The organism is Natrinema salinisoli (assembly GCF_020405205.1).
In the GTDB taxonomy this organism is placed as follows: Archaea; Halobacteriota; Halobacteria; order Halobacteriales; family Natrialbaceae; genus Natrinema; species Natrinema salinisoli.
In genome coordinates this window covers 1,072,979-1,129,019 of the sequence record NZ_CP084469.1, presented here as the reverse complement: position 1 = coordinate 1,129,019, position 56,041 = coordinate 1,072,979, and the positions used below count along the sequence as shown (strand labels likewise).

56 protein-coding genes and 2 pseudogenes (2 of these 58 cut by a window edge) are annotated in these 56,041 nt (G+C 65.2%); 26 read left to right on the top strand and 32 right to left on the bottom strand.

The window, feature by feature from the left end:
• The 4 genes from LDB05_RS05610 to LDB05_RS05595 form a co-directional block, all read right to left on the bottom strand.
• On the bottom strand, window positions 1–226 hold the start of the coding sequence (locus LDB05_RS05610; protein ID WP_226006943.1) for a hypothetical protein. The gene continues 1,034 nt to the left of window position 1, outside the view; 226 of the gene's 1,260 nt are visible here — the first part of the coding sequence; it begins with the start codon at window positions 224–226; the stop codon falls past the left edge of the window.
• Window positions 227–439: 213 nt separating this feature from the next.
• Window positions 440–868: a universal stress protein gene (locus LDB05_RS05605; RefSeq protein ID WP_226006942.1), complete on the bottom strand. Its 429-nt coding sequence runs from the start codon at window positions 866–868 to the stop codon at window positions 440–442.
• Between the two features lie 107 nt (window positions 869–975).
• A complete protein-coding gene (locus tag LDB05_RS05600) occupies window positions 976–1,755 on the bottom strand; it encodes a sulfite exporter TauE/SafE family protein (protein WP_226006941.1) in 780 nt (259 codons plus the stop codon).
• A gap of 68 nt (window positions 1,756–1,823) precedes the next feature.
• A complete protein-coding gene (locus tag LDB05_RS05595) occupies window positions 1,824–3,062 on the bottom strand; it encodes an NRAMP family divalent metal transporter (protein ID WP_226006940.1) in 1,239 nt (412 codons plus the stop codon).
• 493 nt (window positions 3,063–3,555) lie between these two features.
• Between LDB05_RS05595 and psmA the strand changes: the two genes are divergently transcribed.
• The 4 genes from psmA to gyrA all read left to right on the top strand — a co-directional run bounded on the left by psmA (window position 3,556) and on the right by gyrA (window position 9,556).
• Window positions 3,556–4,302, top strand: a complete 747-nt coding sequence (gene psmA / locus LDB05_RS05590) for an archaeal proteasome endopeptidase complex subunit alpha (protein ID WP_226006939.1) — start codon at window positions 3,556–3,558, stop codon at window positions 4,300–4,302.
• Window positions 4,295–5,014: an archaeal proteasome endopeptidase complex subunit beta gene (psmB, locus tag LDB05_RS05585; RefSeq protein WP_226006938.1), complete on the top strand. Its 720-nt coding sequence runs from the start codon at window positions 4,295–4,297 to the stop codon at window positions 5,012–5,014. Before psmA ends, psmB begins: the two co-directional genes overlap by 8 nt.
• A 102-nt stretch (window positions 5,015–5,116) precedes the next feature.
• Complete coding sequence (gene gyrB, locus LDB05_RS05580; RefSeq protein WP_226006937.1) at window positions 5,117–7,048, top strand: DNA topoisomerase (ATP-hydrolyzing) subunit B; 1,932 nt, start codon at window positions 5,117–5,119, stop codon at window positions 7,046–7,048.
• Between the two features lie 18 nt (window positions 7,049–7,066).
• Window positions 7,067–9,556, top strand: coding sequence for a DNA gyrase subunit A (gyrA, locus tag LDB05_RS05575; protein WP_226006936.1), 2,490 nt, complete (start codon window positions 7,067–7,069; stop codon window positions 9,554–9,556).
• Between the two features lie 108 nt (window positions 9,557–9,664).
• On the opposite strand, the gene LDB05_RS05570 is transcribed toward gyrA, so the two are convergent.
• A complete protein-coding gene (locus LDB05_RS05570; RefSeq protein ID WP_226006935.1) occupies window positions 9,665–10,198 on the bottom strand; it encodes an Rrf2 family transcriptional regulator in 534 nt (177 codons plus the stop codon).
• Between the two features lie 292 nt (window positions 10,199–10,490).
• Window positions 10,491–11,171, bottom strand: a complete 681-nt coding sequence (locus LDB05_RS05565; protein ID WP_226006934.1) for a metal-dependent transcriptional regulator — start codon at window positions 11,169–11,171, stop codon at window positions 10,491–10,493.
• Between the two features lie 95 nt (window positions 11,172–11,266).
• Here LDB05_RS05565 and rocF point away from each other — a divergent pair, with 95 nt between their 5' ends.
• Complete coding sequence (gene rocF / locus LDB05_RS05560) at window positions 11,267–12,187, top strand: arginase (protein ID WP_226006933.1); 921 nt, start codon at window positions 11,267–11,269, stop codon at window positions 12,185–12,187.
• 111 nt (window positions 12,188–12,298) lie between these two features.
• Window positions 12,299–13,468: an NAD(P)/FAD-dependent oxidoreductase gene (locus LDB05_RS05555; protein WP_226006932.1), complete on the top strand. Its 1,170-nt coding sequence runs from the start codon at window positions 12,299–12,301 to the stop codon at window positions 13,466–13,468.
• A gap of 146 nt (window positions 13,469–13,614) precedes the next feature.
• Here LDB05_RS05555 and LDB05_RS05550 read toward each other — a convergent pair whose 3' ends face one another.
• The gene (locus tag LDB05_RS05550; protein ID WP_226006931.1) at window positions 13,615–14,649 is read right to left on the bottom strand and encodes a DUF4013 domain-containing protein; all 1,035 of its coding nucleotides are present in this window, start codon (window positions 14,647–14,649) and stop codon (window positions 13,615–13,617) included.
• A gap of 118 nt (window positions 14,650–14,767) precedes the next feature.
• On the bottom strand, window positions 14,768–15,313 hold the full coding sequence (locus LDB05_RS05545; RefSeq protein WP_226006930.1) for an acyltransferase: 546 nt from the start codon (window positions 15,311–15,313) through the stop codon (window positions 14,768–14,770).
• Between the two features lie 293 nt (window positions 15,314–15,606).
• On the opposite strand from LDB05_RS05545, the gene LDB05_RS05540 reads away from it, so the two are divergent.
• Window positions 15,607–15,966: a DUF7344 domain-containing protein gene (locus LDB05_RS05540; RefSeq protein ID WP_226006929.1), complete on the top strand. Its 360-nt coding sequence runs from the start codon at window positions 15,607–15,609 to the stop codon at window positions 15,964–15,966.
• A gap of 61 nt (window positions 15,967–16,027) precedes the next feature.
• On the opposite strand, the gene LDB05_RS05535 is transcribed toward LDB05_RS05540, so the two are convergent.
• Complete coding sequence (locus tag LDB05_RS05535) at window positions 16,028–16,837, bottom strand: Nmad3 family putative nucleotide modification protein (protein WP_226006928.1); 810 nt, start codon at window positions 16,835–16,837, stop codon at window positions 16,028–16,030.
• Between the two features lie 74 nt (window positions 16,838–16,911).
• Entirely contained in the window at window positions 16,912–17,172 is a 261-nt protein-coding gene (locus tag LDB05_RS05530; protein ID WP_226006927.1) for a hypothetical protein, read from the bottom strand.
• A 167-nt stretch (window positions 17,173–17,339) separates the two neighbouring features.
• Here LDB05_RS05530 and LDB05_RS05525 point away from each other — a divergent pair, with 167 nt between their 5' ends.
• From LDB05_RS05525 to LDB05_RS05515, 3 genes are all read left to right on the top strand, one after another.
• Window positions 17,340–18,074, top strand: coding sequence for an MBL fold metallo-hydrolase (locus tag LDB05_RS05525; protein ID WP_226006926.1), 735 nt, complete (start codon window positions 17,340–17,342; stop codon window positions 18,072–18,074).
• A gap of 253 nt (window positions 18,075–18,327) precedes the next feature.
• Window positions 18,328–21,447, top strand: a complete 3,120-nt coding sequence (locus LDB05_RS05520; RefSeq protein ID WP_226006925.1) for an MMPL family transporter — start codon at window positions 18,328–18,330, stop codon at window positions 21,445–21,447.
• The gene (locus tag LDB05_RS05515; protein ID WP_226006924.1) at window positions 21,444–22,205 is read left to right on the top strand and encodes a TrmB family transcriptional regulator; all 762 of its coding nucleotides are present in this window, start codon (window positions 21,444–21,446) and stop codon (window positions 22,203–22,205) included. Before LDB05_RS05520 ends, LDB05_RS05515 begins: the two co-directional genes overlap by 4 nt.
• A gap of 30 nt (window positions 22,206–22,235) precedes the next feature.
• Here the strand turns inward: LDB05_RS05515 and LDB05_RS05510 are convergent, their stop codons facing one another.
• Complete coding sequence (locus LDB05_RS05510) at window positions 22,236–23,303, bottom strand: mRNA surveillance protein pelota (RefSeq protein WP_226006923.1); 1,068 nt, start codon at window positions 23,301–23,303, stop codon at window positions 22,236–22,238.
• A gap of 134 nt (window positions 23,304–23,437) precedes the next feature.
• On the opposite strand from LDB05_RS05510, the gene LDB05_RS05505 reads away from it, so the two are divergent.
• Window positions 23,438–24,055 carry a hypothetical protein gene (locus LDB05_RS05505; RefSeq protein WP_226006922.1) on the top strand — a complete coding sequence of 206 codons (618 nt, stop codon included), beginning with the start codon at window positions 23,438–23,440 and terminating at the stop codon, window positions 24,053–24,055.
• A gap of 74 nt (window positions 24,056–24,129) precedes the next feature.
• Here the strand turns inward: LDB05_RS05505 and LDB05_RS05500 are convergent, their stop codons facing one another.
• The 4 genes from LDB05_RS05500 to rqcH form a co-directional block, all read right to left on the bottom strand.
• The gene (locus LDB05_RS05500) at window positions 24,130–24,471 is read right to left on the bottom strand and encodes a CBS domain-containing protein (RefSeq protein ID WP_226007873.1); all 342 of its coding nucleotides are present in this window, start codon (window positions 24,469–24,471) and stop codon (window positions 24,130–24,132) included.
• A gap of 125 nt (window positions 24,472–24,596) precedes the next feature.
• Window positions 24,597–24,890: a hypothetical protein gene (locus LDB05_RS05495; protein WP_226006921.1), complete on the bottom strand. Its 294-nt coding sequence runs from the start codon at window positions 24,888–24,890 to the stop codon at window positions 24,597–24,599.
• 111 nt (window positions 24,891–25,001) lie between these two features.
• Entirely contained in the window at window positions 25,002–25,253 is a 252-nt protein-coding gene (locus LDB05_RS05490; protein ID WP_226006920.1) for a hypothetical protein, read from the bottom strand.
• A 118-nt stretch (window positions 25,254–25,371) separates the two neighbouring features.
• The gene (gene rqcH / locus LDB05_RS05485; protein WP_226006919.1) at window positions 25,372–27,519 is read right to left on the bottom strand and encodes a ribosome rescue protein RqcH; all 2,148 of its coding nucleotides are present in this window, start codon (window positions 27,517–27,519) and stop codon (window positions 25,372–25,374) included.
• A 245-nt stretch (window positions 27,520–27,764) separates the two neighbouring features.
• On the opposite strand from rqcH, the gene LDB05_RS05480 reads away from it, so the two are divergent.
• Window positions 27,765–28,409: a hypothetical protein gene (locus tag LDB05_RS05480; protein ID WP_226006918.1), complete on the top strand. Its 645-nt coding sequence runs from the start codon at window positions 27,765–27,767 to the stop codon at window positions 28,407–28,409.
• 635 nt (window positions 28,410–29,044) lie between these two features.
• Here LDB05_RS05480 and LDB05_RS05475 read toward each other — a convergent pair.
• On the bottom strand, window positions 29,045–30,706 hold the full coding sequence (locus tag LDB05_RS05475; protein WP_226006917.1) for a tRNA uridine(34) 5-carboxymethylaminomethyl modification radical SAM/GNAT enzyme Elp3: 1,662 nt from the start codon (window positions 30,704–30,706) through the stop codon (window positions 29,045–29,047).
• 170 nt (window positions 30,707–30,876) lie between these two features.
• Between LDB05_RS05475 and mbhE the strand changes: the two genes are divergently transcribed.
• The 7 genes from mbhE (at window position 30,877) to mnhG (ending at window position 37,114) form a co-directional block, all read left to right on the top strand.
• Window positions 30,877–33,315 carry a hydrogen gas-evolving membrane-bound hydrogenase subunit E gene (gene mbhE / locus LDB05_RS05470; RefSeq protein ID WP_226006916.1) on the top strand — a complete coding sequence of 813 codons (2,439 nt, stop codon included), beginning with the start codon at window positions 30,877–30,879 and terminating at the stop codon, window positions 33,313–33,315.
• Complete coding sequence (locus LDB05_RS05465; protein ID WP_226006915.1) at window positions 33,312–33,776, top strand: MnhB domain-containing protein; 465 nt, start codon at window positions 33,312–33,314, stop codon at window positions 33,774–33,776. The genes mbhE and LDB05_RS05465 overlap by 4 nt, the downstream gene beginning before the upstream one ends.
• On the top strand, window positions 33,773–34,126 hold the full coding sequence (locus LDB05_RS05460; RefSeq protein WP_226006914.1) for a sodium:proton antiporter: 354 nt from the start codon (window positions 33,773–33,775) through the stop codon (window positions 34,124–34,126). The genes LDB05_RS05465 and LDB05_RS05460 overlap by 4 nt, the downstream gene beginning before the upstream one ends.
• 79 nt (window positions 34,127–34,205) lie before the next feature.
• The gene (locus tag LDB05_RS05455) at window positions 34,206–35,855 is read left to right on the top strand and encodes a complex I subunit 5 family protein (protein ID WP_226006913.1); all 1,650 of its coding nucleotides are present in this window, start codon (window positions 34,206–34,208) and stop codon (window positions 35,853–35,855) included.
• Window positions 35,855–36,460 carry a Na+/H+ antiporter subunit E gene (locus LDB05_RS05450; protein WP_226006912.1) on the top strand — a complete coding sequence of 202 codons (606 nt, stop codon included), beginning with the start codon at window positions 35,855–35,857 and terminating at the stop codon, window positions 36,458–36,460. Before LDB05_RS05455 ends, LDB05_RS05450 begins: the two co-directional genes overlap by 1 nt.
• A complete protein-coding gene (locus tag LDB05_RS05445) occupies window positions 36,453–36,743 on the top strand; it encodes an MrpF/PhaF family protein (protein WP_226006911.1) in 291 nt (96 codons plus the stop codon). The genes LDB05_RS05450 and LDB05_RS05445 overlap by 8 nt, the downstream gene beginning before the upstream one ends.
• A complete protein-coding gene (gene mnhG / locus LDB05_RS05440; protein WP_226006910.1) occupies window positions 36,740–37,114 on the top strand; it encodes a monovalent cation/H(+) antiporter subunit G in 375 nt (124 codons plus the stop codon). Before LDB05_RS05445 ends, mnhG begins: the two co-directional genes overlap by 4 nt.
• A 43-nt stretch (window positions 37,115–37,157) precedes the next feature.
• Here the strand turns inward: mnhG and LDB05_RS05435 are convergent, their stop codons facing one another.
• From LDB05_RS05435 to LDB05_RS05415, 5 genes and pseudogenes are all read right to left on the bottom strand, one after another.
• Complete coding sequence (locus tag LDB05_RS05435; protein WP_226006909.1) at window positions 37,158–37,862, bottom strand: SDR family oxidoreductase; 705 nt, start codon at window positions 37,860–37,862, stop codon at window positions 37,158–37,160.
• A gap of 178 nt (window positions 37,863–38,040) precedes the next feature.
• Window positions 38,041–38,505 (bottom strand): SHOCT domain-containing protein, encoded by a 465-nt coding sequence (locus LDB05_RS05430; RefSeq protein ID WP_226006908.1) that lies wholly within the window; start codon window positions 38,503–38,505, stop codon window positions 38,041–38,043.
• Window positions 38,506–38,726: 221 nt separating this feature from the next.
• Window positions 38,727–38,912, bottom strand: a pseudogene (locus LDB05_RS05425) (MFS transporter); the annotation flags it as partial.
• A 114-nt stretch (window positions 38,913–39,026) separates the two neighbouring features.
• Window positions 39,027–41,291 (bottom strand): DHH family phosphoesterase, encoded by a 2,265-nt coding sequence (locus LDB05_RS05420; RefSeq protein ID WP_226006907.1) that lies wholly within the window; start codon window positions 41,289–41,291, stop codon window positions 39,027–39,029.
• A gap of 90 nt (window positions 41,292–41,381) precedes the next feature.
• Window positions 41,382–41,645, bottom strand: coding sequence for a hypothetical protein (locus LDB05_RS05415; protein WP_226006906.1), 264 nt, complete (start codon window positions 41,643–41,645; stop codon window positions 41,382–41,384).
• Between the two features lie 409 nt (window positions 41,646–42,054).
• Here LDB05_RS05415 and LDB05_RS05410 point away from each other — a divergent pair, with 409 nt between their 5' ends.
• Entirely contained in the window at window positions 42,055–42,783 is a 729-nt protein-coding gene (locus LDB05_RS05410; protein WP_226006905.1) for a metal-dependent hydrolase, read from the top strand.
• A gap of 35 nt (window positions 42,784–42,818) precedes the next feature.
• On the opposite strand, the gene LDB05_RS05405 is transcribed toward LDB05_RS05410, so the two are convergent.
• Both LDB05_RS05405 and LDB05_RS05400 read right to left on the bottom strand, forming a co-directional pair.
• On the bottom strand, window positions 42,819–43,418 hold the full coding sequence (locus LDB05_RS05405) for a metal-dependent hydrolase (RefSeq protein WP_226006904.1): 600 nt from the start codon (window positions 43,416–43,418) through the stop codon (window positions 42,819–42,821).
• 12 nt (window positions 43,419–43,430) lie between these two features.
• Window positions 43,431–43,625, bottom strand: coding sequence for a hypothetical protein (locus LDB05_RS05400; RefSeq protein ID WP_226006903.1), 195 nt, complete (start codon window positions 43,623–43,625; stop codon window positions 43,431–43,433).
• Window positions 43,626–43,840: 215 nt separating this feature from the next.
• Here LDB05_RS05400 and LDB05_RS05395 point away from each other — a divergent pair, with 215 nt between their 5' ends.
• The 5 genes from LDB05_RS05395 to LDB05_RS05375 all read left to right on the top strand — a co-directional run bounded on the left by LDB05_RS05395 (window position 43,841) and on the right by LDB05_RS05375 (window position 47,135).
• Entirely contained in the window at window positions 43,841–44,386 is a 546-nt protein-coding gene (locus tag LDB05_RS05395; protein ID WP_226006902.1) for an SPFH domain-containing protein, read from the top strand.
• A 128-nt stretch (window positions 44,387–44,514) separates the two neighbouring features.
• Entirely contained in the window at window positions 44,515–44,910 is a 396-nt protein-coding gene (locus LDB05_RS05390) for an OsmC family protein (protein WP_226006901.1), read from the top strand.
• 203 nt (window positions 44,911–45,113) lie between these two features.
• Window positions 45,114–46,163, top strand: a complete 1,050-nt coding sequence (locus LDB05_RS05385; protein WP_226006900.1) for a ComEC/Rec2 family competence protein — start codon at window positions 45,114–45,116, stop codon at window positions 46,161–46,163.
• A 3-nt stretch (window positions 46,164–46,166) separates the two neighbouring features.
• Window positions 46,167–46,466, top strand: a complete 300-nt coding sequence (locus tag LDB05_RS05380) for a DUF3006 family protein (RefSeq protein ID WP_226006899.1) — start codon at window positions 46,167–46,169, stop codon at window positions 46,464–46,466.
• A gap of 168 nt (window positions 46,467–46,634) precedes the next feature.
• The gene (locus LDB05_RS05375; RefSeq protein ID WP_226006898.1) at window positions 46,635–47,135 is read left to right on the top strand and encodes a gamma carbonic anhydrase family protein; all 501 of its coding nucleotides are present in this window, start codon (window positions 46,635–46,637) and stop codon (window positions 47,133–47,135) included.
• A 4-nt stretch (window positions 47,136–47,139) separates the two neighbouring features.
• Here the strand turns inward: LDB05_RS05375 and LDB05_RS05370 are convergent, their stop codons facing one another.
• Together LDB05_RS05370 and LDB05_RS05365 are read right to left on the bottom strand one after the other, a co-directional pair.
• Window positions 47,140–48,186 carry an amidohydrolase family protein gene (locus LDB05_RS05370; protein WP_226006897.1) on the bottom strand — a complete coding sequence of 349 codons (1,047 nt, stop codon included), beginning with the start codon at window positions 48,184–48,186 and terminating at the stop codon, window positions 47,140–47,142.
• Between the two features lie 157 nt (window positions 48,187–48,343).
• Window positions 48,344–49,576, bottom strand: a complete 1,233-nt coding sequence (locus LDB05_RS05365) for an HD domain-containing protein (protein WP_226006896.1) — start codon at window positions 49,574–49,576, stop codon at window positions 48,344–48,346.
• A gap of 109 nt (window positions 49,577–49,685) precedes the next feature.
• On the opposite strand from LDB05_RS05365, the gene LDB05_RS05360 reads away from it, so the two are divergent.
• On the top strand, window positions 49,686–49,934 hold the full coding sequence (locus tag LDB05_RS05360) for a hypothetical protein (protein WP_226006895.1): 249 nt from the start codon (window positions 49,686–49,688) through the stop codon (window positions 49,932–49,934).
• Window positions 49,935–49,980: 46 nt separating this feature from the next.
• Here LDB05_RS05360 and LDB05_RS05355 read toward each other — a convergent pair whose 3' ends face one another.
• The 7 genes and pseudogenes from LDB05_RS05355 to LDB05_RS05325 form a co-directional block, all read right to left on the bottom strand.
• The gene (locus tag LDB05_RS05355) at window positions 49,981–50,985 is read right to left on the bottom strand and encodes a zinc-binding dehydrogenase (RefSeq protein WP_226006894.1); all 1,005 of its coding nucleotides are present in this window, start codon (window positions 50,983–50,985) and stop codon (window positions 49,981–49,983) included.
• Entirely contained in the window at window positions 50,970–51,227 is a 258-nt protein-coding gene (locus LDB05_RS05350; protein WP_226006893.1) for an SHOCT domain-containing protein, read from the bottom strand. The genes LDB05_RS05355 and LDB05_RS05350 overlap by 16 nt, the downstream gene beginning before the upstream one ends.
• A 248-nt stretch (window positions 51,228–51,475) precedes the next feature.
• Window positions 51,476–52,603 carry a Gfo/Idh/MocA family protein gene (locus LDB05_RS05345; protein ID WP_226006892.1) on the bottom strand — a complete coding sequence of 376 codons (1,128 nt, stop codon included), beginning with the start codon at window positions 52,601–52,603 and terminating at the stop codon, window positions 51,476–51,478.
• 98 nt (window positions 52,604–52,701) lie between these two features.
• Entirely contained in the window at window positions 52,702–53,670 is a 969-nt protein-coding gene (locus LDB05_RS05340) for a sugar phosphate isomerase/epimerase family protein (protein WP_226006891.1), read from the bottom strand.
• A gap of 191 nt (window positions 53,671–53,861) precedes the next feature.
• Window positions 53,862–54,941, bottom strand: a pseudogene (locus LDB05_RS05335) (Gfo/Idh/MocA family protein); the annotation flags it as partial.
• A gap of 48 nt (window positions 54,942–54,989) precedes the next feature.
• Window positions 54,990–55,193: a DUF8005 family protein gene (locus LDB05_RS05330; RefSeq protein WP_226006889.1), complete on the bottom strand. Its 204-nt coding sequence runs from the start codon at window positions 55,191–55,193 to the stop codon at window positions 54,990–54,992.
• Window positions 55,186–56,041 carry the 3' portion of an ABC transporter ATP-binding protein gene (locus LDB05_RS05325; RefSeq protein ID WP_226006888.1) on the bottom strand. Its footprint extends 365 nt past the window's final position, so the window shows 856 of its 1,221 coding nt (coding positions 366–1,221); its start codon lies off the right edge, out of view; the stop codon is at window positions 55,186–55,188. Before LDB05_RS05325 ends, LDB05_RS05330 begins: the two co-directional genes overlap by 8 nt.

Here is a 56,041-nt window from a genome sequence, read left to right as displayed (position 1 = left end):
CGCCGGGGAGGTGATCGCCCGTGTCCTTCTGTTTGTCCCGGTTCGGCTGGGGGCACCAGCCCAGTTCAGGGTCGAAACTGCTGAACTTCCCCAGTAATTCGCGATCGATCTCGGGGAACTCCTCGGTCGCAACCGACGGAATCCGTTCGAGGGCCCGGTACGACACGACCTCGAGAACCACCACGCCAACGACGAGAGCGAGCGCGGTCGCGACGAGCGGAAGCATCGGACCACCATACCAGAACGGGGGATAAGTCGGTTGTGCCGGAGTGTGCCACTTTCAGAACGATAGACGGAAGCGATCGCGGTCGGTCCGTCGAACTGAACCGGCGGCTCAGGTCGGCGTTCGTCGCACGTCGACACGACGGCGTCGATGGCGGATCGCGTCGGCGCTGTCGGTGCCCGGCCCGAACGCGAGCAGCCCCGATACGGCGGCCCCTCACCGAACCACGGTAACCGGAACCGGCGAGTGACGGACGACGACTTCCGCGACGCTGCCGAGAAAGATTCGTGCGACGCCGGACCGACCGTGACTGCCGATGACGACGTGGTCGATGGGGTTCCGTTCGACGTACTCGAGAATTTCCTGCGCCGGAGTCCCTGTTCGGGTCCGCGTTTCGATGTCCCTGCCGTGTTCGTCGGCGATGGTTTCGACCGCGGTCAGGTGGGCGGTGGCTTCATCGGGCAACGTCCGGGCGTCGTCGCTCGAGTCGGCATCGTCGGCAGCATTGGGGATGAACGGCAGCGAAGACGTATCGACGACGGTCAAAACGGCGAAATCGCCGTCCGGAAACAGGTCGAAGGCGTACTCGAGCGCGTCGGCGGCGGGCTCCGAATCGTCGAACGGAACGAGGACCCGTTGCGTCATGGGTTCGTTCGTCCATCCCTGTCCCCTTCAGTCTGGTTCAGGCGAGTTCACCGTTGCCGGTGACCGGTCGGAAACGACCAACCGGGAACCAGTGATCGATTCGGCGATCACAGGGCGAGATAGGGGCCGACGCCGAGCAGGACGACACCCAGACCGACCTTCAGACGCTCGGGGTCGACGACGTGGGCGACCCGCCAGCCGATGACGACGCCGAGCAGGAGCGGTATCCCGACGACGACCGCGACCGGAACCGAGACGTTCCCCTGCAGGAAGTAGCCCGAGGCCGCGAACGTCGCGATAAAAATCGACTGGACCTGTGCAGCGGCGACGGCCAGCAGCATCGGAACCCCGACGAGCACCAGTGCGGGGACGGCCAGTACCGGGCCGCCGATCCCGAGCAGGCCGCTGCAGACTCCGAGAACTAACCCGAGCCCACCCAGGACGATCCGGCCGGACCGGGTCTGCGGCTCGAGGTCGTAGATCGGTCGAAACCCTCGGCGCTCGCGGTAGAGAATAATACCGCCGACGGCCATCGCGACGCCGCCGAGCAGGAGCCCGAACAGGGAGCGCGACACGAAGGAGTTCACGTACGCGCCGACGAGCGCGCCGAAGACGCTCGTCGCGCTGAGGATGATCGCGATGGCACGGCCCTCCCCCGTGTCCATCTCGCCGGAGTACACGTAGGCGGCGCTCCCGACGAGTCCAGTGACCACGAACGTGGCGTGAGCGGTGCCGGCGACCTGACTCGAGGCCAGCGGCGTCAGCGAATAGAGGGCGATCGTCACGAAGATGCCGCCGGGACCGATGGTGGTGATACCGATTCCGGAAAAGAACGCGATCGAGACGAGCAACAGCGTCAGTGAGAGTCGGAAGGGAAGTTCGAACATGGAGGGACGGTGGTATTCACGTGTCCGTCCCAGCACGCCTGACTCTTCTGGTCGGACCCGGTCCGATCTCAGAGGAGCTGGATAATCGAGCGAGTCAGCGATTCGGCCGTCACGAGCGACGTGAGGAATATCAGGACGACGACCGCGAGGAAGATCGCGCGCTCGAGTCGGGTCGGCTCGACGGACCGTTTGATCGCTGCGAACAGTGCAAGCGCCGTGATCGGCAGGCCGATGACCCCGTTGACTGCAGGCATCAGTAGCGCGAGTCGCACTGGCGTGAAGTCGGTAAAGGCGAGGATCGGGATCGCGAGGAGGACCGACAGTCCGATCAGGAGGTGGACGGTCCGCCGGAAGGGCATGTCGCCGAAGTGGGTCGTCAGTCCGTAGGACTGCGGGACCATGAAGCCGGCAGCGAACAGCGTTCCGGTCGCGCTCGTGAACGACGCAGCCCCGACGGCGAGAACGAACACCGAAAGCACCCACGGGCCGATCATATCGGTGAGCGGTTCTGCGGGTGCGGTCAGCGTGAGCGTCCCGTCGGGGATGGCCATGGCAGCCGCGATGATGACCGTCGCACTGAGGGCGACGACGGCGGCCAGTCCGACCGTGTGGTCTTTCCGATATCGGGAGACGTCCGTCCAGTCTTTCTCGTGTTGCATGCTCGTCTGAATGAAGAAATTCGGATAGTAGACCGTCGTCCCCAGCAGTGCGATAATCATCGTCAGGTAATTCAGGTCGGCGGAGATCGTCGGAACGAACCCGAGGGCGACGCCACCGAGCGGGGGCTGGAGGTTCGCGACGATGACCAGATAGGACGCGAAAATCGCCAGCACGAGCGTCGCGATGACCCCCTCGATACGACTGTAGACGCGGAGCTCAACGAGCGAGATACCGAGCGCGGCCATGACGATGATACCCACGTACAGGTTCGAAACCGGGGTGAGAAAAACGAGCGCCGCTCCTGCGAGTGCGTAGTTGGCGACGCTCCAGAACTGCATGATGAACGCGATGCCGAGCGCGAACGGTTTCGCGGCCCGCGGCCCGATTACGTCCCTGATGTAGTCCATCAGGGGTTCGTTCCTCGCTGCCAGTCGAGCGGACATCTCGTGCATCGTCAGTCCGACGCCGAGAGTCAGCGGTAACACCCACAGGAGGCCGAAGCCGAAACTGACTCCGGCCTGTGTCAGGATGTAGACGGACCCGGCTCCGAAAATATTCGCCGCAAAGAGGAGTCCGAGCCCGTATTGGTGAATTGTTTCTTTAGCCTTTTCGACAGGAACGTCGACCGCGGTACTGTGTTCTTCCATGTGTAATGGTGTCCCGAAAAGATCGGGCGTCTCGATTCCTCGACCCCGTGACCGACTGCGAGGGTCGGGGAACGCCAACGGAGTGTATTATCCGTTTACTGTAGTACGGAATTCTGTACCAGATGCAAGGGTGGGGATTCGTTTGAGCGGAAAGCTTGAGATAGCAGACCACCCTTCAGATAGCTGGCTGAGTAACTCCGAATTACTCGAACGTAATACGACAACGGCGGGCGAGCCTCGAGTGGCGAAGCACCCGCGATCGGAAAATCGGAACCGAATCGGAGCGACGGCTCGGTGAGCGGTGTCGTTACCTCGCTTCGCAAATCGGCGGCGTCGGCCGTATCGATCCTCGTCGTCCCGAACCGTCTCGTTCGGGAGGCTGCCGGCAGTACGTTCTTGTTACTTCGGGCTGAACGGACCAGTGGAGAGGAAGTTGCCTTCAGAAGAAGGCCTATATATTTCTATCCCTTACCAGAGGTGAAGACCGAAATCTATGCAAGGACAATCCAATCAGCAGGCGTACGACCGTGGGATCACCATTTTCTCCCCGGACGGACGTCTCTATCAGGTCGAGTACGCCCGCGAGGCCGTCAAGCGCGGAACCGCGAGCGTCGGACTCCGCACGCCCGACGGTGTCGTCCTCGCCGCCAACCGGCAGGTAAGCTCGCCGCTCATGGAACGCGAGAGCGTCGAAAAGATTCACAAGGCCGACGATCACGTCGGCGTCGCGAGCGCCGGGCACGTCGCCGACGCCCGCCAGCTCGTCGACCTCGCCCGTCGCCGCGCACAGGGCGAACAGCTCCGGTACGGCCAGCGGATTGGCGTCGAGACGCTGACGCGAGCCGTCACCGACCACATCCAGGAGTACACCCAGACCGGCGGTGCCCGCCCGTTCGGCGTCGCCCTTCTCGTCGGCGGTATCGACGACGGCGAGCCGAAACTGTTCGAAACCGACCCGTCGGGGACGGACTACGAGTGGAAGGCAGCCGCCATCGGCGGCGACCGCGACACGATCCAGGGCTACCTCGAGGAGCACTACCGCGAGGACCTCGACGTCGACGCCGGCATCGAACTCGCGCTGAGCGCGCTCAGCGAAGCCGAGGACGAGGTCGTCGACCCCGAAGACGTCGACGTCGCGACGATCACGACCGAGGACGAGTCGTTCCACTCGGTCGAGACGGACCACCTCGAGTCGATCGTCGCCGAGATCGACCAGCCGGAGGAGGAGACCGATGAATAACTGGAATCAGCCGTCGATGCCCCAGGGAAACGGTGATCCGTCGCCGTACGATCCCGAACTGGGTTCGCTCCCCGACGGTAGTCAGGGCGGCGACGACTACGGCGAGAACGTGAACTCCACGGGGACGACGACCATCGGCATCACGACCGACGAGGGCGTCGTCATCGCGACGGACATGCGCGCCAGTCTGGGCGGCCGGTTCGTCTCGAACAAGGACGTCCAGAAGGTCGAACAGATCCACCCGACTGGCGCGCTCACGCTCGTCGGCTCGGTCGGCGGCGCGCAGTCGTTCATCTCGACGCTTCGCGCCGAAGTCAACCTCTACGAATCGCGTCGCGGCGAGTCGATGCCGATCGAGGCGCTGGCGACGCTCGCGGGCAACTTCGCCCGCGGCGGCCCGTTCCGGGCGATCAACCCGATCCTCGGCGGCGTCGACGCCGAGGGCAGCCACGTCTACAGCATCGACCCCGCCGGCGGCGTCATGGCCGACGACTACACCGTCACCGGCAGCGGGATGCAACTCGCCTACGGGCTCCTCGAGAACGAGTACGAAGACGACCTCTCGCTCGAGGAAGCCAAGTCGGTCGCTGCTCGCGCCATCAAGAGCGCGGTCGAGCGCGACACCGGCTCCGGGAACGGCGTCTTCCTCGCGGAGGTCACCGACGAGGGCGTCGACATTCGGGGCCACAACGACTTCGACGACGTCATCTAGGCTCGCATCGTTTTCCGGGTTAGGTTCGATTTTCGGTTCGCGCTCGCGCGCGTACACGTGACTTTTATTAGGGCCGGACTGCTATCCGAAAGCAGGTTTTACATGTCCCAGGAAAGCGAGTACGGAGCCGGGCAGATTCAGGTCCTCGAGGGCCTGGAAGCGGTCCGAAAGCGACCGGCGATGTACATCGGCTCTACCGATTCTCGAGGTCTTCACCATCTCGTCTACGAAGTGGTGGACAACTCGATCGACGAGGCGCTGGTCGGCCACTGCGACGACATCACCGTCACCATCCACGAGGACGGCTCGGTGAGCGTCGCGGACGACGGCCGCGGTATCCCCGTCGACACACACGAGGAGTACGACCGCCCCGCACTCGAGGTCATTCTGACCGTCCTCCACGCCGGCGGCAAGTTCGACAACAAGTCCTACCAGGTCTCCGGGGGCCTCCACGGCGTCGGGGTTTCCGTCGTGAACGCCCTCTCCGAACGCCTCGAGGCCGAGGTCAAACGCGACGGCGGCGTCTTCCGCCACGCGTTCGAGGCCGGCGAACCCGTCGGCGACATGGAGCGCGTTCGCGACATGGACCCGGACGAGGAGACGGGGAGCCAGATCACATTCTGGCCCGATACGAGCGTCTTCGAGACGGGCGACGTCTCGTTTTCGACCCTGTCGAACCGGCTCCGGGAACTGGCCTTCCTCAACTCGGGCGTCCGCATCACGCTTCGCGACGAGCGCGAAGAGACGGACGACGGCGAACCCGTTTCCGAAACCTACGAGTACGACGGTGGCATCCGCGAGTTCGTCGACTATCTCAACGAGACGCGCTTGGCGATGCACGACGACGTCATCTACTTCGAGGACGAGGAACAGAACATTCAGATCGAAGTCGCGATGCAGGCCACCGAGGAACTGCAGGGCTCGATCCACGCGTTCGCGAACAACATCAACACCCGCGAGGGCGGCACCCACCTCACCGGGTTCAAGACCGCACTGACCCGAACGGTCAACGACTACGCCAACGACAACGACCTCCTCTCCGATCTCGACAACAACCTCAAAGGAGAGGACATCCGCGAGGGGTTGACCGCGGTCATCTCGATCAAACACCCCGATCCCCAGTTCGAGGGCCAGACGAAGACGAAACTCGGCAACAGCGAAGTGCGCGGCATCGTCGAGAGCGCCATGCACGAAGGGCTCGGCACCTACTTCGAGGAACACCCCGACACCGCCGAGGCGATCGTCGCCAAAGCGGTCGAAGCCGCGAAGGCACGCATGGCCGCCCAGAAAGCCGAGGAGCTGACCCGGCGGAAGTCCGCCCTCGAGTCCACGTCGCTGCCGGGGAAACTGGCCGACTGTCAGACCAAAGACCCCGACGAGGCCGAACTGTTCATCGCGGAGGGTGACTCCGCAGGTGGCAGCGCGAAACAGGCCCGGAACCCCGAATTCCAGGCCGTCCTCCCGATCAAGGGGAAAATCCTCAACGTCGAGAAACACCGGCTCGACCGTATCCTCGAGAACGACGAGATCCGGAACATGATCACCGCGATCGGCGCGGGGATCGGCGACGAGTTCGACGTCGAGGACGTCCGCTACAAGAAGATCATCATGGCGACGGACGCCGACGTCGACGGCGCGCACATCCGGACGCTGCTGTTGACGTTCTTCTACCGGCACATGCGGCCGCTGCTCGAGGGCGGCTACGTCTACGCGACCCAGCCGCCGCTGTACCGCATCCGGTATCGCGGGAACACGTACGACGCGATGACCGACGCCGAGCGCGACGAGATCGTCGAGGAGAAGTGCAACGGGAATCCCTCGCAGGTCCAGCGGTTCAAGGGACTTGGCGAGATGAACCCCGAGCAGCTCTGGGAGACGACGATGAACCCCGACAACCGCATCCTCAAGCAGATCACGATCGAGGACGCGGCCGCGGCGGACAAGATGTTCTCCGTCCTGATGGGCGACGCCGTCGAACCCCGGAAGCAGTTCATCAAAGACCACGCGCCCGAAGCAGAGTGGATCGACATATAATATAGAATATATAGCTACATGAGTTCAGACGTACCCGATCCGACGGACGTAGAGGCACGGTCAGTCGAAAACGTCCGTATCGAAGACGAGATGGAGCAGAGTTACATCGACTACGCGATGAGCGTCATCGCCGGTCGCGCCCTCCCCGACGCCCGCGACGGGCTCAAACCCGTCCACCGACGCATCCTGTACGCGATGCACGAGATGGGCGTCTCGAGCGGCTCGAGTCACCGCAAGTCCTCCTCGATCGTCGGGGAGACGATGGGTGACTACCACCCTCACGGCGACAGCGCGATCTACGACACCCTGGTCCGGATGGCCCAGGACTTCTCGATGCGGTATCCCCTCGTGGACGGCCAGGGGAACTTCGGCTCGATGGACGGTGACCCGGCCGCCGCGCCCCGGTACACTGAAGCGCGGATGGCTCCCGTCGCCGAGGAGTTGCTCGAGGACATCGACAAGGACACGGTCGACTTCTCGCCGAACTACGACGACCGTCTGCAAGAGCCCGACGTACTGCCGGCGGCGTTCCCAAACCTCCTCGTGAACGGCTCCTCGGGGATCGCGGTTGGGATGTCGACGAACATCCCACCCCACAACCTGGGCGAGGTCATCGACGCGACGATCGAGCTGATCGATAATCCCGACGCGACCGTCGACGACCTGATGGAGCACGTCAAGGGGCCAGACTTCCCGACGGGCGCGAACATCGTCGGCCGGGACGCCATCTACTCGGCGTACAAGACCGGCCGCGGCCGCATCCGCGTCCGCGCCGAGTTCGAAGTCGAGGAGTGGAAGTCGAATCGCGAGCGGATCGTCGTCACCGAACTCCCCTTCCAGGCCAACAAGGCCCGCCTCGTCGAGCGTATCGCAGAGGACGTCAACGAGGGCGAGATCGAGGGAATCTCCGACCTGCGCGACGAGTCCGACCGCGACGGCGTCCGCGTCGTCATCGAACTCAAGCGCGGCGCGAACGCCGACGTCGTCAAGAACAAACTGCTCGAGAACCATCTCGAGCGGACCTTCGGCGTCATCAACCTCGCGCTGGTCGACGGCCAGCCGCGGGTGCTCTCGCTGAAGGAAACCTTAGCGGAGTACATCTCCCACCGCCGCGAGGTCGTCCGCCGACGCAGCGAGTACGACCTCGAGGAGGCCGAGGACCGGGCCCACATTCTCGAAGGACGGCTGACCGCCGTCGAGAACGCCGAAGACGTCGTCGAGCTGATCCGCAACAGCGAGGATCGGTCGGCGGCGAAGGACGCGCTGCAGGAGGCCTACGATTTCTCGGCGGATCAGGCGGATCACATCGTCCGGATGCAACTTGGGAGCCTCACCTCCATGGAGGCCGCCGAGATCGAGGACGAGTACGAGGAGGTCCAGGCCGAGATCGAACGCCTGACCACGATTCTCGAGAGCGAGTCCGAGCTGTTGACCGTCATCAAAGACGAACTCCGGGAGATCAGAGACGAGTACGCCGACGACCGCCGCACCTCGATTATCGAAGATCAGGGAACGGTCACCCACGAGGACCTCATCCCCGAGGAGGAAGTCTTCGTCGTCATGACGGAGGACGATTACGTCAAGCGGATGCCGATCGAGAACTTCGACCCCCAGGGTCGAGGTGGCAAAGGGATCATCGGCGCGGACGTCAAGGAGGACGACCGCGTGTCGACGGTCTTCCGGGCCAACACGCACGATTATCTGCTCTGCTTTACGAATCAGGGCGAAGTCTACCGGCTCAAGACCTACGAGATCCCGGAGATGGGCCGGACCGCGCGCGGCAAATCGGCGGTCAACATCCTCGATCTCGATCCCGGCGAGGACATCACGGCCATCGTCGACACCGACGCCTTCGGTGACGACGAGTTCGTGACGATGGCCACTCGGAACGGCTACGTCAAACGCACCGCCGGCGAGGAGTTCGACAACATCCTCTCGACGGGTATTATCGCCGCCGACCTCGAGGAGGGCGACGAACTCGTCGACGTCGAAGTCACCGACGGCACGCAGGATCTGGTCATCGCGACGGAAGGCGGGATGACGATCCGCTTCGACGAGGACGAAGTCCGTTCGATGGGCCGGAACGCCCGGGGCGTCAACGGCATCAAATTACAGGACGACGACGCCGTGGCGGGCCTGGTCGCGACCGACGAGGGCGACGAGCGGGCGCTGCTGACGGTCACCGAAAACGGCTACGGTAAGCGGACGCTGCTCTCCGAGTATCGCACCCAGTCCCGGTACGGAAAGGGGCTGATCGACATCAAGACCGGCGAGCGCAACGGCTCCGTGACGGCCGTCAAAGCGGTCGCAGACGACGATCAGCTCGTCCTGATGAGCGAGCGCGGCCAGATCGTCCGGACCCGGGTCGACGAGATCTCGACCGTGGGTCGGAACACGATGGGCGTCATCGTCATGGAGGTCGAGGACGGCGATGCGGTCGCCGCAGTCGACGACATTCCGGCGGCGGCGACCGCGGACGCCGACGACGCAGTCGTAGAAACGAACTGAACGGACCCTACCGTCTCGAGACGACGACTCGAAACTGATTTTCCCGATTCGGTCGACGACCGAGAGCGGACGCTAGAAAGACGGAGAGAGATTGCCGACGGATGCGGTTCAGTGGGCCGGTTCCTCGGCGGGCGCGACCATGTCGTCGATCCGCAGGATAATGATGTTGTTCGTGTCGTCTTTCCCGTCGACGGTCCCCTCGATGACGAGTTTCGAGAGCGGCGTCGGGCCGACGGTGACGGAATCGTCTTCGTGAATGTCGCTGAGCGTGCCCTGAATGTGGATCTCCGCGCGGCAGAGTTCGGGGTGGTGAACGCTCGAGAGATCGATCTCTTCGATGATCATGTCGTCGATGGGTTCGCCCTCGTGTTGCATCGGGACCGCGGCGGGCTCGTCCATCTGCTGGATCTCGAGAGCCTCGTATGCCGTTGCAGTGGGCTTGTAGCCGCCTTTCGGCCCAGGTACACCTTCGACGAGCTGGAGGGCTTTGAGACTCTGCATCTGGTTGCGGATCGTCCCCGGGTTCCGGTCGACCTGTTCGGCGATGTCCTCCCCTTTGATGGCGTCTTCGGTCTCTTTGTGAAGGTTCGTGAGGGCACGGAGGATTTTCTTCTGGCTCGGTGTGAGTTCGATTGATGACATAGGTATTTATTCGTATTTGGTTTCCTTAAACCCGGCGGGTGAGCCGGATCGGTTTCCTCGTCTTGGGACGTTTCGCTCCGGTACGGGAAGGTGTTTCTCTTCGTTGCTCGGGGAGAGATTGGCGTCTGTTTCATTCGATGTGTGCTATCAGGCGGCAAGAATGTAGCCGAGTAGAACGCCGGTAAAAGTGGTATTGGGCGAAACCGGAGCGAATCCAGATGGACGTTCGTTCGGTTACGACGAGAGCGTGTCGGACCCGTTCCATAGGTGCTGTGGGTCCCGCCGTCGGCGACTACGCGTCAGGCTCTGCGGGCGGTGCGACCCAGACGTGAGCTGCGACGGATTCGGGCAGTGAAACGGGGTCGTCGGCCTCGCTCGAGCGAGCGGTCACCATTCCGAACGGTGCGATCTCGAGGATCTCGAGTTCGACGCCCGGTTCGACGCCGTGCTCGGCGAGATAGGAGAGGACCGCCGGATCGTGGTCGGCGACTTCGGCGACGGTGACGACGGTTCCCTCCTCGAACTCGGCGATCGACTCGCCGTCGGGACGCGTCGGTGGCTCGAGATCGGCACTGGGTATCGGGGATCCGTGCGGGTCGACGTCGGGCTCGCCGAGGGCGGCGGCGACGCGCGCCTCGAAGTCCTCGCTGATGTGGTGTTCGAGCCGGTCGGCCTCGGCGTGGACCTCGGACCAGTCGTAATCGAGGTGTTCGGTGAGGTACGCCTCGAGGAGGCGGTGGTGACGGACGATCTCGAGGGCGACGGTTTCGCCCTCGTCGGTCAGCGTCACCCCGCGATACTTTTCCCGGTCGACCAGCTCCCGCTCCTCGAGTTTGTCGAGCATGCTGGTGACGGTCGGCGACGTGACGTCCAGTTCGGCCGCGATCTCGGAGGTCTTGATCCGATCGTCGGTCTCCCGCTGGAGCTGATAGATCGCTTTGAGGTAGTCCTCCATCACGTCGCTCAACATCATTCTGTCCCGGATTTAGAGACGTCTAACCCTAAAGCTATCGCCAGCGAAACGGCACGAATCGTCACGATCAAATCGGACGTCGACGTATCGAAACTATGGAACGGAACGTCAGGATAATCGGAGCGCCGATGGACTACGGTGCGAATCGGCGCGGCGTCGACATGGGACCGTCCGCGATCCGCTACGCCGGGCTGGCTGACGGCCTCGAGCGGGCGGGCGTCGAGCCGATCGACGACGGTGATCTATCGATGCCCCGTGCGGAGGAGCGAGATCCGGACGCCGACCAGCCCAGCAGCGGGAACGCGAAGTTCCTCCGAGAGGTCGAAGACGTCTGTACGCGTATCCGCGATCGAGTCGCGGCGACGCTTGCGGACGGCGAGTTCCCGCTCGTGCTGGGCGGCGATCACTCCGTTGCGATCGGTTCGCTCGGCGGCTCGGCGCGCGGGGCCGATCTCGGTGTCGTCTGGTTCGACGCTCACGCGGACCTCAATACGCCCGAGACCTCTCCCAGCGGGAACGTTCACGGGATGCCGCTGGCTGCGGCCCTCGGCCGCGGCGCGTTCGGCGAAACGGACTGGGCCCCCGCGCCCAACCTTCGGGAGTCGTCGATCGCCTACGTCGGCCTTCGGAGCATCGACGAACGGGAGCGTGAACTGATTCGGGACAGCGACATGACCGCCTTTACCATGTCCGACATCGATCAGCGCGGGATCTCTGCGGTCGTCGAGGACGCGCTCGCGGTCGCGACCGACGGGACCGACGGCGTCCACGTCAGCCTCGACCTCGACTGGCTCGATCCGAAGGAAGCACCCGGGGTCGGCACTCCGGTTCGGGGCGGCGTCACCTACCGGGAGGCCCACGCCGCACTCGAGGCCCTGTCTCGCCGCGACGAGGCCGACGGCATCCTCCGATCGGTGGACGTCGTCGAGGTGAACCCGATCCTGGACGAGGCGAACGAGACAGCGACATTGGCGGCGGAACTGACGGCGAGCACGTTCGGCAAACGGATCCTCTGAGGGACGTCTCGGAGCGATCCGCTTCGTGGCTGCGGACATACAAGTGTGAATCTTTTGCACACCGATACTCGTTCCAACACCTTTGTATCATAGTGATTCCCAGTGTGGGATATGACTGAGAACGTCGTCGTGCTCGGTGCGGGATACGCTGGCACCGGGACAATCAACAGGCTCCAGTCGGAGCTCGGGGGCAACGCGCGGCTAACGTGGATCGCCGACGTCGATTACCACCTCGTTCTACACGAGTCCCATCGTGCAATCCGGGACCCGGACGTCCGCTCGGACATCACGTTCCCGGTCGATCAGATCGCGGACCCGTCGACCCAGTTCATCGAGGACGAAGTGACCGGTCTCGACGTCGACGAACAGGTCGTCGAACTCGCGGACGGCGACGACGTCGACTACGACTACGTCCTCGTCGGCCTCGGCAGCCAGACCGCCTACTACGGGATCCCGGGTCTCGAGGAGCACTCCCTGACCCTGAAGAGCCTCGACGACGCGCTCGAGATTCACGAGGCCGTCACCGACGCCAGTCAGGAGGCGACTCGCGGCGAGCCCGCCCAGGTCGTCATCGGCGGTGCCGGCCTCTCGGGTATTCAGACCGCGGGCGAGATCGCTGAGTTCCGCGACGAACACCGCGCACCGATCGAGATCCACCTCGTCGAGGCGCTCGAGGAGATCTTCCCGGGCAACGATCCGGAGGTCCAGCAGGCCCTGCGCGACCTGCTCGAGGAAGCGGGCGTCCAGATCCACACGGACGACCCGATCACCGAGGCAACCGAGGACCACATCGAGTTCGACGAGGGCGAGCCCCTCGATCACGACGTCCTCGTCTGGACCGGCGGCATCACCGGTCGCGATGCGATAGACGATGCCGACCTCGAAAAGGAGCACAACCGCGTCAACACGGGGGCAAACTTCCAGACCTCCGACGAGCGCGTGTTCGCCATCGGAGACTCGGCGATCATCGACCAGGGTGACCAGCCCGCGCCGCCGACGGCACAGGCCGCCTGGCAGGCCGCGGAAGTCGCCGGCGAGAACATCGCGCGTGCGATCGACAACCGCCCGCTCAAGACCTGGGAGTACGACGACAAGGGGACGGTCATCTCCGTCGGCGAGAAGGCCGTCGCCCACGACGTCAAGCCGGCCTTCGGCATCTCACTACCCGTCGACACCTTCGGCGGCTTCCCGGCCCAGAACCTCAAGAAGATGATCGCCGCCCGCTGGATCGCCGACATCACGTCCTGGAACGTCGCGCGCAAGTCCTGGTCGTCGCTGTAGATCCCGTCGCCGCACCCTCGAGCACTCTCTTTCGTCTCCGTTTTCGAACTCACCGTTCGGACTCTCCGTCTCGCTCTCCGGTAGCCGACCCGCAAACTAACTGGGTCGATCGATATTTGGCCGCTCGAGTCCGGACGGCGAAGGTTTCACTCGAATCCGAGCGAGGCATCGGGGCTGACGGGCTCGACGTCGCCCGCTGCCGCAGCTTCGTTGTAGATGTGGCCCCACATGGCGAACAGCAGGTTGAACTGATACGCCATGAGGACGAACGCCAGCGGAATGATGAGGACGGTACCGAAGACCGTGATCAGCAGGACGAACCAGACGATATTGACCACGATCGACAGCACGACCGAAACCGCGATGTACGCGAGCACGCCCTTGAGGTAGTGAATCGAGAGCGCGAACTCGAGTATTCGGCCGTCGGAGAACGCTTTCCCTACGCTTCCCGTCCCGATCACGACGGGGACGATCGCACCCGTGAGGTAGGATCCGGCCAGCAAGAGGAGGAATCCGACACCGGCGATCGCGATGACGAGCGACGGGGTATCGCTGACCGCGATGGTCGCGAACAACAGTCCCCCGATCGCTGCACTGAACGCGATCGTAATACCGAGAATGAGTCCGCCGAGTAGCAGTCCGTCTTTTCCCAGTCCGCCCCAGTCGTCGAACGACGGCGGGTCCTCGTCACCGCGGGCGGCAGCGCGGCCGACCCGATAGGCGTACCCGAAAGCGAAGATCAGTGGTATCAACAGAAAGGTACCGAAGAAAAAGAGGACGGAATCGATCAGCAACGGTTTGCCGTCCTTGCCGAGGGGAAACGTGAACGAGAACTCGAAGAGATCCCGGTCGTGTCGTCTCGGCCCCGACTGGCCGTCTGCATCCGTCGCAGTCGCAACCGGGTCCTCGTGGATGCTCGACGTAGTCTCCCCGACCGTTGAATCAGTACTCGACCAGCCAGTCGCTCCGTCAGCACTCGCGGAGGCGTCGCTCGACCAACTGGTTTCGCCTCCCGTCGAATCCTCGTTCGACCAGCTCGACGTACCGCTCTCCGCAGTGTCGCTCGACCACTCGGACTTCGGTTCCGCGTCGTTTCGATCCACTGCGAGCTTCGAACCGCAGCCCGGACAGAGAATCGTCCCCCCTTCGAACCCCTCGTCACAGTCGTGACAGTACGGCATGGACGAAGACTCGTTCACTCCTGTATATGAATTCTGGTTTGAATGACGAGATCGATCGAACGATCGCTGGGTGTACCGTACTGTACGCACAGCCGGTCTACTGTGCGATTCGAACCGGCTACTCGGCAGCCGGTGATTCGTCTCCGTCCCCCTGGTCCTCCCCCATCGGCCGGGCCGGAACGCCTGCAACCGTCGTGTCCGGCGGAACGTCTCGGGTCACGAGCGAGTTCGCCGCGATGCGGGCCTCATCGCCGATTTCGACACCGGGCAGGACGATCGCACCGGCCCCGATCATCGCACGCTCGCCCACGACGACCTCGCCGGTCCGGTACTCGTCTTGCAGAAATTCGTGACAGAGGATCGTCGCGTCGTAACCGATGATCGCGTCCGCCCGCACGGTGATCAGATCCGGCCAGAAGACGTCCGGCGTGGCCTCGAGACCCCAGGAAACGCCCTCACCGACCGTGACGCCGATGCGGCGCAAGAGCCAGCGCTTGAGGCGGAGGCTGGGCGAGATTCGGACGAGCCAGACGACGACGTAGTTGATCGCGACCCGGAGCGGGTTTCGAGCGGCGGTCCAGTGGGACAGCGAGTTTCGCGGTCCCGGGGTCGCGTGGCGCTGGACGCGGTCCTGTCGCGGCGTCGTATCGTCGGAAGCTGTCACTGTCCGCACCGTTCGACGTGTCGGTACATCAAACCGAGCGATTCGGAACGGTGGCTGCTCGTCCGGATGTACCGGATCGCCGGGGCAGCGACGGTGTCCGACTGCAGATCCGACGACGGAGTGGAAACCGATCACCGGACGAAACAGGTGCGCTATACCGATTCAGACGGTCGGAGTACCGCAGTATCGCACCTGAACTTCGGTCGAACCCCGACTATTGCGACCGTGTGCGAACGTCACATTCCTTCTTGGTTAGGGGATGTCGCTGTCCGGACGGCCGACAACGATGATCTATGCCACAGCCCCAGTCGACGCAACTCGAGACGGACACCGTCTTCACGATTCTGTCGAACGAAACGGACCGATCCGTCGTGCGCTCTCTCCGTGCGGTTCAGGGGATGACGGTTCGAGAATTGGCTGCCAATATCACGGCGACGGAACCGGGCCGGTCGGCCAGTGACCTGCGACCGAACTCCCGGACAGCCGTTATGGCTGCGCTCCGTCACAACCACCTCCCGCGGCTCGACGCGTGCGACGTCATCGACTACGACGGATCCACGAGGGACGTAACGCGCGGCCCGAGCTTCGAGGAAATCGAACCGTTCGTCGAGGCGCTCGAGGGCGTCCGCGTCAACGGGGCCGAAACGAGTTGACGCCGGTTCGTAACTTCGACGGCCGACGCGAGGATTTGTCCGGTCCCGATCGAGACAGTCCTCAGAAGAGATCGGACGCCCCGCTCGAACGGTCGCCGGGGAGTCCGACTCGGTCGCGGAACGCGGCACCCGAGAGATCACAGCGATAGGCCGGCTTGAACATCATGTTCGTGCCGCCGGCCTGCACGCTCAACTCGGACGCGATCTCCTCCCGCAAGTAGTACTGCGCCCGTTCGTTGCCGTCCTCGACGTAGTAATCGCTGAGCCGGATCGGGTCTCGTTCGAAGAGGCCGCCGGGCTCGCGGCCGTCGACGATCACGACCGGCTTCTCGAGGTAAAGGTCGCCGTCCCGGGCGCGTTTCGCGTGGGCGTTGTCCGGATGCGCCTCGAGGATCGCCTCGCGCTCGGCCGGCGGCGTATCCGGACCGACGACGGCCACGCCGTCCACGGTGAAGTAGCCGATCAAGTAGCGATGCGTGCGATCCCCGTCGGGGCGGCGCAGGCCGGCGTAGAAGCCGACGACGTCACCGGGCTCGAGCGCGCGCAGTCGCGAGACGTAGCCGCTGGTCCGGTGTTCGCCGTAGGTCAGCGCCTCGAAGTTCGGATCGCGGTGGAGCGGCCACGACTCGAGGGCCTCGCCGGTGACCGTTTCGGTCCCGTCGTGGACGGGCTGGGGCGTGATGCGGGTCGTGAGATCCGCCGCAACGCCCTCGCCGGCCCGAAGTGGCCACGAGCCGAGGGTTTCCGACTCGGTCGTCTCACGGGTTTTCTCCGGGATCGGAACGTACTCGAACCGGCCGTCGTCGTACAGCGGGGCCAGCGCGCCGACGTTCGTGCTGTCAGCGCCGACGCCGGCGAGAACGACTGTCATGTGAGTATTCGTAATTCGAGGTGGGATCGAGCCGGCGATAAAACCGCCGGTCGGCCCCCGTCGAGGACGCTCCGTCAGCGGTCGGTCGATCGAGCGGCGTAGTAGAGGGGGAGAGCGAGGACCAGAAAGACCGCGCCCATCGCGACGATGCCGATCCAGACCGTCGACAGCCACCGTTCGGGAAACATCCCGGCGATCTCGAGGACCCAGAGGAGACTGTAGATACCGGCGACGAGGACGGTCGCGAGGTACGCCCGCAGGAGCCAGCCGACGACGCGGTACAGCGTCGTCTTCGTAACCGACGGCGGGAGCGACTCCTCGAAGCGGCCGATCATCCCTTCACCCGCGGACTGGCGACGTGCGATTCCATCGAAACGTTATGGTAGATGACGATTCCATTCGCTTGAATCTTTGTGCCGACTCGAGGCGAGTCGCGCTTCCGAGCGGAGCGGAGACGATGCCGAGCACTACCCTTATCGGGGAGGCCGTTCCAGAGCCGCGTATGCGTGTTACCTTTCTCGGAACGGGCAGCGCGATGCCCACGGGCGAACGCTATCAGGCGGGAATCCTCGTTCAGGACGACGGGCGAACGCTGCTGGTCGACTGCGGTGCCGGCGCGCTCCAGCGGCTCCAGCAATCCGGCGTCGGCTACGAGAGCGTTTCGACCGTCCTCCTTACCCACCACCACCTCGACCACGTCTCCGACCTGCTGCCGCTGATGAAGGCCCGCTGGCTCGCCGGGGAGGAGCACCTCGAGATCGTCGGCCCGCAGGGGACCAAGGCGCTGGTCGACGACCTGCTCGAGGTCTACGAGTACATGCAGGACAAACTCGAGCTCCAGGTTCGGGAGGTCGTCGCCGGCGAGTTTTCCGTGGCGGGATTCGACGTCTCGGCGTACGAGACGCGTCACTCGGTGCCGTGTCTGGCCTACCGGTTCGACGACCGCTTCACGTTCAGCGGCGACAGCGAGGCCTTCGCCGGGCTCGCAAACTTCGCGGAGGGGTCGGCGATCCTCGCTCACGACTGTTCCTTCCCCGACGACGTGGACGTCTCGAACCACCCGACGCCGGAGTCCCTCGGGCGAGAACTGGCCGGCCGGGAGATCGGCCGCGTCTACCTGACCCACCTCTATCCCCACACCGAGGGTCGCCACGACGAGATGCTCGAGTCGATCGCCACCCACTACGACGGCGACGTCCGATTCGCCGAGGATCTCACGACGGTTTCCATCGAGTGAGCGAGAACTGACTGGCCACGTCCCGGTGTGAGTTATCGTCGACAAACGGACGACGGCACGGTGGACACCAGTTCGAGACCGGTTAGCCGGTCGTCTCCACCGACCTGAAAGTCAGCGAGACGGGGCGGGCAGACATATCCGCGCCCGTGAAATTGTTGTTAGTATTCGGCTAACAACAGGTATATGTTCCCACGTTTACGAGAAGGGTACAACGAATGCATTCGACGATCAGACCGGTGGGCGGTGATCGACGGTGAGCCTTCCAGACCGCATCGCGGACGTGGTCACGACGCACTCGGCGATCGTCCTCGTCGCACTCCTGTTGACGACGGCGGTGGTCGGCGCGGGCGCGCCGATGGTCGACGACTCGTCGTCGCTCGACCAGTACGAGAGCGACTCGCCCGAAGGGGACGCCCTCGAGTACGCACAGGAGAACTTCTCGTCCGACGACCGGGAGAACACGACGACGGTACAGGTGATCGTCAGGGGTGACGACGTCCTCACGAAGGAGTCGTTGCGCTCCTCGCTCGAGTTCCAGCAAACGATCCGCGACAACGAGTCGATAAACGCCACGTTAGTCGACGAGGATCCCATCGTCGGCGTCGAGAACCTCGTGGCGACGACCGCGATCCGCGAAGAGCAGGCCGACGAACTCGCCGATCGCGGGGCAGAACTCGAGGCCCGCAGCGCGGAACTCAACGAAACCGCGGCCACCCTCGAGTCGTCGCTGAACGAGACCGTCGCGCTCGAGACGGAGTACGCAGAGCTCAACGCCTCTTACGAGGCCGGCGAGATCTCCGAGGAGGAATACGAGCAGCGTTCGGCCGAACTCGAGGCCGAGTTCGACCGCGTCTCCGAGAACGCCACGGCCGATCTGGACGACGAACAGGCGGCCCGATTCGCCGACGCGATGACGAACGCGCGGGGGATTCAGTCCGAAATCGTCGCCCTTGAGCGATCGTACGAGGCCGGTGAGATCTCCGAGGCGGAGTACGAGTCCCGATCCGAGGAGCTCGAGGGACAACTCGAGGACGTCTACGTGCAGGGGACGGAAGGCGTTCTCGAAGAGGAGTTCGCGCAACTCGAGGACGACAGCGAACAGCTCGCGGAGGATCGCGAGGAACTCGAGTCGGCCGGACAGCCGCCGCTCGACGAACAGATCGACGCGCTCGAGTCGATGAACGAGTCGGAGTACGAGGAGACGCTCACGAGCGTGCTCTCGGAAGACGGCGGCCAGGGCGGTGACCTGGCGTTACGCCTGATGCCGACGTCCTACGATCCGGGCACGACGGAGGCCGATGCGCGGATGCTGTTCGTCGTGCAATCGACCGCCAACGGCGATTTCCAGGGGCCGGGGTCGGTCGACCAGACGATCAGCGAGAGCCAACTCGAGTTGCGCGACCTCGCGGACGCGACCGACCAGGAGATGGTCGTCTTCGGCTCGGGTATCATCACCGACGAGATCGACCGGTCGATGAGCGACAGTCTGGCGATCGTCTCGCCGCTCGCCCTGCTGTTCGTCGTCGTTGCGCTGTTGATCGCCTACCGCGACCCGCTCGACATCGGTCTCGGCATCGCGGGCATTTTCGCGGTGCTGATCTGGACGTTCGGCTTCATGGGCTGGACGGGAATCTCCTTCAACCAGATGTTCGTCGCCATTCCGGTGCTCCTGATCGGGCTCTCGATCGACTACGCGATCCACGTCTTCATGCGCCACCGGGAGCAACGCGAGGCGGCGGACGCCTCGGACGACGGGAGCGGATCCGGGGCTCGCGAGGACGTTCCGACGGACGTGCGCGGTTCCATGTCCGTCGCACTGGCGGGCGTCGGCGTCGCGCTCGTCTGGGTGACGGCGACCACCGTCATCGGCTTCCTCTCGAACCTCGTCAGCCCGATCGCTCCGATCCGGGACTTCGGTATCGTGAGCGCGTTCGGCATCCTCGCCGCGATGATCGTCTTCGGCGCGATGATTCCCGCGGCGAAAGTCGAGCTCGACGCGCGACTCGAGGACCGCGGGTTCGATCGTCGCAAGCGGGCGTTCGGAACCGGCGGCGGCCGGCTGGCCGACGCGCTCTCGGTCGGCGCGATTATCGCCCGGAAGGCGCCGCTAGTGCTCCTCCTCGTCACGCTCGTCGTGACCGCAGGCGGCGTCTACGGCGCGACCCAGGTCGACACCAGCTTCGATCAGAACGACTTCATCGCCGACAGCCCGCCGGCCTGGACGAACGACCTCCCCGAGCCGTTCAAGCCCGGCGAGTACAGCGCGAAGTCCGATCTCGAGTACGTCAATCAGAACTTCCAGCGCCAGGACTCGCAGGCCCAACTGCTCGTCAGGGGTGAGGTGAGCGACGACGAGACGCTCGATCGGGTGGCCGCTGCGCAGGACGACGCCGCGAACAGCTCCGTCGCCTTCGAGCTGGCGAGCGGCGAGGCCGACGTCCGCAGTCCGCTGTCGGTGATGGAAGACGTCGCGGCCGAAAACGAGTCCTTCAACGAGTCGTTCCACGCTGCGGACACCGACGGCGACGGGGTTCCCGACGAGAACGTCGAATCCCTGTACGAGGACCTCTACGAGGTCGATTCCGAGGCCGCGGGCGACGTCCTCTACCGAAGCGACGGCGAGTACGAGGCCGCCCGGCTGGTCGTCTCGATCGAGGGCGACGCCTCGAGCAGTGAGACGACCGATGGAATGCGCGAGATCGCTGCGGACTTCGAAGACGGTGACGACCGCTGGTCCGTGATCGCGACCGGCGATCCGATCGTCAGCTACGTCGTCGAACAGGACCTACTGGACACGGTGCTCGAGAGCCTGCTGATCACGCTCGTAGCCTGTCTCGCCTTCCTGACGATCGCCTACTGGCTGACCGGGAACAGCGCGACGCTGGGAATCGTGACCCTGCTCCCGGTCGCGCTCGCGGTCAGCTGGATCCTCGGGACGATGTACGTGATCGGGATGCCGTTCAACGTCCTCACGGGGATGATCACCAGCCTGACCATCGGTCTCGGCGTCGCCTACAGCATTCACGTCAGCGCGCGCTACACGCTCGAACTCGAGCGGCAGGGCTCCGTCTGGGACGCGATGCAGACGACGGTCACCGGGACCGGCGGCGCGTTGCTCGGCAGCGCGGCTACCACCGTCGGCGGGTTCGGCGTCCTCGCGTTCGCGATCCTGCCCGTGCTCGAGCAGTTCGGGATCATCACCGCGCTGACGATCATCTACGCGTTCCTCGCGAGCGTGCTGGTCTTGCCGACCCTGCTCGTGCTCTGGACGCGGTACTTCGGTCCGGACGTCCCGTTCGAATCACCCTCGCCCGCGAGCCCGCAGCCTGCGAGCGACGGCGGCCGGCGCGAGGACGGAGGTGACGACGAGTGAGTGCCGACGAAGCCGACGCCCTCGAGGCGTTCGAGCGGCTCGGGCTCACGAGTTACGAGGCGAAGGTGTTCATCGGCCTCCATCGCATCGGATCCGGGACCGCCCGGGACGTAGCCCGAGTCGTCGACGTCCCGCGCTCGCAGGTCTACGGCGTCGCCGAGAGCCTCGGCGACCGGGGGCTGCTCGAGGTCCAGCAGTCGAACCCGATCCGCTACCGGCCCGTGAGCGTCGACGAGGCCCGGGAAATCCTTCGCGATCGGTTCGAGGCGGAGCAAGAGCGGGCGTTCGAGTACGTCGAGGACGTCGTCGAGGAACCCACCGTCGAGGAAGAACTGGAAGATATCTGGACGGTTCGCGGGAGCAGCCGCGTCGAGGATCGCATCGTCGACCTCGTCGCCAACGCCGAGGACCGCGTCGTCTTCGTCGCCCGGTTGCCGGAACTACTCACCGAAAAGATCGGTGCAGCGCTCGAGGAACGGGCCGCGTCGGGCGTCGACGCGTTCGCCGTCAGCAGCACGGCACCGGTCCGCGACCGGCTCGAGCAACTCGAGGACGTCGCCGTGTTCTCGCCGCCGACGCACCGGCGGGACGACGAGCGCTCGGGTCGCATCGTCATCGTGGACGACGACGCGATTCTGCTCTCTGTCGTCGACGACGACGGGAGCGAAACCGCGATCTGGAGCGCCGGATCGCTGTTCGCTTCGGTCCTGATTCAGTTGATCGAGGCGGGCGAGGAGACGCCGTTCGGGTCGACGTAGGGTCGCTGCGGACGGCCGCGCTGGGGGCGGTCACTCGAGGCGATAGCGCAACAGCGCCGCGATCCCGCCGAGGTTCGACAGCTGCTGGCCGGGCGGAAACTCGCTCGAGAAGACCGTCACGTCGCCGCCCTTCTGCTCCGTCGTGCGAACGATCTCGTCGACGCTGACGGCCCACTCCCCGTCCGGGCCGCGTTCCTTCTGCAAGCGATCGTCGAGCACGAGCAGGCGCTCGATCGCGCCGAACTCGGCGGCCTTCTTCACCTGTTCGGGGCCGTACGCCGCCTTCGCGCCCTCCGCGATGCGACGGGTGAGGTCGTCGATGTACTCGGCCTCGCTCTCGATGCGGGTCTCCTCCTGGACGTCCGCGACGGCCCCGCGCTTGAGCACCTCGTGGACGCCGCGGTCGCCGACGGCCGCCGTGTCGACCATCGTGATCTGCTCGGCGACCTCGGGCTCGTTGTTCTCGAGGTGCTTGTAGGCGTCCTGCTTCGTGAAGCCGGGGCCGGCGAGGATGATCGCGTCGACCTCGAGGCGCTTGAGGACCGTCGCGAGCTCTTCGAACAGTTCCGATCGTCCGCGGGCGTATTCGCCCTTGCCGGTCGTGCCGGTGATCGTCGCCCGCTCCTCGGTGCCGTACTGGGCGACGGTGTGGACGTGGGCCTGTCCCTCTTCGACGGTCGCGATCGCGACGTCCGGGTTCTCCGTGGCTTCTTCGGCTTCCTCGAGGCGGGCCGTCTGATCGGGCTTGAACCGCTTCTCGATCGAGATCTCCTCGCGTTCCTCCACGTTGAGCGTGTGGTGAAACCCCAGCTGGTCCTCGCGCGAGCAGGCGACGATCTCGCCGCCGACTCGCAGCCGATTGGCGAACTTGTGGAACTCGATGTCGTCGACGGCGATGGCGACCCACATGGGCTCGCGCTCGCCGCCCGTGTCCCGCATCTGGTCGTCGTTGCGCTGGATCCGCCGTGTCGTATCGCCCGCGACGCGGTCGCCGGGCTCGAGGACGTACTGCAGGTGCCAGAGGTCGTCGACGCTCTCGGGGACGACGGTGACCCGTTCGCGCCCGCCCTCGACCTGCTCCCGGTCTTTGATCTGCATGGGCGGTCGTTGGCGGGGTGGCGGTAAGTGGACTGCGATCGGTACATGTCGCGGGGATCGAGATTCGTGATCCTTGGCAACAATCATCATAGTTAGGGACTGAGGGTATGGCCGCCGCGCGCCTCCGTCCGAGTATGAACCTCGGATACCTTGCCCAGTTCGAAGACTTCGGAACGCGGTCGCTCGTAACCCACGCCATCATGGCCGTGACGTTTACCGGCGCGGTCGCGACGGGACTGTTCGTCGGTGGCGATATCGGACTCGTTTCCTTCGTCGCGTTCCTCAACTTCACCGCCGGCGTCTGGGTCGCTCAGTCGATCCACTCCCTCGGGAACGCACGGACCGACGACTCGTACAACGGAATCCTGTCCGTATTGTCGGATACGACCGGCGAGAAGGAGTTCCACGGGCTCGATACCGGGCGACTCGCCCGACTGCTCACGCTGATCGCGGCCGTCACGGCGGTCTCGCTGTTGGCCTCCGGACAGGTCCTCTCCGGCGCAGTGGCTTCGATCGGCGCCGTCGCGATCGGTGCCGTCGCCCTCGTGACCGCGATGGTCGGCTTCCTGATCGCGATGGGGTCGGCGTACGACGCCTCCGAACGCCGGGCGAACCGTCGCACCGAACGCGAGGTCGACGATATCGAACGAAACCGCCTCGACCGGCCGACGACTGAGTTCGACGACGCCTCCGACATCCGCATCTCGATTCACGAGATGCACATGGACGACTCGCCGGCCGAACGTCGGTAGCGACGACCGTCGGAGTCGCGTTCGCTCGATCGTCGCGGTGTCGATTCCGTCGATGTCCAGACCCCCGGCGGTCGTCAGGAGAGTTCCGCAGTGACGTCGGTCGAGGAGATCATCCCGACGTAGTCGTCCTTCTCGACGACCGGCAGGTGGCCGATGCCGAGGCCGGTCATCATCGCAGCGATCTCCTCAAGATAGAGGTCCGGCGGCACGGTTTCGACTGACTCCGTCATCACCTCACTGACCTGCACGTCGGTCGGATCGCGGCCCTCGGCGGCCACCTCCACGAGGTCGGTGCTGGTGATGATCGACGGCGGGTCAGTCGTCACGACTAACGCGGTAATCTCTTTATCGCGCATCACCGTCGCGGCCTCCTGAATCGTCGCCGTCTTCGAAACTGTCTCCAGCGGCGTCGACATCACGTCCTCGACGCGGGTGCTGTTTGGTGACATACGCACTGATACAGTGACGACCACCATGGGTTTTGCCCTCTCTGCCGTCCGAAACGGTGAGTGGACCGTCGTCGATCCGGGTCGATCCGGCGTCAGTCTCGGAGGCCTTCGATTTTCTCCTTCGCTTTCTCGAGGCCGGATTCGAACGTGTCTTCGATCTCCTCGACGGAGCGTTCGACGTAGTGAACGCGCTGGCGGGGGACCCGGCGGACGACGTCGTTCCCGTCGTCGTCGGTGCCGTACGCGAACAGCCAGTGATCCTGAAAGTAGGCGATCCGGTCGTTGTCGACGGTGACTCGCTCGACGTCCTCCTCCGGCGTCTCGTAGACGACGGTCGCAGTGCCCAGTTCCGGCTCGGTGTCAGTGTCGGTATCGATGTCCACCATGGACGGGTCGTCCACCGTCGCGCGTGAAGTCGTGGGCCCGGCAGTCGCAGCCTTCGCTCGAGGCCCGAGCTAAGGCACCAGCGTCCCGGAGAAACGAGTGTTACCGTGCCGTCAACCGGACTCGGATCCGCGGCGAGAGTCGGGTCGATCTTCCGCGTCGGCGTCGCGATCGCCCTCATCGTCGGTCGGCGTCGGCTCGGCGCTCTCCGCCTGATACGGTTGCGTTCCGGGACCGAACGTCAAGAATACGACGACGCCTATGATGACCACTATCGCGACGACGAGGACCGCGCCGACGACGTCCGTCGCGTCGATTCCGCCGCCGAGAACGGCGGGGTGCAGCGTCTCGAGTGGGAGCGACATCGCCCTCGCTAGTCCGGGCTCACCGATCAGTGTTGGGCCGTCCATAGCGGGGGTCAGTCGGACCTCGAGCAGGCGAGTCGCGACGACTCACGCAGGCCGAACCGGTCTCCCCGTCCGGTCAGTCGTCCGCGATGCGGCTCCCGCCCGGCGGCATGAAGTGTTGAATCCTGTCGGGGCTGGCGATCTTGCGGACGAACGTCTCGTCTTCGAACCGCTCGCGGAACTCGCGGTAGAGCCGCTTGGCCGTGTCCGCCTGCGCGTACTGTCCGGGCTCGAGTTCGATCGTGGTCACCGCCCGTCCCTCGATCGCCGACGGCGGGCCGCCGATGACTCGCGTGTACGGTTCACACTGGATCCCGACCGCCGCACCGACCGCCGTATCGCGGTAGTACGTTCGGTCGCCTCGAATCGCGAACCCGCCCTTCTCGAGGTACTCGCCGCTCTCCGGGGTCTTCGAGACCTGATCGGAGTCGACGGCGTAGACGTCGCCCGCGTAGCGCCCGTCTTTCCAGACGGAGGAGTAGGAGACGGCGAACTGGGCGGCCTCCTCGATGCTCGACTCCGGGAGTTCGATGTCGCTCGAGGACGCCTCGCTGGGGTCGGTCGCTTTCAGCACGGTGACCGGGCCGCCGTGAGCCTGCGTGTGGAGCACCATATCGCCGGGCTCGAGGTACTTCTTGACGAGTTCCTCGTTCTGGTCGGCGCTTCGCCCGCCGATTACGAGGAAGTCGTCGCTGGTCTCGAACCAGCGGAACCGGTCGAACCAGGGCTCGTTTTCGCGGATCGGAATGGACGGCTGGGAGAGCCAGTCACGCGGGGCGGACTCCGCTTCGTCCGACTCGTCTTCCGCCGCCTCCCCGCTCTCGTCGGCCTCCCACTCGTCGCGGCGGCGCTTGGCGTCCTCTAGGTCCTCGCGCGTGTTCTCGATCGCCGCCAGCGCGCCCTCTTTCTTCTCCTCGACTCGCTTTGCTTCGGTGTACAGTCGATCGGCGTTTTGCTCGACACCTTGCTGGGTAACGAGGCTGATTCGCTCGCCGTCGACGTCGATCGTTACCGTTCCGTCGCTACCGTCGACGTCGACGACTGCCTCGGCGGCGTCGATACCCTGTTCAGCACCCTCCTCGAACCGCTCCCTGATTTCGTCCCAGGACCGATCCTGTTCGCGAGCACCACGAATGGTCGAGAGGATGTCGTCGACCAACCCGTACTTCGCGTACAGTAGTTCGGCCTGCTCGCGCAGGGAGTCGGCCTCCTGTTCGAACCCCTCGATCGCCCCCTGCTGTTGCTCGATGATCCGCTCGTGTTTGGCGATCTCCGACTCGAAGTCCGGCCGCTGGTCGGTCGGGTCCGGCTCCTCCTCGTCGGCGAGCTCGAGCCGGAAGAAGTAGTCGTCCAGCGCGGAGAGGAACGAGTCGTAGGGCTCGCCCGCCAGCTCCTCGTGTTCCTCGAGCGGGAACGGCGTCACGTCGACGACCTGTCCGCCGCTCGCGTCGTCGCCCTCGTCGGACTCGTCGTCGCCCTCGAGGTAGAGGCGCGGATCGAAGTTCCCGTTGCGCAGGTCGAGTGCCAGTCGTTCGATCGCCTCGTAGAGCCGATCGTAGACGTCATCGCCGGCGTCGTCGATGTCCATCCCCTTCTCGACTCCGGCGCGGGTACACAGCTCTTCGGCGTAGAGCCCCCCGAAGTTCAGTTGCGTGGCGAGCGTTCGAACCACGTCCGTATCGGAGTCTTCCATCTCGTGATCGAACGCCTCGCGGGAGATCGTCAGCGGGTTGGTCCGGGTGTCGGGGAACTCGTAGCGCGAGCCCGGAACGACGGTTCGCGATTTCAGGCGCACGGTCTCGAGGCAGTCGATCACCTCGTACTCGCCGTCGGTGACCGCGACGTTGCCCTGACCGAACAGCTCGACGATGATTCGGGTCGTCCCGTCGTCGCGCTCGAAGACGAACTCGAGGATGCGATCGAACTCGTACTGTTCGACGCCGGCGAAGTCGGCTCCGGACAACCGGTTCCGGAGCATCATCGCGAACTGCGGCGGGCGGCCCGGCGCATCGGGGACTCGCTCGGGGGCGACGGTGTGGGCTCGCTTGACCTCGCCGACCTCGAGAATTAGTTCCATGCGGCCCCGATCGAAGTCCCGCATCTTGAGGCGGACGAGATCGTCGCCGTAGAGGTAGGCTTTGTCGACCTTCGCTCCCTCGTAGGCACCGAATTCCCCGACGAGGGCGGCGAGATCGACGCTCGTAAGCTCCCGCTTTGGATCCATACTGCACACTGCCCGGTCCGGTCAAAAAGACGTGTCGCTCCGACGCCGGCGACAGTTCGACGATTGTGCTCCGACCTGGGCACAACTCGCGAGACCGTAGCCGAGGTCGGAAAACCTAATCCCCACCGGCACCCAGTACCCGACATGGACGACGATATCGGTGGCGCCACCTGCGATTCGACCGGGTCGATATCGCGCGACGGAGACGCGTGCCGAGCACGCATGTCACGGGGAGGGACGGCCGTATGAGCGCGGACGACGAACAACCGTGGGAGAACGTCTCCCAGTTCCCGGACTTCCTCGACCACCTCCACAACCAGGGCGGCGCAACCGTCAGCGGAATCATCGATCGGATCGACGCGGACGTCGACATGGACGGCGTCGTCTACCACGACCGCGGGATCCGATCACCGGGCTACGACGCGACCTTCGTCCCGGAACAGGAGGAGTCGCGGATGCGGCCCGCGTTCAGCGTCGAACTCCATACCGTCGGCCCTCGCAGCATCTGGGCGGTGTTCGACGCGACGCTCTCGTGGGACTTCTACCTCCTCGAGACCGACGACATCGCGGCGATCGCCTGGGTGAGCGACGAGGAGTACAACGCCGAGGAAGCGGGGATGTTCCTGTCGAAACACGAGGCCCTCGCCGCGGGCCGGTTCTCGTTCGGCACCTTCATCTACGGCGGCGAAGAGTGGCAGGAACAGCGCGATCTCATCGACGGAACCGACACGCCCGCGTTCCTCCAGCGCGACGACGGCAGCACGCTCGTGCCGACCAGCCAGTCCGATTTCTACAACGTCGTCAACTCGACCCCGGAGGACTTCCGAACGAACGGCGGCGGTGCCCCCGCTCACCTCGGCCTGCTCGAACTCGAAGTGACGATCGACTAGGAACCCGCTCTCGGTTCGCCCGGGGCGGCGCGGCCAGAACCGTATTCGGTCAGTGATATCGGCTTCGCAGTTGAGGCTATCGCCAGGTCGGCACTCACGCGGTCGGGCCGGAATCGAGAGGTCTCCGATCGTCGACCCTCGACTTGTTCTCGCGGACCGAACCGATACACCCGGGCCCACCCCCGAGCGAGTTCGATCCGTTGCCGGCGCTCGTTCTATCGAATACCGAACGCGGCCAGTCGACAGCCGACAGCAGGTGTCTCCTCGAGTCGGTCAGCGTCGACGTCCGGAGTGACCGATCCGAGAGTGGGACCGTCCTGATGCCGACGAAGTATAAAAGGGGTCCGGGTGGTGAGCGTGCCGAACCGTCGCTCCAGGGGATCGAGCGAACGGGCGGGTGGAATCGGCACGCTCGGACGAGGGGCGATCAGAGTACCGCTGTCGAAGTGGGGTGCTGACAACGGTGCCGACGGATGTCGGCATCAAATATTACCGATTCACACCATATAAATTTTTTCGTATTTCTCTTCTCCGATAATAATGAGGGCCAGCCATCGGATCCGGAGGAGGGCAGAAATCGACGACCGGACGACCGCCAGCGGCGATGGAACCGACGGGGTTTCGTCGGTGATATTCTACAGACGTTTGCTAACGTACGGTCCGTCCTGATGGTAGCCGAGTTTGGTGCGGTAGTACTCGCGAGCGCCGATGCCGGAGATCACGCTCACCTTGTCGTAGCCGGCGTCGGCGGCGAGCTCCTCGGCGCGGTCCATCAGCCGGCGACCGTAGCCCTGATGCTGGTGCTGGTCGGTCTCTCCCTCGTCACCCATCGCGACCTCCGAGCCGTAGACGTGGAGTTCCCGGACCAGCGCCGTGTTCTCGAGTTCGGGCCGGACCGGGTCGTTGGGGAACCGAAGCCGACAGAAGCCGACGAGGAGGTCCTTCTCGAAGTCCTCGAAGGAAATGAAGTGTTCGGTGCCGCCGCAGGCATCGTACGTCATCACGTCGAGTTCGACGTTCTCCGCGGTCTCCTCGTGCATTCCGGCCTCGCGACAGCGGATGCACTCGCATTCCCAGCCGTGCTCGTCCATGCGCTTGCGGGCGAGCTGCCGGAGGTTGGACTTCCAGACGCCGGCGTCGATAAAGTCAGCCGGAATGTCGCGCTGGACGCGCTGGAGTCGGGTGTAGCGGGGGATCATGTCCTTGATCTCCGCGATCAGATCCGCCGCCTCGTCGTTCGAGAGGGGTTCGTACTCGTCTTTGTGCCACCAGTCGTAGGTCGCAGTGCCCCGAACCACGAGCGTCGGATAGATTTTCAGGTAATCGGGCTTCCACTGCTCTTCCTCGAAGAGCCGCCGGAAGTCCTCGAGACACATTTCCTTGCTCATCCCGGGCTGGCCCGGCATCATGTGGAAGCCGACCTTGAACGCCGAGTCCCGCAGTCGCTGGTTGGCGTCGATCGACTCTTGCACGCCGTGCCCGCGGTGCATATCGCGATTGATTCGTTCGTAGGTCGTCTGGACGCCGACCTCGACTTTCGTCCCGCCGAGGTCGAGCATCCGATCGATCTGCTCGGGATCGCACCAGTCCGGCTTCGTCTCGAACGTCGTCCCGATGTTGCGGATGTCCGCCGTCTCGTTTTCCGCGATGACGTCCTCGAGGTACTTCCAGTCGTACTCCTCGGGGTCCTCCGCGAAGCTGACGCCCTGGGCCGGCTCGGGCTCCTTGTCGACGTCGTAGTCGTTCATCGCCTCGAGCGCCCGCTTGACGAACCACTCCTGATAGTCGTGGCTGCGGGCGGTCATCGTTCCGCCCATCAGGATCAGTTCGACCTTGTCGACGGGGTGGCCGATCTGGCGCAGCTGCTCGAGGCGCAGGGTCACCTGCCCGTAGGGATCGTAGTCGTTCTGAACGCCGCGGGCGGCGGCGGGCTCCTCGCCCGTGTAGCTCTGTGACGACGAGAACTCGGAGTCGGGACCGCCGGGACAGTAGAGACACTTGCCGTGGGGACACCGCTCGGGCGAGGTCATGATCGCGACCGGCGAGACGCCCGACGCCGTCCGAACCGGCTTGCGCTGGAGCACGGGTTCCAGGTCCTCTCGATACTCCTCCGGCGCGTAGTCCAGCAGCTCGGAGTTCTTCGGCACCTTCGGTGCCGAGTGTTCCGAACAGGCCTCGAGTTTGGCTTTCTCGACCTCGTCGCGTTCGACCTCGCCGGCGAGGATTCGCTCGACGAGCGTCTCACAGACCCGTTCGAACGCTTCGGTCTCGGTCGGTTCTGTCGTCTCGGTACTCACTACACGTGAATCGTCGCCGTTCGCGAATAAGCGTGTCGGAGTTCTCCATTCCGAAGCGGAGGCACCGACGGACGAGCGATCACCGCGGATCGCCATCGATTCCCCGTACCGGTCTACGTTCCGAAAGGTAATCTCTTAAGGGACGTCTCGCCCTACTTCCCGCGTACCGAATGTCTCCCGACCTGGCGATCGTCATCGCCGCGGTCGCGTTGCCCTTCGTCGCCGCAGCACTCACGCCGGTGTTCTTCCGCGTGCTGGGTGAGGGAACGGGTTTCGCCGGGACCGCCGTCGCACTGACGTCGTTCGGACTCCTCGCGACCCAGTACGGACGGGAGGGCGTCGTCGGCCTGCCCTGGATCCCGTCCCGGAATATCGCACTCCAGTTCTACGTGGACGGCTGGGCGCTGCTGTTCGCGCTGTTGGCCTGTGGGATCGGGGCACTCATATTCACCTATTCCCCCGCGTACATGCACGGCGAGTCCGGTCTCGTCAGGTACTATGCCGCGTTGTTCGCCTTCATGGGATCGATCGTCGGCGTCGCGCTCGCCGCCGATCTGATCGCGATCTTCCTCTTCTGGGAGCTCACCAGCCTCGCGTCGTTCGTCCTGATCGGCTACTACACCGCCGACGACTCCTCGCAGTACGCCGCCCGGATGGCCATGTTCATCACCGTCGGCGGCGGCCTCTTCCTGCTCGTCGGCTTCCTCCTGCTCTCGGTCGTCGCCAGCGATATTCTCGGTACGGGCGCGGCGTTCGACCTCACCGCGATGCTCGAGAACTCCGACGCGATGCAAGCGGCCCTGCGAGATCGGGGGCTGTTCCTGCCGGTACTGGGCTTGCTCGCGATCGGTGCGGGGACCAAGTCCGCGCAGGTCCCGCTGCACTTCTGGCTGCCCAACGCGATGGCAGCACCGACGCCGGTCTCCGCCTTCCTCCACTCCGCGACGATGGTCAAGGTCGGCGTCTACTTCGTCGGACGGACCCGACCGATGCTCGTCAGCGCGGAGTGGCTGTTCCTCTTCGCGACGCTCGGATTGACGACGATGACGGTCTGTGCGATTCTGGCCGTCGCGTCGACGGACATCAAGGAACTGCTCGCCTACTCGACGGCGAGCCACCTCGGACTGATGATCGCCGGCTTCGGTTTCACCTCCGTCTACGGCGCTGAGGCGGGCGTCTTCCACCTCCTCAACCACGCCCTGTTCAAGGCCGCGCTGTTCCTCGTCGCCGGTATCGTCGCCCACGAAGCCGGCACTCGAGAAATCGACGAACTCGGCGGCCTGCGCCACGATCTCCCGATCACGGCGGCGATTACGACGGTCGTCGCGCTCAGTATGGCCGGTATCCCACCGTTCAACGGGTTCTACTCGAAGGAGTTGCTCTTCGAGGCCGCCGTCGAGGCGAGCCACCACCACGATATCGGGATTCTGGGCTGGCTCTACCCCGCCGTCGCCGTCTTCGGGAGCATCTTCACCGTGTTGTACTCGCTGAAATTCCTCTCGCTGTTCTTCGGCAACCGACCCGACGGGCTCGGTCAGGTTCACCGCCCGCCCATCACGCTGCTGATCCCACCGGCCGTCCTCGGCCTCCTCGCTGCCTTCGTTAGCGTCGATCCCCAGCAAGCCGTCGACCTCATCGTCCAGTCCGGCCTCGAGGCCACGGCGGTCGATCCCCACGAGATGCACGTCGGCATTCCGACCTCGTACTCGCCCGCGCTGGGTATGAGTGCCGTCACGATCGGCATCGGCCTCCTCGCGTATCCGGCCTACGGCCGCCTCCACGACGGTATCCGTGCGATCCCGAGCGCAGTCCCGCAGGTCGGCGCGAACTGGTGGTACGATACCGTCGTCGACGGCCTCAGCGACGAGGGCCGACGGTTCGCCGAGACGGTCCACAACGGCATGCTCCGGACGTACGCGACGTGGACGCTGGGAGCGACCTGTGCGCTCGCACTCGCCGGCTTCGTCGCGGCCGGTGCGATCGAGCCGACCGCGCTCGGGCTCGAGGTCACAGTTCCGATCGCGCTCGTCTTGCTCGTCGCGGTGATCGGTGGCGTCGCCGTCGTCACGTCCGAGTCACACATCGCTGGCGTCCTCACGCTCTCGATTCTGGGATTCATGGTCGCCATCTTCTACATCCTCGCGAGCGCGCCCGACCTCGCGCTGACCCAGCTCGTCGTCGAGACGCTCGTCCTCCTCATTTTCCTGCTCGTGATCGAGGAGATCCCCGAGTACTACGAGGTCGGGATCGGACGGGTCGCCCGCGACGCCGTCCTCTCGGTCGCCGTCGGTGCGACCGCGTTCGTGACGGTGCTGGTCACCACCGGCGCTCGTCCCGACGGCCCGACGGAGATCGCCCGCGGCTACGCCGAGCAGGCGGTCCCCCTGGGTGGCGGGACCAACATCGTCAACGTCACCCTCGTCGACTTCCGCGGGTTCGACACGCTGGGCGAACTCGCCGTCGTCGCACTCGCCGCGATCTCGATCCTGACGCTGGTCGCCATGCGCGGTCGCGACGAGGGACGGATCGGTCCGAGAGGAGGGGACCGCCCCGACGAACCAGCCGGGGCTCGCAGCGACGGCGAACCGTCCGGAGGTGACGACGAATGACGACGGTTATCATGCGTACGACCGCGCGAGCGATCGTTCCGATCATCCTGGTCGTCGCCATCTCGCTGTTCTTCGAGGGGCACAACCTCCCCGGCGGCGGGTTCATCGGCGGCGTGCTCACGGTGACGGCCTTCGCGATCATCTACATGGCCTTCGGTCTCGATTTCCTCGAGCGAGGGATCCTCGGCCGCGACGTCGACCCCGGTAAGGGGCCGTCGCGGGATCGAGTCGTCGTCGCGTACCGCCGCCTCTTCGCCTACGGCTTCGCGATCGCCGTCGTCAGCGGTCTCGTTCCGCTGCTGTTCGGCCAGCCGTTCCTCTCGCAGACCTTCGTCATCCTCGAGGGGATTCCGATCTACGATCACCTCGAGGTCGCGAGCGCGCTCGCCTTCGACTTCGGGGTCTACTGCGTGGTCGTCGGTGGGCTCCTCACGATCCTCTCGGTGGTGGGTGCCGAATGACGGGGGTCGTGCTCGCCGCCGCGATCGGTGCGCTGTTCGCCCTCGGGACCTTCCTGCTCCTGCGGCGGGACCTGATCCGAGTCGTCTGGGGGCTGGCGATCATCAGCCAGGCCGCGAACGTCTACCTGCTGACGATGGGCGGAATCGCGCCGGCGACCGCCGACTCGGTGCCCGTCCTCGCCGGCCACGGCGAACACGTGCCGGTGACGGCCGATCCGCTGGTACAGGCGCTGGTGTTGACCGCCATCGTCATCGGCTTCGGGATGACCGCGTTCGCGCTCGTGCTGTCGTATCGGGTCTACGAGGAACACGACACGCTGGACGTCACGGAACTGGGTGATCGCGAATGACCGTGGTGACGACGAAGACGACGCTATCGATGATGAACGATCAATGGCGGACGCCGGCGGAATCGACGGGTGATCGACGATGACGGCGACGCCCGGCGGAATGGAATCGCAGCTCGTGATCGCGCCGATGGTGGTCGTCCTCCTGACGGCTGTCGTCTCGCTATTGCTGAGTCGGCGGCCGCGGGCTCGAGCCGCCGTGAGTATGGCCGGCGGTGCGGCCTACGCGGTCGCCGTCGGGGCGATCGACTGGTATATCGTCCTCGCGCCGGACGCGCCGGGGATCGCGACCTACCAAGTCGGCGACTGGCCGGCCCCCTTCGGCATCACCCTGGTCGCCGACGGGCTGTCGGCGTTCATGCTGACGATGGTCGCGGTTCTGGGGGTCGCGTCGCTGGTCTTCTCGACCAGACACCTGCCCGGCGGTCAGGGCCGCAGCTACTACTTCCCGCTCTTTCACTTCCTCGCGCTGGGCGTCACCGGCGCCTTCCTTACGGGGGACCTCTTCAACCTCTTCGTCTGGTTCGAGGTCATGCTGATGGCCAGTTACGTCTTCGTCGCCTACAGCGGCGGCCCACAGCACACCCGCGCCGCGTTCTGGTACGTCGCGCTCAACTTGCTCGCCAGCGCCATCTTCCTGCTCGGCGTCGGCGGGATCTACGCGACGACGGGAACGCTGAACATGGCCGATCTCGCCCGGCGACTCGCCGATCCGGCGGCCTTCGGACTCGATCCCGTTCCGGTCGTCGGTCTCCTCGGCTTACTCCTGTCGGTGTTCGCCATCAAGGCCGGCCTCGTTCCCTTCCAGTTCTGGATCCCGACCGCCTATCGAGCCGCCCCGCCACAGATCACCGCGTTGCTGGCCGGCGCGACGAAGAAGGTCGGGATCTACGCCATCATCCGACTCTCCTTTACGATCTTCGCCGGTGCGGAGGTCGCCGTCGACCTCCCGATCCCGCTGCTGGGGCTGTCGATCGCGGGCGACTCGCCGCTCCCGTTCGTCGGCGCGGCGCTGTTCCTCATGGCCGGTGCCAGCATCCTCGTCGGCGGCATCGGTGCCGTCGGCCGCGACTCCATGGAGGGCGTCTTCGCCTACTCGAGCATCGGGCAGGTCGGCTTCATCGCGATCCCGGTTGCGATTGCCGCAACGACGACCGATCCGGGGCTGCGCGAGCTCGCAATCGTCGCTGCGCTGGTGTACGCGCTCAATCACACGCTGGCGAAGGGACTGCTCTTCCTCGCGGTCGGCGCGGTCCGATCCGCGACGGGGACGAGCCGCTTCGCCGATCTCGGGGGGATAGCGAGCCGCTCGCCCCCGCTGGCGATCGCCGTGTTCGTCGGCTCGCTCGCACTCGTCGGGATCCCGCCGCTGTCGGGCTTCTTCGGCAAGTTCCTCGTGTTCGAAGCCGCGGCGAAGGCGAGGGCTGGACCCGTGCTCGTCCTCCTGCTCGTCGGCTCGCTGTTGACGATCGCCTACGTGACCCGTACGTGGAATCAGAGCTTCTGGGGGGCGCAAACGGACGCCGTGGAGACGGCGACGGTCGATTCCGTGCAGGTGACCGTGCTCGTCCTCCTTACAGCGACGATCGTCGCCGTCGGCGTCGGCTTCGAACCGGTCTACGCCTTCGCGGAAGCCGCGGCGGAGGCCGCACTCGACACGGAAGGCTACGTCGACGCTGTCGATCCCATCGATGCGAGCGAACTGGACGACTTGAGCGGAGGTGACCACTAATGAGAGTTCGAACCTGGCCGATCGTCGGCGTGGTCTTCGCGGTCCTGTGGGTGTTCGTCGTCGGACAGTCCCTCACCCCCTCGTCGCTCGTCGGCGGATTCCTCGCCGGATTGATCGTCGGGCTCCCGGTCGCGTACGTCTTCCGGCGGCTGTACGGCAAGTACCTCGACCTCGGTCGCGGAGTCCGCGTCCTCCCATACGCCGGGCTCTATCTGGGCGCGTTCACGTGGGAACTCCTCCGGGCGAACGTCGACGTCGCCTACCGGGTGCTCTCGCCGGGCATGCCGATCGAACCCGAAGTGATCCTGGTCCCGCTCCGCGTCGAATCCGATGTCGCGATCACCGTCATCGCAAACAGTATCACGATCACGCCCGGCACGGTGACGCTGGACTACGACGACGAAACCAATTCACTGTACGTCCACGGCGTCAACGGCCAGGATCCCGACGCGATCGCCGAGCCGATCCGCACCTGGGAAGACTACGCCCTCGAACTGTTCGACGAGGACGCGTCACCGTCGGATCCGCCGCCGGAGATCGTCGTCTCCGGCGGGGAAAGAGACAGGACCCCGGACGGACAAGGCGGGGGTGACGACGATGACTGACGCGACCCCGGCCGTCCTCGAGACGGCGATCCGCGGCGCTCTCGTTCTCGTCAGCGGGCTCTGCGTCCTCTGTGGCTACCGCGTGATCCGGGGACCGACGAATCCGGACCGCGTGGTCGCGCTGGACGCCATCGCGACCAACGTTGTCGCGATCGCCGTCCTGTTCGCGCTCCTGACCGGGCGCGGGCTCTTCGTCACCGTGAGCCTCGTGCTCGCGATCATCGGCTTCATCGCGACGGTCGCCGTCGCCAAGTTCGTCACCGACGGCGAGGTGATCCAGTGATCCACACCGTCGTCGTCATCGCGCTGGTCGTCGTGGGTGCCTTCTTCCTGACCGTCGGCACGATCGGCCTGCTCCGCCTGCCGAACGTCTACAACCGAATGCACGCCACGAGCAAGCCCACGACCCTGGGCACCGCCGCGATCTTCATGGCCGGCTTCGTCCAGTTCGGTCCCGGCAGCGAGGGGTTGACCGCGCTCGTCGGGATCGTCTTCCTCTTCCTGACGGTCCCGACCGGGTCGCACATGATCGCCCGCGCCGCCGAGAAGATCGGCATCCCCTTCCTCGGCAGCGTCACCTGGCCCGACGCGTCGGCGGTCGAGCGACCCGACCGCCCCGAGCGAACGGACGAGCCCGAGACGAACGACGACTGAGTCCGATTCTCGCAGATACCCTGCCGGTTACTGCGGGAAAACGTCACACGGACGCCGTAAGACTGCCATCGACGCGGATATTCTGGCCGGTGACGTAGCTCGAGGCGGGCGAGAGAAGGTAGGCGACTGCGTCCGCGATCTCCGCGGTTCGTGCCGGACGCCCCATCGGGATCCGCTCTCGCGTCTCCTCGTCTACCTCGTAACTGTCGACGAACCCGGGCTGAACCGTGTTCATCCGGATTCCCGTCGCCGCGTATCGGTCGGCATAGAGTTTGGTGAAGCTCCCGAGTCCGCCCCGAAGCACCGACGACACGGGAAACTCGCTCGACGGTTCGAACGCCGAGAACGTCGAGATGTTGACGATCGATCCACGGTCCTGTTCGGCCATGATGGGTGTGACGAGTCGCGCCATCCGGACGGTGTTCAACAGCACGAGATCCAACCCCTCGTGCCACTCCTCGTCGGAGAGTCCCAGGAGGTCGCCGGACGCCGGGTGACCCGTGTTGTTCACCACCGCGTCGATCCGACCGTAGCGCTCGTCGGTCGTCTCGACGAGAGCCGCCAGGTCGTCGGGATCGGTCACCGAATCTTCGAACCCGTCTCCGCCGAGCTCGTTCGCAACCGCAACGGCGCTTCCGGATCGCGACAACAGAACTGGTGTGTATCCGTCCTCGTCGAGTCGCCGTGAGCAGGCCTCCCCGATACCGCTTCCCGCCGCCGTCACTACCGCGACCTTGGTATCAGCCATGCAACCTTTACCAGAACTGCGTGTATAAAACGCCGGCACCCCTCGCGAGCTATCTCTTCGTCGCTTTGTGATCCGCTCATGCCGATTTTGCGGCGCAGGTCCCGGTCGTGTCCACGACCAGTACGTGTCCTCTCTTCGGCACTCCCCCCGCCACTGCCGTGTTCCGGTAGAAATTCCCTCAGCGACCGAACTCGAGATCCCGATCTCGATCCGGTTCGTCACGATCGCGTTCTCGAGTCCTCCGTTCGGCGTCCTCGAGCGTCTCCGTGTCCAATAGTCGCTCGAGTTTCCGCTCGAACTGGTCGTCGGTCAACTCGCCCGCCGCGTAGCGCTCGCGAAGGGTCTCGAGCGCGTCGCGCGTGTCGGAGTCCCCGGCGGTCGTCGTTTCGGATTCGTCCGTACTCGTGTAGTCGTCGCCCCACTCGTCGCCGTCTATCTCGTCGTCGAACAGGATCGCGGCTAACGGGACGACGACGATATAGCCGACGAGCAACGCTGCGAGCCACCACTCCTGCCCCGTGAACATGGCACCGAGCCAGACCGCCGTCACGAGCAGCGACACGACGCCGCTGGCGTTCTCGCGAAGGCGAGCCCACGGAGTGTCGGCACTGCGTTCGCGACCGCCCCCCTCGATCGCATCCATACTGCACCCTTCACCACCGTATCGGAAATACGTTACCGGTCCAAGGTGTTGGTGGCTCGAGACCGCGCTCTCGGTGGACCGCTCAGTGACGGATGGCGTTCGGTACAGACAAGCTACGTATTGCTATCGATTGATCAGCCGACACGCGATGGCGCATGCTGTCGGGCGACCGAACGATAGTGAGGGCGGCCGGCAAAGCCGTGCGAGGGATGAGCGACGAACGTAAACCCCGTCGTGTAGAGCCCGACGATGAGACCCGCGCTGATCGTTAATCCCAGAACCGTCGTGTCGGTCGGCGCGAGCGTATTGATGTAGTACGGCAACAGGGTGATGAGCGTAATGAACCCGAACCCCTCCGCGAACCGGGCGAGATAGAGCGTCCAGAACTGGAAGCGATCCTCGTTCACGCCGCTTCTTCCGACGGTGACGGAAAAGCGGTTTCGAAACGCGTGGCGACGACGAGGCGCTCGCTGAACGGTGCCGTCGCTACTCGATCCGACGGACGACGGAGAAGGCGAGTCTTACGCGAGCGTCTCGCCGAGCGCCTCGAGTGCGGCTTCCCGAACCGCGTCGCGTTCGCCGGGCAGGAATTCGACGTGGCCGTCCTGACCGCCGACGACGCTGACGCCGCCGTTCGGCACTGCTTCGGCGATCGCGTCGCCGAGATCTCGCACGTTCACGGGTTCAGTTGCGCGGACGTGGAGTTCGTCGTCGCCGACGCCGAGCGTGACGACCGGCGGGTCGGCTCGGTCGCGCTCGCTCCGGTGGAGCGCGTCCAGGAGCAGGATCGTCGTCGGGAAGTTGTACCGGTGGGTGAAGGCGTCCGTATCGAGCACGGAGACGGTGACCCCGTCGACGCCCTGCACCGTGAGGTTCTCGCGAGCCGTCTCGAGTTCGGTCTCGAGCTTGTCGCGGAACTGCTCGGAGACGTGCGCGGCCAGATCGCCGTTTCGGGGCCGATCGGACGCCTCGCCGTCGCCGAACAGCAGGTCGATGATGAGTTCGCGTTTGTCCTTGTACGACTGGTAGTAGGCCTCGAGCGCGACGGCCTCGCGGCGCTCGGAGATTCCGGTCTCGTCGTAGCCGGCCTCGGTCGCGAGCTCGAGGTAGTCCTCGGGGGTGTCCTCCCAGTAGCTGACGGCGGGGAGGTGCTCGAGGTCACTTCGGACGTCGTCGTTGACGTGGGCGGCGACGTTGGACGCCAGCGCGGTCGCGGTCACGTCCGAGACGTCGACACCGGCGAGCGACGGCGCGACGGCGACGTCGACGGCGTCGGCGATCTGGTCGTCGGCGCGGCTGTCGTCGATGACGAGCGAATTCGCGTCGTACAGCGAGAGGAACTCGTAACCGTCGGCGGACTCGATCGTCGAGCCGGCGTCGACGAGGACGACGAGCGGGACCTGCTCACCGTGGCGGTCCCGGGCCTCGAGCATCGAGGTGACGTCGTTCGTCGCGGCGTCCATGTCATAGACGCGGCCGTCGAGCGGGCGTCGCTCGAAGTAGTGGTACTCCGCGTCCTCGCGCGTGTGTTTCTCGCGGATCAGCGGGAGGACGGCGCGTTCGATGGCGGCGCCGGCGACGTAGCCGTCTGCGGTCGCTCCGTGGCGGACGACGATCGGGCGCGCCTCCATGACGGCGCGACGGATCGCGGTCGCGGCGTCGCCGATGTTCTCCTCGACTGCAGCGACCGCGTCGTGGTCGGCCAGTGGCGCGACCTCGGCCGGACGGGCCTCGCGTTCGATCGCGCTCTCGAGGCGGTCGACGATCGGCTCGCGCTCCTCGCCCTCGAGAATGTCGAGGGACTCGGTTTCGACTTGCAGGTCGCCGTGGTGGTGTTCGACCTCGCCTTCGAGGCGGACGATGTCGTCGAGTTCGACGGCGGGGTAGGCGCGAACGCCGGCTTCCTCGAACGCCGCGCACTCGACGGTGCCGGTCTCGTCGCGCAGTTCGAAGACCGTGGGGCCGCTGGTCTGGCGGACGCCGGTGATCTCGCCCTCGAGGCGGACGACGCTGCCGACCTGGTTCTCGATGGCCTCGACGGTCGTTCGCTTGAGTCCGGGTTCGGACGCGGCATCGTGGTCGGCGTCGGTGGTATCGTCGGTCGCCGGCGTCGAAGCGGCCGCGGATTCGGTCGCGACGGAGCCGCTACTCGCGACGGCGCCAGCCGTTTCTGCGGCCGCGGGCTGACCGCCCTCGGCGGAATCGGTCTCCGGTTCGGACTCTGTCTCCTCGGCGGCCGCCTGTAACTCGCCGGCTTTCGCCGCTCGGTCATCGGTGAGGTCTTCGGTTGAGGCGGCCGGTTCGTCGGACGACTCGTCAGCCGTTTCGGTGGCCGTCTCGTCGGGAGACTCGTCGGCCGATTCAGTGGTCGATTCGGAAGACGACTCGTCGGCGTCGTCTTCGAACTCTTCGGGCCGATACTCGTCGTCGGCCGTCTCGATCAGGTGCCCGCGGAACTCGCGTTCGCGCTGGCGGATCGACCAGCCGAGGTCGACGTTCCCGTTGTCTCGAACGTCGAGCACCTGGACGAAGACGTCGTCCCCCGGTTCCCAGTCGAGACTTTCGAGTCGTTGGTCGAGTTCGCTTCTGTGCAACAGGCCGGTGACGTGATCTCCGATGTCGACGAAGACACCGAAGTCGGCGTAGCCGTCGACGGTCCCCCGGTAGTAGCGACCGGGTGTGAGCTGCGAGGCGGTCGTGCCGCGAAATTCGAAGACAGCATCCTCCTCGTGACTCTCACAGATCTCGCCGTCAACGGGTGTGCCGCAGATGATACAGTTACCCATCTACTCGAACCAAGCGGTTTCGCCCTAAAACTGTTGTCGAAATGCGTTCGCGATGCGAGTCGGGGTCACAACTGCGGAACAGCGCCGCCGTCACTCGAAAACGGGCGAATCATCCTCGAGCGACTCGATCTGGTCGACGAGATCCCGAACGTCGTCCGGGAACAGCGAGACCTGGATTTCGTTATCGTCCTCGTCCTCGAAGACGAGCTTGACTCGCTTGTCACCGAACTCCCTGGCTTCGGCGGAGTCGACGTCGAACAGCTTGACCGTCGCCGCCTTGTTGTTCGGACCGACGTTCTTGATCGCGCCGTCGTTCAGCTCTACCATGAATTCCTCGAGCGTGAGTGCGAGCATAGTCGCCGTACGGCCCCCGGGTAAAAAACGGCACGGCATCGCCGTCCGAACGGTGTGTGCCAACGTGAACGACGCGGGCGTTCGGACGGCTGCTGCCGAAGGGATGGGAGGGGGTCGTCCTGGAAATCGCAACGGTTTCGCCGACGGCACTCGACCGGCGGTCGAACGGGGTGCGATCCCAGACCGCATGCGTGGTGTGTCAGTTCGCGTGCGGCTTTCTATCGTACTGAGAACGAACGTATAAACATTGGTGATAGTACATGTCCACCGCGGCGTCTCAACCGCGTATTTATGACTTTTATAATGGAGGGACGGAGCGCCGTCCCGTCCCGCAACCGCCAGTCGTCGGTGCGAACCGCACTGACCCTACCCACTTTTATGGTGATCTCGTCCGAACGATGCAGATGCTATGGAACTCACCTGGCACGGCCACTCGACGTGGCACGTTACCGTTGGAGACACGGAACTGTTGATCGATCCGTTCTTCGACAACCCGAAGACGGATCTCGAGCCGGCAGACGTCGACACGCCGGATTACGTCCTGTTGACGCACGGCCACGCCGATCACATCGCTCACGCGGGCGAGTTCTCGGACGCGACGCTGGTCGCCACGCCGGAGTTGACGTCCTACTGTCAGGCGGAGTTCGGCTTCGAGGACGCCGTCGGTGGAATGGGAATGAACCTCGGCGGGACCGTCGAGTGCGGCGACGCCTACGTCACGATGCACCGCGCCGACCACACGAACGGGATCATGACCGAGAACGACTCGAGCGGCGGGATGCCGGGAGGCTTCATCATTTCGGATACGAAGCCCACGCAGGTCAGCGACGAGGAGTCCACCACGTTCTACGACGCCGGCGACACGGGCCTCATGACGGAGATGCGCGACGTCATCGGTCCCTATCTCGAGCCCGACGCGGCCGCCGTCCCGATCGGCGACCACTTCACGATGGGCCCGATGCAGGCCGCCATCGCCGTCGACTGGCTCGACGTTGACCACGCCTTCCCGCAACACTACGACACCTTCCCGCCGATCGAACAGGACCCCGACGACTTCGCCAGCGAAGTCCGAGGCGTCGGCAGCGACGCCGAGGTACACGCCCTCGAGGCCGACGAGCCGTTCGAACTCGACTCCTGAGCCGACGGGAACTCGAGCGGCTGACGATCGCTTTTTTATTCCTCGCTCGTCGCACTGTACTGGCGCTCGTCTGGGTCCGTTCGAGTCCCGATCCGATATCGCGTCTCGAGCGGGTACCGCTCGCGTCGAGCGAGCACCAGATGGAGGCCGACGGCGACGGCGAGCAGTCCGAAGTTCCAGAGCGGCGAGTCGTAGTAGATGACGTCGACGATGATCGGCTCCGGGTAAATCGGCCAGAACGGCTTGATCGGCGGGGCGATGTCCGGCGCAGAAAGGATATCGGCGAACAGATGGCTGACGCCGCCGAGGATCAGCCCGCCCGTCGCGAAGACGAAGACCGTCTCGGCTGTGATTTCCGTGCTTCGGATCCACCGGTGATCGTTGAGCCATGCGGTGAGCCACTTCGCGGCGACGACGCCGACGAGGATGCTCACCAGGAGGACGAACAACAGCGAGTGTGTCACACCGTGATGAGTGATAGGGAGGTACTGCTGGAGAACGAGATCGACGTCAGGGAGCATCGCCGTCCCCAGCGTGAAGGCGACGAACGCAAGCGCCACTCGCCGACCCCAGATCAACCACGCCGGCGCGGCGAACACCAGCGCCATTCCGAGGTGTCCGGTGACGTCGACCATCGGCCACTCGAGTCAGCGGAACCGTCGAATCAGCCGGAGTAACAGCGAGGCAGCCGTCCCGATACCGGGAATCCGGGACGAAAGCGCCGCCGCACCGAGGAGCAGGAGGCCGCTCTTCGGATGGCCGCGCCGGAACTCCATCACGCTGTCTACTACCGTCGAGAGCATGCTGATCTTGTTCGCCGATCGCCTGTTGAGGGTCGCCATGGTTCGTTCACGAACGTTTCGGTTCGGGTACTAAATGGTATTTCGCTGCAGGCGCAGGGTGTCGACGCCGCCACGTCCCGACCCCGTTCGGTCGGCTCGGGAGGTCGATTTTGCCGCTCCAATCCGGGGACAATCCGGGGAAGCGTCTGCCTCGAGCGGACGGCGATCGTTCGACCGTCGAAACGTTTTTGCAGTGATCTTCCGTTCGCCGTCGTATGCTAGATCTGCCGCTACAGACGGGTATGGGGGGAGCAGTCCTCGGTATCGCTCTCGTGATGTTCGTCATTCTGGTCGTGGCCCTTTTCAGCGCGATCGAAATCGTCGAGCCGGACGAACGGAAGGCGCTGTTCGTCTTCGGTGAATTCAGGGACGTGATCGAGCCGGGGCTCAACGTGGTGCCGCCGTTCGTATCCCGGACGAAGCCGATTCCGAAGTCGCTCCAGACCGTCGAGGTCGTGCTCGAGGACGTCGAGACTGCCGACGGATCGACCTGTTCGGTACTGGTCCGGGTGGACGTTCGCGTCGTCGATGCCAGAGCGGCGTTCACCGAAGTGGATAACTACCGATCCGCGTTCACCGACGTGGCCCTGTCGACGACCCGGAGTGCAGTGCAGTCACACGAGATAGCGGCACTTCGAGACCCCGGCCAGCTAGAGCAACAGATCCAGGACGACCTCTCCGCTGCCGTCGACGACTGGGGCCTGGTCGTGCCGGCGGTCGAACTCGAGCTCGCGTCGCGAGCGCCGGAGGCACGCCCGTAAGCGGAGGTGACGAACCCTGTCCTGACGAACCGCGTGAATCGAGCCGACGTGGTCGCGTCTCTCACTCTCCGCCCCATCACACCGATGGGACAACGTTTACACCGTCGCTCGTGGACGGTTCGACTGCCATGGCGAAGCAAGTCACCACCGTCTCCGACGAGGGGTACAGCGCGACGAACGAGATTCGCGACTTCGAGACGACGATCGACGCCAACGGCGAGGACGCCCCCGACACGCTCGAGGCGCTGCTGGCGGCCTACGGCTCCTGTTACGTGCCGGCGCTGCGCGTCGGCGGCCAGCAGCGCGGGGCCGACGACCTCGGGCGGATCGAGATCGACATCGACGGGGAACTCAACGACGACGACAAACTCGAGTCCGTCGCGTTCGAGGTTCGCGTGGAAGCCGACGTGGACGACGACACCGGCGAGGAAATCCTCGAGCGCGCGTTCGAACTCTGCAAGGTCCACGACGCGCTGAAGGACAGCCTGCACGCGGACACGAGCTTCGAAAGTAACGCATTCTGAGGACGGGCGCACTCTCGTCGATCCGCAGTCTTCGTGACGGGGTGAGCAGGTGCGGCCCGTCGTTTGAGGGCCGCGAATCCGTCGCCGCTTTCTCCCCGAGTGACGACAGCCATGCGACCACTACGTGTTAGAAAACTCAACTTTAAGCCTCTCAAACGGGCCAAAACGACCATACTCGTCCAGCACATGGGAGAGGAACACGAATGCGACGACCCCTCCTAGTCGTGGCGGTCGCGGGGCTACTCGTCCTCTCGGGATGTAGCAGCGTGATCGACGACATGGACAGTGACGACGACCCCGTCACGGCCGATGTCAGCGGCGAACTCGAGATCCACCACATCGACGCCGGTCAGGCCGATTCGACGCTCGTCGTGACCCCGGCAGGGGAAACAATACTGATCGATACGGGCGAGTATCGCGACGACGGAGAGACCGTCATCGACTACCTGAAGGCCCACGATATCGACCGCATCGATCATCTGGTCGCGACCCACGGCCACGCCGATCACATCGGCGGACACCCCGAAATCATCGAGTACCTCGAGGAAGAGGGCGACGGCGTCGGTGCGGCCTACGACTCCGGCGTCTCCCACACGACGGCGACCTACGACAACTATCTCGACGCCATCGAGGAGTACGACGTCCGGCTCTTCGAGGTCGCGGCGGGCGATACCCTGCCGCTCGAGGACGACGACCTCGAGGCGACGGTCCTGAACCCGCCAGCGGACGATAACGGAGACGACGTCGACGCCAACGGCGTCGTCTTGACCCTCGAGTTCGGCGAGTTCTCGTATCTGACGACCGGCGATATCGAGTCGGGAACCGAGCAGCGTCTGGCGGACGAGTACGGCGACGATCTCGCGGCCGACGCCTATCAGGCCGGTCACCACGGCTCGTCGACCTCCTCGAGCGAGCCGTTCCTCGAACAGGTCGATCCCGACGCGGCGATCGTCTCGAGCGCGCTCGACTCCCGGTACGGGCACCCCCACGACGAGGTGCTCGAGGCCTTCGCCGACCGCGGGATCGAAACGTACTGGACCGGTGTCCACGGCGACGTCGTCCTGACGACGGACGGGACCGAGTGGTCGGTGGAAACGGAACGGGACGGCCCGACCGACCCGGCCGAATTACTCGAGCGGAAGCAGGAGGCGCAGTCCGCACTCGTGGGCCCGCCGACGGACGGAACGCGGCCGCTGATCGACGGCGACCGCCCACCGATTGATGACGCTGCCCCGCGTACCGCATCCCGATGACCGATGAGTGAGACGCACACCGCAGTCCTCGACCGCATCGTCGACGGGGAGAACGCGATTCTCCTGCTCGAGGCGGACGGAGACGTGATCGACGAGCGCATCGTCGACGTCGAGACGCTCCCCGAGGACGGGCGACACGAGGGTGCCGTCTTCGACGTCACCGTAGACGAGGACACACTGCTCGAGGCCAGCTACCGCGAAGCGGCCGAACGCGAGCGACGGGAATCGGCGCGGGAGCGCTTCGACCGGCTCTCGGAGCGGTTGTCGGACGACGACCGGGACGAGGGGTATAGTAGTCGTTGAAACGATTTACTCACCGCTCGCACTCGAGCGGCTAGCACGACCGGTGCTGGCCGCTGATTCGCGAGCGAGAGTGCAATGACGTTCAACGACTACTATAACAGCGACGGGCGGTGACCCCTACCGACCCCAATGGTCAGTTTCAAGATGGCTCTCGAGACAGAAACGGCCATGCTACGATCGTTCGACGGGACGGAACCACAGGTCGCCGAGTCGGCGTACGTCGATGACGCCGCAGTCGTGATCGGCGACGTCGTCATCGAGGCGGACGCGAGCGTCTGGCCGAACACCACGATACGCGGCGATCACGGGACGATCGTCGTCGGCGAGGGGGCGAACGTCCAGGACAACGCCGTCCTCCACGAGACGGCGGAACTCGAGCCCTACTCGACGGTCGGTCACAGCGCTATCGTCCACGACGCGACCGTCGGCGAGCGCGCGCTGGTCGGGATGAACGCGGTGGTCCTCGACGGCTCCCACGTCGGCGAGGGTGCGGTCGTCGCCGCCGGGAGCGTCGTCACGGAGGACACGGAGATCCCCGAGGCCACGCTCGTCGCCGGCGCGCCCGCCGAACCGAAGACGGAGATCGACGATCCGGCCCTCGAAGCGACGGCGGATCGGTACGTCGAACTCTCGAAGAAGCACGCGGAAACGTCCGGCCGACTCGACTGAGGGTTCAGTCGGTACGCTCGCCGTCGGCGTCCGCTCCGTAGACGACGTCGCGAACGTCGTCCACCCCGGCGCGGCGGACCACGGCACGAACCGGGTCCCGAGCGCCGACGAGGTTGTCCGAAGCCCCGTCGAGCACCAGAAGTCTGGCGTCTCGACCGGGCTCGATCAGTCCGTACTCGAGGCCGGCGATCTCGGCCCCGTTGACTGTCGCCGTCCGGAGGATCTCGGGGGCCGACAGCTCGGAGAGCTTCGCGAGGAACTCCATCTCGCGGAACATCGACGGCGAGTTGAGGAAGACGTTGTCCGTCCCCAGCGCGAGCGTCGTCCGTTCGCTGAGTTCCTCGTACGGCGATAATCCGACGTCGGTGACGAGGTTCGAGCGCGGGCAGACGACGATCGGCACGTCCTGCTCGGCGACGCGCTCGAGGTGATGCGGTTCGGGGTGGACCATGTGAACCAGGAAGTCGGGCTCGAGGTCTAGTGCGGGATCGATGTCGCTCTCGTCGACCTCGCCGGCGTGGATGCCGAAGGGCTTGCCGGCCTCGCGCGTCGCCTCGCGCTCCCGACCGAACTCGGAATCGTTGGCCCCGCTCGCGCCGAAGCCGTCCCCTGCGCGCATCGCATCGACGGAGCCGCGAGCGAAGGAGAGCGCGTCGATCGCGAGTCCGTCCGCGGCCTCGTCGAGCATCGACACGCCGTCGACGTCGCCCTCGCGGAAGTCCAGACAGGCCGCAGTTCCGGCCCGCTGCATGAAGCGGAGTGACTGCTCTATCGCCGTCACGAGTTCGTCTCGGGAGGCGGCCCGGAGCAACCGGTGTTTCAGGCCGTCCGGCGGCGCGACGAGTTCCTCGAGCGAGAGGCCGCCGCCGGCCTCCTTGGCGATCGAGTCGCCGATATGGGTGTGGGCGTTGACGAACGCCGGCAGGATTATGTCGTCGCTCTCGGTCGATGTCTCTTCGATGGCCTCGATGCGACCGTCGTCGTCGACGACCACCCGTCCCTCGACGGGCTCGAACTCGCGGCCGCGGAGAATCGTTCCCGTTCGTTCCATACGGATGAGTTCGCGGTCAGTGCCTTCAACCGTTCGGGGTCGGAACGACGGGCTCTCTTCGACGGTTCGGCGTTGGAACGACCGCGAACTCAGTTCGGGTCGTCGATCTCGAGCGACCTGTACTTGCGAAATCGACTGTGAAAGCCGCTGAAATCCGCTAGTCGACGAACTGATCCAGCGTCGCGTCGTATCCGTCCCGGACCTCGGTGACCAGCGCGCCGTCGATATCCAGCCCGAGGACGTCGACGGCGGTTCGGCCGATCCGGTCGCGCAGTTCGGGCGGCGAATAGACGCCGAGTCGCCACTGCGAGTACTGGGCCGCACGCAGCGCGTCCACGAGCGGCGACTGCTGGCCGAGTCGCCGGATCTCACCGTTGACCATGACGCGCGTCGTCGACTCCGTCATCGACGGGCGACTCGGGACGTCGAGGATGACGTGGTCCGGGTCGACGCCGGCCCGATCGCTGATCTCGCGTTCGAACCCGCGGATCGTCTCGTGATCGGCCTCGATGATCCCGCCCGGAACGTCGTCCATCTCGGCCCACACCGCGCGTTTGAACAAATCCCGTTGGTCCAACCGGCGGGAGAACGCGGCCGTCTCCTCGCACGAGCGTAGCGCCGCGATCAGATCGTGGTCGTCCATCCGCTGGAGCGCCTCGGCGTCGAGGTCGTCGGCCGAGGACTCGAGCAGCCGTTCGGACGCCCGCCGGAGCATCGCCTTGCTGATCCGGGCGACGCTGTGGCTGTAGACGGTCGGGTTCATCAGCGCCCGCGCGACCAGCAAGCTCTCCGCGGTCTGGACGTTCCCTTCGTCGAGGACGAGTTCGCCGTCGGCGAACGTGAGCTCTCGAACGAGTCGACCGTGATCGATCGTCCCGTAGGGAACGCCCGTGTGGTGGGCGTCGCGCACCAGGTAGTCCATCCGATCGACGTCGAGCTCGCCCGACACGAGCTGGCCGAACCGTCCCTCGCCGGCGACCAGATCCGCGACCGCCGCGGGCTCGAGGCCGTGATCCCGCAACACGTCGCCGACCGCTCCGTCCGCCAGTAGCTCGTGAACGTCGTCGTGGTAGCGCCCCGTCCGGCGGTGCGTGAGCGACTCGATGTTGTGGCTGAAGGGGCCGTGGCCGACGTCGTGGAGCATGGCCGCGGCGCGGACCCGTTCCGCTCGCCGGCCGTCGACGTCGAGTTGCTCGAGGGCCTCGCAGGCGAGGTGGTAGACGCCGAGGCTGTGCTCGAAGCGGGTGTGGTTGGCCGACGGATAGACCAGGGAGACGGTCCCGAGCTGGCTAATTCGCCGGAGTCGTTGCAGTTCCGGCGTGTCGAGGAGCTCCCGGGCGACGCCGTCGACCTGAATGTGGTCGTGGACGCTGTCCTTAATGATCTTCATTGGTCGCGTTTCGGCCCGTTCCTACAAAAACGGTCGTCCGAGACGGTATCGGAGTTGCGTATCACGGCTGAACTACTACCGGCATCGCCGTGCTACGGTTCGAACTGCCATGACCGATCTGACGATTCCGGCCGACGCCGACGCGAATCGGGCGAAAGCGCTCGTCGAGGAACACATCGAAATCGGCGACATCGTCACGGTTCGCGACGCCGAACGAACGGAGGATCACCAGATGGACATCACCGGCGAAGTCACGGGGTTCGAACCCGACTATCTCGAGATCGACGGCAATTCGCCCGGCGAGGGCGGCGTTCGGTACGACGAAATTCAGACCGTCGGCCAGATCGAGTCGTCGTAGTCAGTCCCGTTCCCTCGAACCGACACCGGTCGACCGAGACGATCGCTCACTCGTTGACGAGCAACAACTTTCCGCGGAAGTCCCCGCTCTCGCCGCGCCGGTGTGCCTCGGCGACCGCGTCGAAGGCGAAGCGGTCGTCGATGTGCGGTTCGATAGCGCCGTCGTCGACGAGCGCCGCGATATCCGCGAGCTCCTCGCCGATTCGCTCTTGCCGGTCGCCGAGTAGCACAGGGAGGATGACGAGCACGACCCCCAGCTCGAGCGAGTTCGCGTGCATGGGCCCGAGGTCCAGTTCCTGGGCCGCGCTCGATTCCGTCGTCACCACGGTACCGTAGGGCCGGACCGCCTCGAAGGCCGTCTCGAGGTGTTCGTCACCGATGGGATCGACGACGGTGTCGAAGCCGTCGCCGCCGGCGTGGTCGTCGACGTACGTCTCGACGTCGACCGCCGTGTAGTCGACGGTCGCGTCGGCACCGAGTCGCTCGGCGAGGTCGCGCTTTTCCTCGCTCGAGCCCGTCGCGGTGACGTCCGCGCCGAACCAGTGGGCCAGTTGGACGGCGATGTGGCCCACCCCGCCACTGCCGCCGTAGACGAGTACATCGTCGCCGATGTCGACGCTCGTCTTGTCGGCGAGCAGTTCCCAGGCGGTGAGCGCGACGACCGGCAGGGCCGCGCTCTCCTCGAGCGGGATCGATTCGGGCGCGCGGGCGAACGTTCCGGCGTGGCCGACGACGGAGTCGGCGAGGCTTCCCTGTCTGCCCGCGCCGCCGGGCATGCCGTAGACCTCGTCACCTTCATCGAACGTCTCGACGTTCTCCCCGACCGCATCGACGACGCCCGACACGTCGCAGTGGAGGATCGCCGGGAGCTCGGGGGCGAAGTCGGACAGTGCTCCCTGCCGAATCTTGTAATCGACGGGGTTGAGACTGGACGCAGCGACCGCGACGCGGATCTCGTCCGGGCCGGGGTCGGGGACCTCGCGGGTCGTCTCCGCGAAGACGTCCGGGTCGCCGTACTCCTCGATAACGTAGGCGGTCATCTCCGAAGCCATAGCGAATCCTCGTTGGGTCGCCAGCGGGGAATACTCGACGCCTCCAGCAATCGCGCTCGAGCGGGTCGGTTCGGCGTCGCATCGTCCGGGATTTCGTCGACCGCCACGAGTCGCTCGAGTCGCCGTTCGAACTCCGCCTCGTCGATCTCCCCGGCGGCGTAGCGGCGCTTGAGTTCTTCGAGCGGGGTCGGTTCGGCGTCGCCGGTCGGTGCGGACTCCGACGCGTCGTCGCCGTCGAGCAACAGTGCGACTTCGTCGCCCCAGAACAGCAGGATCGGCGTGAGCAGGAACTATCCGATGATCGTGATCGCGTCTGCGAGCATCTCGAGTCCGGCCGCCCCCGTGAGCAACGCCAGTGGCAACGTCACGACCGCGACGACTAACCACACTCGTTGGCGACGAGCCGCCGAATTCGGTCGTCCATCCTCACTCGGTTGTTCTCAGTCGTATTACAAAATCCTGACATTATACCGTCGTTACTCGGCTTCGACTACCCGAGTTCGATCCACTCGCCGCGGTCGTCGCTCTCCTCGATCGCGGCGAGCACCCGCTGTGCGGCCAGTCCGTCCTCGAAGTTCGGTGCGAACTCGCTGCCGTCGGCAACCGCACTGAGGAACTCGTAGTTCTCGTGGACGAACGTGTGTTCCCAGCCCAGCACGTGGCCCGGCGGCCACCAGTGATCGACGTAGGGGTCGTCCTCGTCGGTAACGAGGATCGTCTCGTAGCCGCGGTTATCGTCGGTTCGGAGCACCTCGAGTTCGTTCAGTCGTTCGAGGGAGAACCGCAGGCTGCCCTCGGAGCCGTGGATCTCGATGGTGTGGTCGTTCTTGTGGCCCGTCGCGTTCCGGGTGGCCTCGATGGTGCCCATAGCGCCGTTTTCGTACTCGAGCTGTGCGGAGTAGGCGTCGTCGACGGTGACCGGGCGAGTTTCGTCACTCCCCTCGACCGGCCGTTCGTCGACGAACGTCTGCAGGTGACCGCTGATGCGTTCGATCTCGCCCGCGAGGTCGTCGTCACCGACGAGGAAGCGCAGGAGGTCGACGGTGTGTGCGCCGAGGTCGCCGAGCGCCCCCGAGCCCGCCATCTCCTCGTCGTTGCGCCACGACCACGGCGCCTCGGGGTCGACCAGCCAGTCCTGCAAGTAGCGACCGCGGACGTGGCGGATCTCGCCGAGTGCGCCGTCGTCGAGCAGTCGCTTCGCGTACCGGATCGCCGGCACGAAGCGGTAGTTGAACGCACAGCCCGCGGGCACGTCGTCGCCGGCCTCGCGCGCCGCCTCGGCCATCGACTCGGCGTCCGCGAGGGTCGGCGCCAGCGGCTTCTCGCAGAAGACCGGCGTCCCGGCCTTGAGGGCGGCGATCGACGGCTCGGCGTGGACGTGGTTCGGTCCAAGGTTGTAGAAGACGTCGACGTCGTCGACGACCTCGGCCCAGTCCGTCGAGATCGACGCGAACCCGAGTCGGTCGGCGGCTTCGGTAAGCGCGTCCTCGTCGCGACCGACCAGCACGCTGCGTTCGATCTCGGGCGCGTCCGGGAAGAACATCGGGAGCCGCGCCATCGCGTTCGCGTGTGCTTTCCCCATGAATCGATAGCCGAGAACACCGACTTCCAGTGTCATGTCTCATCATTCACTATTGGTGTTGTTAGAAGTTTCCGTAATACGGTTCGGTCCGTCGGAGTCGCCACCGGAGCCGACGGAACCGTGCTCGAACGCAGCTACTCCGCCCAGTACGCCTCGCCTGGTTGTTCCCGGAAGACCGCTCGCTCGAGGAGGTCGATCGCCTTCTCGAGGCCCTCGCGGGAACTGGTCAGCGAATCCTCGTGTTCGATGCTCAGCGCGCCGTCGTAGCCGACCATTCGGAGCGTCGAGACGAAGTCCTTCCAGTGGGACTCGTCGTGGCCGTAGCCCACGGAGCGAAAGAGCCACGAGCGGTCGGCCTCGTCGTCGTAGGCCGTCGTATCGAGGACGCCCTTCTCGCGGGCCTGTTCCTCGTAGATCTTGGTGTCCTTGGCGTGGACGTGGTGGATCGCATCCCGTTCGCCGAGGAAGCGAACGGCGTCGGTGATCGAGATTCCCTGCCAGTAGAGGTGCGAAGGATCGAAGTTCGCCCCGACGCGGTCGTTCGTCTCCTCGCGCAGGCGCGCCATCCCGTGGGGCTCGTACACCAGCATGTTCGGGTGCATTTCGATGGCCAGATCGACGCCGTGATCGTCCGCGTGCTCGGCGAGGTCCCGCCAGTACTCGAGGGCGACGTCCCACTGGTACTCGTGGGCGTCGGCGTGTTCGGACGGCCACGGCGCGGTGATCCAGTTGGGCGTCTCGTCGGTCGGACTCCCGGCCGGCAGTCCCGAGAAGCAGGTGACGGTTCCGACCTCGAGCTGGGCGGCCAGCCGGATCGCTTCGCGGAGTTCGGTGTCCGCCTCCTGGGCCTGCTCGTCGCCCGGATGGAGCGGATTGTTGTGCGTCGCCAGCGCGCTGATTCGCATCTCGTACTCCTCGAGCAGGGCCTGCAACTCGGTCTGTGCGTCCTCGTCGTCGAGGTACGACCGGCGGTCGAGGTGATCGTCGCCGGGGTAGCCGCCGACCCCGGGTTCGATCGCGTCGGCGCCAGCGTCGGAGAGATATGCGAGCGCGTTCTCGAGCGATTCGTCCGCGAGCGGTGGTGTGTGTACACCGATATCCATACAGTTCCGACCACACGTTCACCGAGTATAAATTACACGAAACTAAATGTGGTAAAATGGCTGTAAAAACGGCTAATCGTACTACTCTAGACCGCTTCAGTGACGAACGATTGCCGGTCCTCGCCGACGTTCGATTCCGAATCGTCGAACGGCGGCCGGGGGAGCCGGACCGTCCGCGAGTGGCCTGCGGATCAGGTCTCCGCGTCACCCAGCGTGACGGTTCCGCCGCCCTCGCTCGAGCGGTAGATCGCGTCGACGATCCGCTGTACGGTCATCGCTTCGTCGATACCCCCGCCGATATCGCGGCTGGTCGTGATCGCGTCGAAGAACGCCCGCTGTTCGTCGGTGTGGGTATCGTTCTCGCGCATTTCGACGGCCGTATCGAGCAAGTGATCTTGGCCGTCTGACCCCGCCGAGTGGATCGTGAGATCGCCGTCCTTGAGATCGAACCGGGCGGCGGCCTCCGTGCCGCGGACGACGAACTCGTGGGTCGCCGGTCGGTTGGTCGCCCAGGCCGTCTCGAGGGAAATCGTCCGATCGCCCGCACAGCGGACGAAGGCGCTCGCAGAGTCGTCGACGTCGAAGGTTCCCGGACCGCTGTCCGGCCCCCACATCTTGAGGTACGCGTAATCGTCTCGACCGCCGAACTCGGACCGGGTGACTCCGGAGACTTCTTTCACGTCCGGATAGCCCAGCAAGTACATCGATAGGTCGATCGCGTGGACCCCGAGGTCGATGAGCGCACCGCCCCCGGAAATTTCCTTGCGGGTGAACCACGTTCCGCGGCCGGGGACGCCCCGCCGACGGACGTAGTTGGCTTCGACGTGCGTGACCTCCCCGAGCTCGCCGTTCTCGATCCGATTGCGGATGTGCTGGACGGCGTTCAGGAATCGATTGTTGAAACCGATTCTGAAGGTTCCCTCGGCGGTCGACGCTGCGTCGGCGATCCGTCGGGCGCTCTCGATCGTGTGCGCCAGGGGCTTCTCGAGGAGGACGTGGAGTCCCCGCTCGAGTGCGGCGACGGCGTACTCCTCGTGGAACTTGTTCGGCGTGGTGATGACGACGGCGTCGACGTCGTCGTAGAGGTCGTGATAGTCGTCGTAGACCGCCGCGTCGTAGTGGTCGGTAAACGAGGCGCGCGCCTCGGCATCGATGTCCATCCCGCCGGCGAGCGGGACGCCGAGGTCGACGAGACGATCGGCGTGGTACCGACCGATGTTGCCGAGGCCGACGATACCGGTTCGGACGTCGGCGTAGTCGTCGCTCATCGCCCGGCCTCCGTCGAATCGTTCGCTTCGACGGACGGGGCGCGTCCGCGCTCAGTACAGCTGTTCTTCTTTCGTCGTCCGTTCATCATCTTGCGCTCGTTTTTCTTCGCGTCGCTTTCGTCCGCGGCGATACTGCTTGATTCCGGGGATGACCTTGTTCTTCAGATCGAGCCCGAACGAGACGAGCCCGTAGATCCAGAAGAAGTAGAGCACGAGCAGGCCGCCGTAATAGACGACCGTCACGATATCACTCATGGCTACCTCCGGAATCGGCACCGGCCCGCGTGCTCGCCGTTTCCGAGCCGGATACGTCCGCCCGGCCCGATAGCTGGGTAAGTCCGTGAGTGATCGCCTCTCCCGACTCCGTCTCGAAGAGGTGGATCTTCGACCGGTCGAGCACGACGCTGACCTGGTCGTCCTCTTCGATCGCCGAGTCGGGGTCGACGCTCATCAACAGCTGATTCGAGGCGGCCGACGCCTCTCCGCTCGTCATCATCTGCCCGCCCGAGTCGTCGAGCGTGAGGTAGACGAAGATCTCGTCGCCCATCGGCTCGAGGACGTCGGTGGTCGCGTCGATGACCGCCGAGGCGCTGGCCGGCGAGTCTTCGGAGCGGCCCGGATAGATGTCTTCGGGACGGACTCCCATCGTGACGGCCTCTCCGGGCGCAACATCGAGACCGTCGACGTCGAACTCGAGGTCGAAGTGGTCGGTTTCCAGCCCGTCCTCGGTGAGTTCGCCGTCGACGAAGTTCATCGACGGCGAGCCGATGAAGCCGGCGACGAACCGGTTCGCCGGTTCGTTGTAACAGACCAGCGGCGGATCGATCTGCTGGAGTTCGCCGGCGTTGATGACGGCGATCCGATCCGACATGGTCATCGCCTCGGCCTGATCGTGCGTGACGTAGATGATCGTCGTGTCGAGTTGCTTGTGCAGCCGCTGGAGTTCTGTCCGCATGTGGACGCGCAGCTTCGCGTCCAGGTTCGCCAGCGGCTCGTCCATCAGGAAGACGTCCGGTTCGCGGACGATCGCGCGGGCGATCGCCACGCGCTGTTGTTGCCCGCCGGAGAGCTCGTCGGGCATCCGATCGAGCATCCCCTCGAGC

Bases quoted from the DNA above. Each gene is read 5' to 3' on its own strand.
- LDB05_RS05540 (WP_226006929.1), top strand. From the start codon at position 15,607: ATGCCACAGCCCCAGTCGACGCAACTCGAGACGGACACCGTCTTCACG.
- LDB05_RS05400 (WP_226006903.1), bottom strand. From the start codon at position 43,625: ATGGCGACCCTCAACAGGCGATCGGCGAACAAGATCAGCATGCTCTCG.
- LDB05_RS05385 (WP_226006900.1), top strand. From the start codon at position 45,114: ATGCGACGACCCCTCCTAGTCGTGGCGGTCGCGGGGCTACTCGTCCTC.
- LDB05_RS05450 (WP_226006912.1), top strand. From the start codon at position 35,855: ATGAGAGTTCGAACCTGGCCGATCGTCGGCGTGGTCTTCGCGGTCCTG.
- LDB05_RS05370 (WP_226006897.1), bottom strand. From the start codon at position 48,186: ATGGAACGAACGGGAACGATTCTCCGCGGCCGCGAGTTCGAGCCCGTC.
- LDB05_RS05600 (WP_226006941.1), bottom strand. From the start codon at position 1,755: ATGTTCGAACTTCCCTTCCGACTCTCACTGACGCTGTTGCTCGTCTCG.
- LDB05_RS05380 (WP_226006899.1), top strand. From the start codon at position 46,167: ATGAGTGAGACGCACACCGCAGTCCTCGACCGCATCGTCGACGGGGAG.
- LDB05_RS05530 (WP_226006927.1), bottom strand. From the start codon at position 17,172: ATGATCGGCCGCTTCGAGGAGTCGCTCCCGCCGTCGGTTACGAAGACG.
- LDB05_RS05460 (WP_226006914.1), top strand. From the start codon at position 33,773: ATGACGGGGGTCGTGCTCGCCGCCGCGATCGGTGCGCTGTTCGCCCTC.
- LDB05_RS05465 (WP_226006915.1), top strand. From the start codon at position 33,312: ATGACGACGGTTATCATGCGTACGACCGCGCGAGCGATCGTTCCGATC.
- LDB05_RS05410 (WP_226006905.1), top strand. From the start codon at position 42,055: ATGGAACTCACCTGGCACGGCCACTCGACGTGGCACGTTACCGTTGGA.
- LDB05_RS05535 (WP_226006928.1), bottom strand. From the start codon at position 16,837: ATGACAGTCGTTCTCGCCGGCGTCGGCGCTGACAGCACGAACGTCGGC.
- LDB05_RS05365 (WP_226006896.1), bottom strand. From the start codon at position 49,576: ATGAAGATCATTAAGGACAGCGTCCACGACCACATTCAGGTCGACGGC.
- LDB05_RS05505 (WP_226006922.1), top strand. From the start codon at position 23,438: ATGAACCTCGGATACCTTGCCCAGTTCGAAGACTTCGGAACGCGGTCG.
- LDB05_RS05355 (WP_226006894.1), bottom strand. From the start codon at position 50,985: ATGGCTTCGGAGATGACCGCCTACGTTATCGAGGAGTACGGCGACCCG.
- LDB05_RS05420 (WP_226006907.1), bottom strand. From the start codon at position 41,291: ATGGGTAACTGTATCATCTGCGGCACACCCGTTGACGGCGAGATCTGT.
- LDB05_RS05390 (WP_226006901.1), top strand. From the start codon at position 44,515: ATGGCGAAGCAAGTCACCACCGTCTCCGACGAGGGGTACAGCGCGACG.
- LDB05_RS05510 (WP_226006923.1), bottom strand. From the start codon at position 23,303: ATGCAGATCAAAGACCGGGAGCAGGTCGAGGGCGGGCGCGAACGGGTC.
- LDB05_RS05360 (WP_226006895.1), top strand. From the start codon at position 49,686: ATGACCGATCTGACGATTCCGGCCGACGCCGACGCGAATCGGGCGAAA.
- LDB05_RS05345 (WP_226006892.1), bottom strand. From the start codon at position 52,603: ATGACACTGGAAGTCGGTGTTCTCGGCTATCGATTCATGGGGAAAGCA.
- LDB05_RS05395 (WP_226006902.1), top strand. From the start codon at position 43,841: ATGCTAGATCTGCCGCTACAGACGGGTATGGGGGGAGCAGTCCTCGGT.
- gyrB (WP_226006937.1), top strand. From the start codon at position 5,117: ATGTCCCAGGAAAGCGAGTACGGAGCCGGGCAGATTCAGGTCCTCGAG.
- LDB05_RS05455 (WP_226006913.1), top strand. From the start codon at position 34,206: ATGACGGCGACGCCCGGCGGAATGGAATCGCAGCTCGTGATCGCGCCG.
- LDB05_RS05570 (WP_226006935.1), bottom strand. From the start codon at position 10,198: ATGTCATCAATCGAACTCACACCGAGCCAGAAGAAAATCCTCCGTGCC.
- LDB05_RS05595 (WP_226006940.1), bottom strand. From the start codon at position 3,062: ATGGAAGAACACAGTACCGCGGTCGACGTTCCTGTCGAAAAGGCTAAA.
- LDB05_RS05490 (WP_226006920.1), bottom strand. From the start codon at position 25,253: ATGTCGCTCCCACTCGAGACGCTGCACCCCGCCGTTCTCGGCGGCGGA.
- LDB05_RS05500 (WP_226007873.1), bottom strand. From the start codon at position 24,471: ATGTCGACGCCGCTGGAGACAGTTTCGAAGACGGCGACGATTCAGGAG.
- rocF (WP_226006933.1), top strand. From the start codon at position 11,267: ATGGAACGGAACGTCAGGATAATCGGAGCGCCGATGGACTACGGTGCG.
- LDB05_RS05525 (WP_226006926.1), top strand. From the start codon at position 17,340: ATGCGTGTTACCTTTCTCGGAACGGGCAGCGCGATGCCCACGGGCGAA.
- gyrA (WP_226006936.1), top strand. From the start codon at position 7,067: ATGAGTTCAGACGTACCCGATCCGACGGACGTAGAGGCACGGTCAGTC.
- rqcH (WP_226006919.1), bottom strand. From the start codon at position 27,519: ATGGATCCAAAGCGGGAGCTTACGAGCGTCGATCTCGCCGCCCTCGTC.
- LDB05_RS05375 (WP_226006898.1), top strand. From the start codon at position 46,635: ATGCTACGATCGTTCGACGGGACGGAACCACAGGTCGCCGAGTCGGCG.
- mbhE (WP_226006916.1), top strand. From the start codon at position 30,877: ATGTCTCCCGACCTGGCGATCGTCATCGCCGCGGTCGCGTTGCCCTTC.
- LDB05_RS05495 (WP_226006921.1), bottom strand. From the start codon at position 24,890: ATGGTGGACATCGATACCGACACTGACACCGAGCCGGAACTGGGCACT.
- LDB05_RS05555 (WP_226006932.1), top strand. From the start codon at position 12,299: ATGACTGAGAACGTCGTCGTGCTCGGTGCGGGATACGCTGGCACCGGG.
- LDB05_RS05330 (WP_226006889.1), bottom strand. From the start codon at position 55,193: ATGAGTGATATCGTGACGGTCGTCTATTACGGCGGCCTGCTCGTGCTC.
- LDB05_RS05415 (WP_226006906.1), bottom strand. From the start codon at position 41,645: ATGCTCGCACTCACGCTCGAGGAATTCATGGTAGAGCTGAACGACGGC.
- LDB05_RS05435 (WP_226006909.1), bottom strand. From the start codon at position 37,862: ATGGCTGATACCAAGGTCGCGGTAGTGACGGCGGCGGGAAGCGGTATC.
- LDB05_RS05445 (WP_226006911.1), top strand. From the start codon at position 36,453: ATGACTGACGCGACCCCGGCCGTCCTCGAGACGGCGATCCGCGGCGCT.
- LDB05_RS05405 (WP_226006904.1), bottom strand. From the start codon at position 43,418: ATGGTCGACGTCACCGGACACCTCGGAATGGCGCTGGTGTTCGCCGCG.
- psmA (WP_226006939.1), top strand. From the start codon at position 3,556: ATGCAAGGACAATCCAATCAGCAGGCGTACGACCGTGGGATCACCATT.
- LDB05_RS05550 (WP_226006931.1), bottom strand. From the start codon at position 14,649: ATGCCGTACTGTCACGACTGTGACGAGGGGTTCGAAGGGGGGACGATT.
- LDB05_RS05430 (WP_226006908.1), bottom strand. From the start codon at position 38,505: ATGGATGCGATCGAGGGGGGCGGTCGCGAACGCAGTGCCGACACTCCG.
- psmB (WP_226006938.1), top strand. From the start codon at position 4,295: ATGAATAACTGGAATCAGCCGTCGATGCCCCAGGGAAACGGTGATCCG.
- LDB05_RS05565 (WP_226006934.1), bottom strand. From the start codon at position 11,171: ATGATGTTGAGCGACGTGATGGAGGACTACCTCAAAGCGATCTATCAG.
- LDB05_RS05605 (WP_226006942.1), bottom strand. From the start codon at position 868: ATGACGCAACGGGTCCTCGTTCCGTTCGACGATTCGGAGCCCGCCGCC.
- LDB05_RS05480 (WP_226006918.1), top strand. From the start codon at position 27,765: ATGAGCGCGGACGACGAACAACCGTGGGAGAACGTCTCCCAGTTCCCG.
- LDB05_RS05340 (WP_226006891.1), bottom strand. From the start codon at position 53,670: ATGGATATCGGTGTACACACACCACCGCTCGCGGACGAATCGCTCGAG.